Consider the following 57,671-nt stretch of genomic DNA (forward strand, 5'->3'; position numbering starts at 1 on the left):
TTGTACATCAGCGGCACGGCCTTGTTCAGGGCAACGGTGAACTTGAACGGCTTGTGGACACGCTGACCCGCCGGCTGACCGGATTGCGGATCGGTCGGTACGGTGACGACGTGCTGGAACTCTTGTACCAGCATCTCGTCTTCATGGCCCTGCACGAAGATGTTGCCGACGGAATCGGAGGTGAAAGCACCGGCAGTGATGTTGCCCTGGGTTTGACCTTCGATGCTGATATAACATGGAGTTGGCATGGAATTGCTCCTGATGGTTGAACGGTTATGACACTCGTCCGAATCCGTTAGCAGTGACCATGCCAAGACGTTTTTTTGTTTTAAAACAATTAGTTGAATATAAAACCGATTCGCGCACCGGCGCCATGACGCAACAAGTTGCGCAATCAATGCATTTACCCATTAAACCTTGCACATGCAGCATAAATGACTGGCATAAATGCAACATATTGCGCGTGGCGGAGTTTATCTCTACCTTCACGCTACTTCCCCAAACCAGGCCAGCGGAATCTCCGCTTCGCCTGCGAGCCCCCCCATCACAGGCATGATCAGATTGTCGGCAACTAAAACAAAAGGGCCTGTCTCGCGACGGCCCTTCTGTTTTAGTTGGCTGTATGGGCGGGATGATTCACCGCTGCGTGGCTCACCCCTTCGGGACGGCCTGCAGCCGTTCATCCCGGCAAACTGCTCTGCTTGAACCCGACGAGGGCCCTCCCCCCTTCCTCTTCCACATGAGCGGAAAATGCTTCCCCAAAGCAAAAAACCGACCATCTGGCCGGTTCTGACATCTGAGGATGGGTCAGGAGCGACTCGCGCCGTCCCTGGCGCTCGCCCTGCGGACGGCCTCTGGCCGTCCATGCGGGCTATCCTGCCCGCCTCTCGAACCTGGGCCCGAACCGAGCCGCCCATCACCGGATAAAACAAAAGGCCCCGTCTTTCGACGGGCCTTTTGTTTTATCCGGTGATGGAGGGATGATTCGCCACTGCGTGGCTCACCCCTTTGGGGCGGCCTGCGGCCGTTCATCGCAGCAAGCTGCTCTGCTCGAACCCGGCGAGGGTTCTCACCCCCCTCTTCGAGATGAGCTGATGACGCTTCCCCAAAGCAAAAAACCGACCATGAGGTCGGTTTTTTGCAATTTGGCGGTGAGGGAGGGATTCGAACCCTCGATACGTTGCCGTATACACACTTTCCAGGCGTGCTCCTTCAGCCACTCGGACACCTCACCAAATTTTCACTGCTTGAAGTGGCTTTCGGAGCACGCTGCGCGTGCATCTTGCCAACTTCGTCGGTGGGCATCCACTCGGACACCGCACCCAATTTTGGTCTGTGCTTTAACGTGTTCAGCCAACACGAATTCGCTGCGCCGTTGCGCTGGAACGGGGCGTAATGTAAGGGATAGGCGCGAGGCGGTCAATGCAATTTTTTATCTTTTGCCACTGTTTGCTCAATAAGCGAACCAAGTGACTAAAAATATGCCATTTCCTATCCCTTTCCATCAATTTTCAACCGCTTCGTGCAAATGTTCTCCTCGAATAGCCTCTCCCAGCGAGCCGTAGAACTCCAGCTCTCCCGCCACCGGACGCACCTTGGCCCGCGCCAGGGTCTTGAGGGGCTGGAATTGCAATTCAGCCACCTTGAGACGGACCCCCGCCTTGGCCATGCGTTTTGCGAACTGCTGGAAGGCGGTGAGACCGCCAGCATCCAGGATGGAGACCGCCTCCATTTGCAGGATCAACTCCTTGTGGTCCTTCACCTGGGCAAGCAACTCGTCAAAGACCCGCTCGGCGGCGGCAAAGAACAGTGGCCCGTTGATCTTGTAGACAAGGGTCGAGGGGGACACCTCGCTGGCATAGCGCTTGTGATCCGCCAGGTTGTGCAGCCTGGTCATCTTGGCTATCTCGCGCATGAACAGCAAAGAGGCCAGGATCACCCCGAAGGTGATGGCGATGACCATGTCGAAGATGACGGTCAGCGACAGGCAGACCAGCAGCACCAGTACATCGGATTTGGGCGCCCGGCGCACCAGATCCACCACCTTGTGGGCCTCGCTCATGTTCCAGGCCACCAGCAGCAACAGGGCGGCCATGGCAGAGAGCGGCAACCAGGAGAGCCAGGGAGCCAGCACCAGGATCGCGGCCAGTACCACCAGCGCATGGACAATACCGGAAATGGGCGAGGTGGCACCGGCCCGCACGTTGGCGGCGGAGCGCGCGATGGCGGCCGTCGCCGTGATGCCACCGAAGAAGGGGGCCAGGATGTTGCCAAGGCCCTGCCCCACCAGCTCGCCGTTGGAGCTGTGCTTGCGACCCGTCATGCCATCGAGCACCACGGCGCAGAGCAGGGATTCGATGGCCCCCAGCATGGCCATGGAGAAGGCGGCGGGCAGCAGCCGCTCGATGGCGGCGAGGTTCCACTCCACCGGAGCCCCGTCCGGCCCCGGCAGCGCCCAGGGCATCACCAGCGTCGGCGCGATGGGGGGAATACCCATGCCCTGGGTTCCATCGGCCAGGGTATAGCTGAACTTGCTGCCGATGGTGGCGACGTCCACCCCGAACTGGTGCAGACCAAACCCGAGCCCCACCCCCACCAGCACCGCGGGCAGATGGCCGGGTACCGGCAGGCGCAATCTCGGCCAGAGCAGCAGCACCGCCAGGGTTGCCACACCCACCAGGGTGTCTCCCCACTGCCAGCTTGACAGGGCATGAGCCAGCGCCTGCACCTTGCCCAGATAGGTTTCCGGCATCTCCAGGACCTGCAGGCCGAAGAAATCCTTGATCTGCAGGGTGGCGATGACGATGGCGATACCACCGGTGAACCCCAGGGTCACCGAGGGGGGAATGTACTCGATGAGGCGCCCGAGACGCGCCATGCCCATGGCCACAAGGAAACAGCCCGAGATGAGGGTGGCCATCAACAGGCCGCCCACGCCAAATTGCTGGGCCACCGGGTAGAGGATCACCACGAAGGCGGCAGTGGGGCCCGAAATGGAGAAGCGGGATCCCCCGGTCACGGCGATGACGATGCCGGCGATGATGGCGGTATAAAGCCCGTGCTGGGGCGGCACCCCACTGGCGATGGCCAGCGCCATGGCAAGGGGAATGGCGATGATGCCGACCGTGATGCCGGCGATGAGGTCGCGGCCAAAGCGCGCCACGCTGTAGGGTTCGTCAATGCAGGATTGGCGCAATGCGATGGCCAGCTTCACGCCTTGTAAGGAAGCTTGATTGTGCATGTCTAGGGTAATACCAGAAGAGGGAGACAAAGGCCGGGGTGAACCGGCACCCGATCATCATCAAGGGCCGGCAGAGCTGTCGACGCGGCGATGGTATCGAAGGCAACCATACCCGACCCGGCCAGATAATTCGATGGGCGGGATCAAGAAATGGCCATGAGCGCGCAATATTGTCGGTGACACCCCGAATATCAACGCCGTTTCCCGCCACGGCAGGTTTCCCCGGGCACGGTACTCTGCGGATGAACGACACCACGCCTCCTCCTGGCAGTATGCGGGAATCAGGATACCAAGCAGGCACAACCCGACCGAAGGCGCGATCTCAAGCTCCTGATTGTGCTGAAAATAGTCCGCGCTGCCCAAGTTTTGGGCAAACGGGCCAAAAAGCCATTTTTTACGCCGACAGGCGGGTTGACACCCAGGAGATGGGCCATTAATATCCGCCCCGTCTCGACGAGACAGGCTATTCCTCCTTAGTTCAGTCGGTAGAACGGCGGACTGTTAATCCGTATGTCACTGGTTCAAGTCCAGTAGGAGGAGCCAATTCCCTCGTAGTTCAGTCGGTAGAACGGCGGACTGTTAATCCGTATGTCACAGGTTCAAGTCCTGTCGAGGGAGCCACATTTTAAAGCCCAGCCTTTTGGCTGGGCTTTTTCATATCTGCTCTTCCGGGCCTGTCCACGGCCCCCCTGCCCGATGGCGCGCCAAACCGCCACCTGCTTGCTTTCCTGATTCCCCATGGCCTTCGATGACGACCCTTACTCATCACCAGGCTCGTCACCAGGGTGTCACAGAGATCCCAAAGACTATGATTGATTCAAAAAGGACCATTTGGATCTATCCAGTCAAGGAGCCATCATGTCACACCCTGCTTCACTGGCCAGTCGCCTGCATGCCCTGGCACTCAACGACACCCTGTTCCCCGATCTCCATCATCTCGAGAAGGCACAACGGACCCGGGCCATCTACCGGATTTTCCACACTGTCGCCAGCACGGCTGCACTCGGGCAAGAGGATATCGTTGACGACCTGGCCCCCCTCCTCACCCTGATGGAGTCTCCCTGCCTGACCCGGCAAGGGGGGCTCTGCCCCTTGCTGGCCAGTCATTACAATCTCTATCTCGGCACGCTGCTGGAGCTGGGGGATCGGCACCATCCGGAGATCATCGGTCAGATTGAGGAGGCTCTGGCCTTGCACACTCACGGGCTCTATCTGGTCACCGAACTGGGTTGTGGCAACAATGCCATGAGCATGGCAACCGAAGTCCGCTACGACTGTGCCACTGACGGTTTTATCCTCCATACGCCCCATCGGCATGCCGCCAAGTTCATGCCCTACATCGCCCTGGAAGGGCAACCCAAGAGCAGCGTGGTGATGGCCAGATTGTGGGTCGGCGAGCAAGACTGTGGCATTCATCCCTTTCTGGTGCCCTGCCGGGACACCCGTGGCGCACTGTGTCAGGGGGTCAGCGTCTCCAGCCCGGACGTGCTCGACCTCCCCTACTTCGACGTGGTGGATCACGCCATCATCACCTTCGAGCAGGTGGCGCTCCCCCGCTGGGCATGGCTCAGGGGTCATGAGCACGACATCAGTGCAGGGGGCATCTTTCACTCTCGTCTTGCCAGCCAACGCGACATTTTCTTCAGCTCCCTGCGCCGTGTTGAGTGGGGAAAACTGGTGCTGACCGCCTCCCTGATCCCCGGCATGAAACTGAGCCTCGCACTGGCCATTCACTACGCGCAGCAACGACCTCTGCACGCCCACAACGGTCGGGTCATACCGCTGATGCACCATGCCCTGCACCGCCGGATACTGACTCGTGCCTATGTCACGGGGCTGGCCGCCATGGCGCTGTATGAAGGGATAAAGCAACGACATTTGCCGGATGGACGGCACTCCTCCCGCTTTCAGACCGACGCAGGCCTGGTCAAGGCCGTCGCCGTCGAACTGATGCGAACCTCCCTGCAACATTGCATGCAGCGGTGTGGTGCCCAGGGAAAATTCCTGCGAAATCGCATCGTTCCTACCCTGCAATTGTGCGATCTGGTCGGCACCGCCGAGGGAGACAGCATGCCCGTCCTGATGAAGGTGGCGAAGGATATTCTGGCCTGGCCTGATGAATTCCTGGATGACGGCACTCCCCTGAGCCAACTGCTGCTGCGGATGCGCCGACAGATGAATCAGCAACTGGCCGACGCGACGGACAAACTGGCCGCATGGCACGACCTCGGCTGTGAAGCAGCCCGCCTCGGCTGGCTTGCTGGCAACCTGGAAGCCTTGCGTCACCTGGGGAGCAGGGACGACATCCGCACGGCCTGCCGGGAGCAGCTCATGCTCGATTATGCTCCCCAGCTCCTGCACCACGGACTGTGCAGCCCCGCCGAGATTGCCGCCCTGCCCGCACGGCAGGAAGCCACGCTGGATCATGTCTGGGAACATCACGCCGCCAGCGTGCCGGACGAGTTTGACGTTCGTGACCTCATGGCCGCGACGCCGCTGGGCAGCCCGGACCTGGCTTCGGCCTGGTTTGCCCTGGCCCCGTCCCTGCATGATCCCCAACCAGAAGGTTGAACGTTGGGGCCAGCAGGCCGCCCCTCCACTCCCGGTGCCTGAATCCCCCCAAGCCCGGCCATCGGTCGGGTTCTTTCCTATCCCCCTGCCCCACCTCGGGGCAAGGGTGCTCGCCTTCCGCCCCCGCATCCCGATGCGCCCGTCCCTTGCCCTCATGGCCTGTTGCCACAAGATGGCGCAGGCTTACCCTCTATGGGGTACCACTCTGGTGCGCCCTGCCTTGCCCCGTGATGACATAAAAGTCATCCATCTGATTTTTCAATGAAAAATTACTGACACTGGCCTCGATAGCGACTCAATTGGCTGGCACAGCCCTTGCACTTTGTGATGTACGCAGGGACGTCACAAGGAGTTGCCTATGCTGCCCATCAAGCCCCCCGGACCCGGTTGTTACGACGAGATGCTGCTCACCGACAACCAGTTTCGCGATCATTACCACGCCTACCTCTCGTGGCTGCACCAGACCGACGAGAAGAGCATAGAGCGCAAGCGTGAAGAGGCCGACCTGCTGTTTCGCCGGGTCGGCATCACCTTCAACGTCTACGGGGATGGGGACGGCGCCGAGCGCCTCATCCCGTTCGACAGCATTCCCCGCATCATTCCCGCCCGGGAGTGGCAACATCTGGACAAGGGGATCCGCCAGCGCGTCACCGCCCTCAATGCCTTTCTGCACGACATCTATCACGATCAGCGCATCCTGAAGGCGGGAGTGATCCCGGCCGCCCAGATCCTCACCAATGCCCAGTACCAGCCCTGCATGCAGGGGGTCGACCTGCACCGGGACACCTATGTCCACATCACAGGGGTCGACATCATCCGCAACCACGACGGTGAGTACTATGTGCTGGAGGACAACCTGCGCACCCCCTCCGGGGTCTCCTACATGCTGGAGAACCGCAAGATGATGATGCGCCTCTTCCCGGAGCTGTTTCACAACCAGCCCATCGCCCCGGTGGAGCGCTACCCGGCCCTGTTGCTGCAGACCCTGCGCGAGAGCAGCCCGGTGGACAACCCCTGCGTGGTGGTGATGACCCCGGGACGCTTCAACAGCGCCTACTTCGAGCACAGCTTCCTCGCCCAGCAGATGGGGGTGGAGCTGGTGGAGAGCGCGGATCTGGTGGTCAAGGATGGTCAGGTGCTGATGCGCACCACCACGGGGCTGAAACGGGTGGATGTCATCTATCGCCGCATCGACGACGACTTCCTCGATCCCATCGCCTTCAACCCGGACTCCCTCATCGGCGTGCCCGGGGTGCTCTCGGTCTACCGCGCCGGCGGCGTGGTGCTGGCCAATGCCATCGGCACCGGGGTGGCGGATGACAAGTCCATCTACCCCTATGTGCCGGAGATGATCCGCTTCTATCTGGGGGAAGATCCCATTCTCAACAACGTGCCCACCTGGCAGTGCCGCGAGCCGGCTGCCCTCTCCCACGTGCTGGCCAATCTGGAGGAGCTGGTGGTCAAGGAGGTCCATGGCGCCGGCGGCTACGGCATGCTCATCGGCCCCTGCGCCAGTCGCGAGGAGCTGGCCCGTTTTCGCGAACTGCTCAAGGCGCGGCCGGACAACTACATCGCCCAGCCGACGCTCTCTCTGTCCACCTGCCCGACCTTCGTCGACGCCGGCATCGCCCCCCGCCACATCGACCTGCGCCCCTTCGTTCTCACGGGGCAGGAGCTGCGCCTGGTACCGGGCGGCCTGACCCGGGTCGCCCTCACCGAAGGCTCCCTGGTGGTCAACTCCTCCCAGGGCGGTGGCACCAAGGACACCTGGGTCATGGAGGGCAGCCCATGCTGAGCCGCACCGCAAGCGAACTTTACTGGATGTCCCGCCACCTAGAGCGGGCGGAGAACACGGCACGCATGCTGGACGTCACCCAGACCATGTCGCTGATGCCCTCCATCGACGCCGATCACAGCGAGCTGGTGGCGCCCCTCACCATCAGCGGCACTCACGAGCCCTTCCTGGCCCGCTACGGCCAGGTGAACATGGAGAACCTGCTGCAATTTTTCTGCTTCGACGAGGAGAACCCGAGCAGCATCTTCAGCTGTCTGCGCATGGCCAGGGATAACGCCCACGCCGTGCGGGGCAAGATCCCCGGTGAGGTGTGGGAGAGCATCAACGCCGCCTGGATAGAGATCCGCCGACGCCGCCAGGCGGGCCTCTCCAGCGGCCAGGCCCAGGAGTTCTTCGACTGGATCAAGGAACGCTCCCACCAGTTTCGCGGCGCCACCTATGGCACCATCATGCGCGGTGACGTGCTCTGGTTCCTGCGCCTTGGCACCTTCATCGAGCGGGCCGACAACACGGCGCGCATCCTGACCGTGAAGTATCAGGTGATCCGGGAGGACGAGGACAGCGTGCGCGAGTTCTACCGCTGGAATGCCCTGTTGCGGTCAGTGGGCGCTTACGAGGCCCACCAGACCCTCTACAAGACACTCTCCCATGCCTCCATCGCCGAGCTGCTGATCCTGCGCAATGAAGTGCCGCGCTCCCTGCGGGCCTGCCTCGACGAGATGGAGCTGATCCTGGCCCAGATCGAGGGCAACGCCGGTCAGACGCCCCGGCGCCTGACCACCATACTCAACGCCCATCTGACCTATGGCGCCATCGACGATGTCTTTGCCCTCGGCATGCAGGAGTACCTGAGTGATTTTCTCAGCGACATCGGCGCCATCGGCCAGAGCATCCACGCCGCCTACCTGGAGGTATTATGAGACTCATCATCGATCACCAGACCCGCTACCACTATGCCGACGTGGTGCGCCGCAGCACCCAGTACCTGCGCCTGACTCCCCACAGCACGGCCCGCCAGCAGATCCTCTCCTGGGAGCTGGAGCTGCCGGGGGAGGCCACCTGCACCACGGACGGTTACGGCAACATACTGCACGTGCTGAGCCTGGAGTCCCCCCACGAGGGGATCCTGATCCGCGCCCACGGGGAGGTGGAGATCTGCGACGACGCCCCGGAAGATGAGGAGTCCTCCCTCATCTCTCCCCTGAGCTACCTGAGGCCCACCCCCCTCACCCGCCCGACCCCGGCCCTGCAGGATCTCGCGAAGGCCTGCCTGCCAGAGGCGCCGATCCTGGCCGACTTGCAGAGCCTGATGGCACGCATCCTGGTGCTGATGCCCTATCAGCCCGGCAGCACGGATGCCACCTTCAGCGCCGACGAGGCCCTCGCTTCGGGCAGCGGCGTCTGTCAGGACCACACCCATGTCTTCCTGACCTGCTGCCGCCACGCCGGCCTGCCGGCCCGGTACGTGAGCGGTTACCTCTACAGCCAGGACAACAGCCACGTGGCGATGCACGCCTGGGCCGAGGTGTGGATCGAGGAGCGCTGGCACACGTTCGACGTCACCAACCTCACCAGCTCCACCAGCGAGCACCTCAAGCTCGCGGTCGGCATGGATTATCTGGATGCCTGTCCGGTGCGCGGCGTGCGCTATGGCGGCGGGTGCGAACAGTTGCAGAGCCAGGCACAGGTGACCCGCCTGGATGGACAGCAGCAATGAAGACCGGGAGAGTCCTGGCGGGAGTGCGGTCATGACCTATTGCGTCGCCATGTGCCTGCAAGACGGCATGGTGTTTGCGTCCGATTCGCGCACCAATGCGGGGGTGGATCACATCGCCACCTTCCGCAAATTGCACCTCTTCACCCGGGAGGACAGGGTGATAGTGCTGCAAAGCGCCGGCAATCTGGCCACCACCCAGAGCGTCATCAGCCTGCTGACGGAGGGGCAGGAGCTCCTTGCCCTCCCCAGCCTCTACGAGGCTGCCGCCCTCATCGGCCAGACCATACGCACCGTCATCAGCCGGGATGGGGGTCAGCAGCAGGGCCATATCAACTTCGGCTGCAACATCCTGCTGGGGGGGCAGATCCGGGGGGAGCGCCACCGCCTGTTCCACATCTATCCGGAGGGCAACTTCATCGAGGCGAGCGCCGACACCCCCTACTTCCAGATTGGTGAGAGCAAGTACGGCAAACCCATCATCGATCGCATCATTCACCATGAGACGCCGCTTCAGACCGCCCTGCAGTGCGCCCTCATCTCCATCGACTCGACCCTGCGCAGCAATCTGTCGGTGGGCTTGCCTCTGGATGCCCTGGTCTATCACGAGGGCAGCTTCTCGGCGACGAACCAGCACCGCATCACCGAACAGAACCCCCATTTCGTGGCGCTGCGAAAGGCCTGGGGCGAGGGGTTGCAGCAGTTGTTCCAGGGCCTTCCCACCTTCCCCCTCTAGGCCGGGCGGGAGGCGCCAAGGCGCTTTCCCGCTCCTTTCTTTCCGGATATTCTGGCTGCCTTCCTTTTCGATGGAGTTTCCCATGCGCCGCTTCAACGTCATGCTCAACGGCAGCCGGTTGATGATGTTCCCCTTCTATGTCTGCATCCTTATCTGTGTCGCCCTCCTGATGGTGAAGTTCGCCATGCAGCTCTATGTGCTGTGCCGCGACATCATCGACATCCACTATCTGGATCTCATCACGGGGGTACTCACCCTGGTGGACTTCGTGCTGGTGGCTCAGATGCTGATCCTGGTGGCCATCTGCGGCTACGTGCAGTTCATCAAGACCCCGGAGCAGCGAGCGGCCCTCGGCGACAACTGGCTCAGCAAGATCAACTTCGCGTCCCTCAAGCTCATCGTCATCAACTCTCTGGTGACCATCGCCGGCATCGAGGTGCTCAAAGCCTTCCTCGACGACGGCACCGGCAACGAGATCGAGATGAAGTGGTCGGTCATCGTCTTCCTCGCCTTCTCCACCGCAGCACTTATCTATGCGGTGACCGAGCGGCTGGCGGAGCACAAATAGGGCCCGGCGCCATTCAGGGTCTATTCATCAAGAGCCGAATTGATAACTCTTTTCATTACCCTTACTGCATTGTAAACTTGCTCGCCCCGGGCTGAACCGCCCGGGAGCTGGAGCACCCATGACGAGTCTTTCCCTCTCACCACGACACTGCTGGCAGTGGCTGGCCTATCACCATCAGGCGGCCGAGGGTGCCCTTTATCTGATGTTTTTCTCCGGTCTGCTGCTGTGGGAACCCCTGACGCCGACCTGGTCCCTGGCGCGCTGGAACCTGTTTTTGCACGTCGCCCTCTCGCTCACCCTGTTCCCCTTGCTGTTTGGCGCCTTCTGGCTCTCCCATCGCAGCCTGCTGCGCAAGAGCCGCAAGCCTTTTCTGCGCACCACGGGGCGCATCATCGAAGCCTTGCTGCTGGTCTGTCTGGCCAGCGGACTGGTGCTGGTGCTGCACGGCACCCCGGGGGACAGCCTCGGCAACCTTGCCAGCTGGGCCCACTGGCTGAGCGCGCTCGCGTTGACGCCCCTGGTGCTGCGCCACGCCTGGCGCTGGACCATCTTGAAATGGCGCACCTGATCTTATGTTGAAGTTGTTGTTATCCCTGATGTTGGCCGCCCTGCTGCTGGTGACCGCCTCGGCCCAGGAGATGGGCGCCGCCATGATTGCCTATGACGAGGGGAGCGCCCCGCGCCTGGTCACCGCCAACCAGAGTGCCGGCTCCGTCACCCTGCTCGAGCGGGGCACTGGCAAGCGCCTCAACGAGGTGCAGCTGGGGGGCGACCTGCGCCAGCTGGCCCGCGCCGATGACGGCACCCTGCTGGTCACCGATTACAGCGGCGATCGCCTGCTGCTCTTGGATGATGAACTCGAGCTGGAAAAGGCGATCCCCACCGGCCATAGGCCCTATGGCGTCATCTTCGATCCCAAGCGGCGCTGGTTCTGGGTCACGCTGTTCGAGGGAGGGCGCCTTCAGGCTTATGACAGGGCGGGCAACCTCCAGCTGGATGCAAAAACCGCCGAGACTCCCCGCGGGCTGGCCTTGACCGACAATGATCGCCTGCTGCTCACCCACGCCATGACCGGCCAGCTCGCCATCTATGACCTTGCCAAGCTTGAGAAGGACGCTAAGGGGGCTACTCTGCCCAAGCCCAAGCTCATCACCCTGGCGGAAACCCACAGCGATACCCCGAGCGACTCCCAGGGCTTGCCGCGCCTGCTGGACGGCATCGCCCTCGCCCCCGATGGCAGCGAAGCCTGGCTGCCCCATGTGCTGTGGAGTTTCGAGCACCCCTTCCAGTTTCAGAGCACCGTCTTCCCGGCCGTCTCCATCATCGATCTCGATGAAGAGAAGGAGCGGGTGGACGAGCGCAAGCAGCTCTTCTTGCAGATCAACCTGCCCAGCGTCGGCAACCGCAGCCAGATCGTCTCCAACCCGTTCGCGGCGCGCTTCGCCGCCGATGGCAAGCGGGTCTACCTGACCCTGGCGGGTTCCGAAGACTTGCTGGTGTTTGACCTGTCGCGCAGCGGCAAGCAGAACAGCAACCGCCACCGCCGCAAGAAGTTTCAGGGGGGCGCCAAGGCGACCCAGCTATTGCGTCACCTGCCGGGCCAGAATCCGCGCGATCTGCTGATCGATGGCCACCATATCCTGGTCCACAACGTCATGGGGCAGGATCTCACCCGCCTCAATAGCGGCGGCAGCGGCCCGTTTGCCCGGGTCACCGTGGATGTGCCCCACTTCGCCAAGCTGGTAGAGACCGATCCCCGCCCCAAAGCCCTCAAGCGCGGTGAACGGTTGTTCAACCTGGGTAATACTGCCGCCAATAGCCGCTTCCCCATGGCGGGGGACAACTGGATGAGCTGCAACTCCTGCCATCTGGACGGGTTCAACTTCACCAACCGCTATCTGATGGCGGCCCATCGCCAGCAGAGCGGCGACAACGCCATCAACGGCCACGCCAACCTCGCCAACATGGTGGCGGGGGACTTTATCGGCGAATACCTGCGCATGACCCAGCAGACCCAGGGCGGCATGGGCCATGACACCCGCGATGGGGCCGAGCCGGTCGACCCCGCGAGGCCCCATCCCGAGGTGCAGGCGATGATGGAGGATCTGCACGCTTTCGTGACCAGTGATGGCAACCTCCCCTATCTGGCCAACTGGCTTAGGCTCGATGCCCCGCGCAGGGATCCTGCCAAGGCGCCGACCACTCATCCCAAGGAGTGGCTCAACTCCGCCTCCTGCCAGAACTGCCACCAACAGGCGTTCCAGGACTGGAGCGAGAGCAACCACCGGCTGATGGGCAACTCCCACCCCTACTACAAGGTGGTGCAGGCATTGGCCCGCGAAACCGAGGGCGAAGCCTTCGGCCAGTGGTGCCAGGGCTGTCACATGCCCCAGCAGGTGATGAACGGCCAGACTGATCTGCCCAAGGGCTCTCACATGTTCGAGCAGGGCGGGGCTTCGCTCATTGCGGCCCACCAGGCAGGCGAACCTGTGGTTGAGGAAGGGACTGGCTGTGTGCTCTGCCATCGCATCACCCGGCTCGAGGATGCCGGTGGCAACAGCGCCTTTACGGTCAATTTGAAAGACCGCGAGAGCTATGTGTTCGAGGATGCCCCGGGGGGCAGCCTCCAGCACTGGCTGGCAGAGCGGCAGATCAACGCCCGCCCCGCCATGCACAAGGCCTCCTACCAGAAGGATTTCTACCGGGACGCGGCCCTGTGCAAGTCGTGCCACAACGAGTTCGCCCCCGGTACCGGCGCCAATATCGTCAACACCTGGGATGAGTGGGAAAAATCCAGCTTCGCCAAAGCCGAAGATCCTGCCAAACGGCGCACCTGCATCGACTGCCACATGAATCCGGAGCCGGGCAACGGCGGCGCGCCGGTGGCGGGCCAGTCCACCGAAAACGGCACCGTGAAAGAGCGGCTCTATCGCCACAACTTTACCGGCGCCCAGCATCAGCTAGTGGGGCTGAGGAGTGCAACCCTCGAGCAGGAGAGCCTGGCGCTCTTGCGCTCAAGCGCCACCCTCTCGGCCCGCATTGAAAACCAGAGTGGCCAACCCGCGCTGGTGGTGAGAGTCGCCAATACCGGCGCCGGCCACGCCCTGCCCACCGGGGTCGCCGATTTCCGTGAACTCTGGCTGGAGCTGACCGTCACCGACGCCAGCGGCAAGCTGGTGCTCCAAAGCGGCCAGCCGGTGAACGGCGCCGTCCCTGAGGATGCGCGGCTGTTCAGAAAAGTGTTCGGCGATGCCGAGGGCAAGCCGGTGGGGCTCAAGTTCTGGCGCTACGCCAAGCTCCTTGAAGACACCCGCATCCCGGCCGATGGCTGGCGCGATGAAGTCTGGCCACTGCCGGCGGATGCCGAGGGGCCCTTCAAGGCCGATATCAAACTCAATTTCCGCACCTACCCCAAGTGGGTCAATGATGCGGTGCGCGCCGCCGAGCCGAGCTTGCCGGAGCCACCCATAGTGCAACTCAATCGGCTGCAACTGACCCTGCAGCCCCTCCCCGTCACGCCCGATACGGAGCCTCAATCCTGATGTTCGCAAGTTTTCTCATTACCCTGCGCGAGGGGCTGGAAGCCTTCCTGCTGGTCGGCATCTGCCTCTCCTACCTCGCCAAGCTGGGGGCGAGCCGCTACAACAAGTTCATCTATCTGGGGGTGGGCCTCGGTCTTGTCGCCTCCCTCGTCGTCGCCTTCCTGTTCCAGGTGGTGGTGAGCCAGTTCGAGAGCGAGCGCTACAACCATTTGCTGATGGCGGGGATCCTGATGTTCGCCACCCTGGTGCTCACCTATATGGCTATCTGGATGCAAAAACAGGCCAAATCCCAGGTGGGGGCCATGACGGCGCGCATCGATGCCGCCATCGACGGTGGCAACCTGTTTGGTCTGGTGCTGCTCGCCTTTCTGGCGGTGATGCGCGAAGGCTTTGAAACCGTGCTCTTCTTCTCGGCCCTGGTCTACTCCGGGCAAGGGGTGGATCTGCACCAGGGGCTGATGGGGGCGCTGGCGGGGCTGCTGGTCTCTGTGGTGCTGGTGTGGGGGCTGCTGCGCTCCACCCGCAAGGTGGCGCTGGCCCCCTTCTTCCGCTGGACCGGCCTGCTCATCATCATCATCGCCGCAGGCTTGCTCTCGTCCGCCGTCAACATGTTGCAGGCAGCGGACGTCATCACCTTCTGGACGACGCCTGTCTTCAACATCAGCCACATCCTCGACGATCAGGGGGTATTCGGCACCTTCCTACGCGCCCTGTTTGGCTACAACGCCTCACCGGCCGGCCTGCAGTTGCTGACCTGGGCCTGCTACCTCATGATCTTTGTCACCCTCTGGCATCGCAGCTATCGCCCCCAGGGGAGCGCCGCCCCGACCAGGGGCTGAGCCCGGGGATCACACTCTGTTCGGGAGCCGCGCACAGGCGGGCTCCCCCAGCTATCACGCCGTTTCGGAACACTCATGAACGACAACAACAAGAAGCACATTGCGGTGCTGGGCGCCGGCCCTGCCGGTCTGATGGCCGCCTGGCGCCTGCGCCAGGCCGGTTTTGCGGTCACCCTGTTCGAGCAGGAGCCGGTCGTCGGCGGCATGTGCGCCACCCAGACCTTCAAGGGGCGCGACGGCGAGTATCGCTTCGACTACGGCGGCCACCGCTTCATCACCAAGAACCCCGAGCTGCTCGCCTTTATCGACGAGCTGATGGGGGACGACCTGCTCCACGCCGAGCGAAAGAGCGTCATCCGCTTTGGCGGGCGCACCTATGACTACCCCTTGAACCTGCCCAACCTGCTCAAGACGGCGCCGCTGGCCCTGATGGCCGGTGCGGTGAAGGATCTGCTGCTGTTGCCCTTTGCCAAGAAGCCCACCGATTTTGCCAAGGCGAGCTTTGCCGAGTGGATCCAGAGCCACTTCGGTCGCACCCTCTACCGCCAGTTCTTCGAGGGCTACACCGGCAAGCTGTGGGGCATCAACCCGGACAAGCTCTCCGCCGACTGGGCCGGCCAGCGCATCAGCCTGATCGATCTCAAAGACGTGGCACGCCGCCTGCTGCCAAGGCGCAACGGCAGCATGTCGGTGCGCACCTATGCCCGCAAATACCGCTATCCCAAGTACGGCTTCGGCCAGATCTTCACCACCTTGGGCGAGCGGTTGGTGGCCGAAGGGGTTGAGCTGAAAACCGGCGCCACCATCACCCGCCTCGAGCAGACCGATGGCCGCATCGAACGGGTGTATTGGTCACAAGATAATGTGGAGCAGAGCGAGCGATTTGATCAGGTGATCTCCACCCTGCCGCTGCCGCTCACCTGCCAGCATCTGGGCTTGCCGTGCGATCTGCACTACCGGTCGCTTCGCTTCGTCAATATGCCTCTCAAACAGGAGAACCTGTCGGACAACACCTGGCAGTACCTCTCCGACCCCCATATTCTGGCGACCCGTCTGCAGGAGCCGCGCCGGCGCAGCCCCTTTATGGCACCAATGGGGCAAACATCCGTGATGCTGGAGATCCCCTGCAATCCGGGGGATGCCACCTGGCAGGCACCGCTCTCTGATCTGCGCGGCCGGGTCACCGCCGATCTCGCCAGCCTCGGCGTCGACACCCAGAAACTTGGCGATGAGACTTTTGAAGCACGTAGCGAGTACGCCTATCCGCTGATGGATCTGGGTTATCAGGCCCGCCGCAACGAAGCCATCAAGGCGCTGATGCCGATCACCAACCTCATCATGACCGGCCGTCAGGGGACATTCCGCTACATCTTCACCGACACCGCCATGGAGATGGGGATGATGGCCGCCGACATGGTGATCGACGGGGTGGACAGACGCCACGCCATCTTCAATCATCGCAACGAAAACACCGTGATCGAAACCCAGAGCGTGGCCTGATGGCCCCTGAATGTGGTGAACGAAGGAGGTGGACAGACGCCGCAACACCTTCAATCATCGCAACGAAAATACCGTCATTGAAACCCAGAGCGTGGCCTGAGTGCCGCGCCATGGGCATAACCTCTTGGCATAAGTAAGGAGAACAGGATGACCATCCGCCCGGGTTTACTCGCCCTCACCCTGCTGCTGACCCTGAGCGGGCAGGCGCAGGCTTACTCCTACGCCGCCGCCGGCAAGGAGCCGCTGATCGATGCCCGCGAGGCACTGCTGGGCGCAGCCACTGACGGCAAGGATGCCAGCGCCACCTTGAGCGAGATTGCCGAGGAGCTGACCTATCTGGAACAGCACCACAAGGTCGAGCTGCAAGCACCGCTGGCAGCCGCCATCAAGGCCAAAGACGCCGCAGCCACCGCCGCCCTGCTCAACCGGGCCTACAAGGCGGAGATCGAGCGCCGCCTCGAGGGGGCCAGCCAGAACCTTGGCGACTACCAGACCGCCAAGGTTCTGGTGGTCAAGAGCAAGCGCTTCTTGGATTTGATCCTCCCCTCCCTCAATGAAGGGGATCGCAAGGCCGCCGAACAGGCGCTGGCCAAGGTGCTCGATGCCATCGGCAACCCTGGGGTGTTCGGGGTGGGAGCCAAGCCCGCCGACGCCGCCGCCTTTGCCACAGCGGAAAAAGCGCTGATGGCCGTGCTGGCGCCGCTTTGATGACCTCTCATCGATGATGACGACCCCCCTCATCCCCACCCCTTCTCCCGCAAGGGGAGAAGGGGGGCGTCATCACGGCCGATTACGCTTCGCTAATCGACCCTACTTGCTTGCCCTGCTGCAACTGGCCTGGCTTGGCTGGCTGCTGACCTTCCCCGTGGCGCTCGATTCCGACGATGCCCTCAACTTTGCCCACGGGGTGGTGCGCTTCAGCGTGCTGGAGTTCTCCCCCCACTTTCCGGGCTACCCCGCCTTTATCTGGCTGGCGCGGCTGATCAATCTGGCGGTGGACGATCCGGCCCGCGCGGTGCAGTGGGCAAGCCTCTTGGGGAGCAGTTTGCTGGCGCCGCTCGCCGCCTTCCTCGCGGCCAGATTGTGGCAGCGGCCAAGCTTGCTGGCGCCGGTCTGGCTGCTGGTGTTGGCCCTGCCGCTCACCCCGACGCTCGCCCTCTCCGGCCTGTCCGACGGGCCTGCGCTCGCCGCCTGGCTGGCAGCGCTGCTGGCCTTGCTGCATCGCAAAGCGGCCCTGGCAGGTCTGCTGCTCGGCCTCATGCTGGCGCTGCGTCCCTCCTACTTCGTGTTGGCCCTGTTGCCCCTTTGGCTGGGGATGGCGCAGCAGGGCACGCGCGTCAGGTTTGTGCTCCCCATCGCGCTGGTGGGGCTAGCCTGCCTGCTGTTTGTCTGGCAGGCCGATGGCTGGGCCTATTTCAGCGAGGGGCGGCGCTTTACCGACGGCCACTTTACCCTGTGGGGCAACACGGCGGCGGCCCACGGGGATCGACTGCTGAGCTGGGCGAATACCTTCCACGAGCAGCTCACCCCGCTCTGGCCCCTATTGATGGGAGCCTTGCTGGTACTGCCGCTCTGGCAACGGTCCAAGGATCACAATGCGACCCCCTCCGTGCTCTGGCCCCTCTACTGGCTCGTCCTGCTGCTCTGGACCCTGTTTGGCCAGAACCCGGACAATCCCCGCCATCTGGCCCCCATCACCCTGCTCGGCCTGGTGTTGCTGGCAGGCTGGCTACCGCGCCGGGGCGAGCTGCCAGCCGTGTTGGGGGCCCTGTTGCTGCTGCTCTGCACCCTCACCCCACCGGCGGCACCAGCCATGACCCGGGCCGCCAGACTGGCAGAACAAACGTGCCCGGCGCTGGTGACCCAGTGGGGAGTGAGGCTGCTTAGGGAAACCACAACCCTGCCCGTCACCGACGGCTGGTACCGGGGGGATGCCGCCCTTGCGCTCACTCAGGGGGCCTGCCGCCTCAGCCGCCGCCCCCTGGGGGCAGAGGCGCTACCAGGGTCTTATGACACCCTCTGGTTTGCCCCCCGCTTTCACGCTGAACCCGGCCTCTGGCTCGCCCTGCCCCGCTGAACCGGGCGCTTGCGAGGGCATCGCACGACTCGTCTACACTCACAGCCGGGTCTGTCAGGAACCAGTGCAATGGAAAGAAACACGAGCGGAACCGGGGAGGGGATCCGGGTCGCGCTGGCCCTGTTGCTGGCCTGCGCCCTGCTGATGCTGCCGCTCTGGTGGCAGGGGGGCAGCCAGGGACACGATCTGTTTCATCACCTGCTCTCCGGCCACTACTTTGCCCGCCAGCTCTGGCAGGGGGAGCTCTATCCCCGCTGGCTGATGGCCATGAACGGCGGCTTCGGCAGCCCCACCTTCTTCTTCTATCCCCCGCTCCCCTACTACGTCAGCGCCCTCTTTGCCGGGCCCGGTGCCCACCCCCAGCAGGCCATCTACCCTTTACTTGGCAGCGCCACCCTGGCCCTGCTGCTCTCCGGGGTGTTTGCCTATCTGTGGCTGCGTGCCACCACGCCCCCTGGCCGGGCCCTGGCCGCCAGCCTGCTCTATCTGGCGCTGCCCTATCATGTCGCCATGGATCTCTATGCCCGCTTCGCCCTGGCGGAGTTCTGGGCCTTCGCCTGGGCTCCCCTTATCCTGCTGGGGCAGGATCTCGCCCACCGCGGACGACCTCAGGGGTTGCCCCTGCTGATCCTGGGGCTGGCGCTGCTGGCCTTCTCCCACCTCCCCAGCCTCTTGCTCATGATGGGGCTGGTCACCTTGCGCGCCTTCTGGTTCGCCAGACGCACCCGCACTCTGACGCCCTGCTGGCAAGCCCTCGGCGCCCAGGGTATGGGGCTTTGCATGGCTGCCGCCCTGCTGCTGCCCGCCCTGGCGGATCAGGGGGCCATCTCCATGGAGCTGATGCGTGGCGGCATGTTCGACTACAGGCGCAACTTTCTCGACCGCCTGCCCAGCGCCTGGGAGGACTGGCGTTTTCGCGGTCACCTGGCGTGGCAGAGCATGCTGACCCTGGCCCTGCTGCTCATCGCCTGGGCAGCCGCCCGGGAGCCGCGCCACCCCGAGCTGCTGTGCTGGGGGGCGATCGGCGTCGTCGCCTTCCTGATGATGCTGCCCCCGAGCCAGCCTCTCTGGAGCCTGCTTCCCCCCTTGCAGCGGGTGCAGTTTCCCTGGCGGCTCAACCTGGTGCTCGCCCTTGCCACGGTCGCCGTGGTGGCGCTCGGCACCCAGCCCCATCGTCTCTGGCAAGGGCTCTGGTGGGGAGTATTTCTGCTGACCCTCCTCTCCACCCTGGCCTATGTGCGTCACGCCCCCCTGACCCAGGCCCCCGAACGAGAGGCCATGGCATTCGAGTTCGACAGCAAGCGCAGTGCCCGGGAATACAGACCAAGGCAGGTACCGGGAGGCATGTTCGCCCCGACCCTGCTCGCCTGGAAGGAGGAGTTCCAGCCGCCTGTCAGCGCCGAACCGCCAGGCGCAAGCTGGACCCTGACCCGCTGGCAACCCCGCGCCCTGGCGCTGGAGGTCAAGGCCCGGGTGCCGACCCGGCTGGTCCTGCACCAATACCATTACCCCGGCTGGGAGGCCCGCCTCGACGGGCACCTGGCGCTGACGGTGAGCGCCAATCGCCAGGGGTTGATGCAACTCTGGGTTCCGGCAGGCCACCACAGCCTCACCCTGACCCTGGCGGCACGCTGGCCGGAGCGCACCGGCAATGCCCTCTCCCTGCTCGGATGGCTTGCCTGGCTCTGGCTGCTCTGGCGCCACACCCGACAAAAGGGCATCGGGCAGGATGCACCTGATCGCGCCCGCCAAAACTGATAGACTCAACACCTGCCTCTTAACCCGGCCCAGCCCACGACTCGGATCCCCTATGCCCCAAGCCAGCTCCCTCTCCCCCCGTTTCCTCTTCATCCTGCTCGGTGCCCTGGCGGGCCTGACTCCGCTCGCGGTGGACATGTATCTGCCCGCCATTCCCGCCATCGCCCGGGATCTGGCTACCAGCATCGACGGTGCCCAACTCACCATCAGCGCCTTCCTGGGGGGCTTTGCCATCGGCCAGCTCTTTTACGGGCCGCTCGCCGACAGCTTCGGCAGAAAGCCGGTGATCCTGGCTGGCCTGACGATGTTTGCCGTGGCCTCCGTAGGCTGCGCCATGGCGGACTCCCTGCCTGAGCTCCTCGCCTGGCGCATGTTGCAGGCAGCTGGCGGGGCGGCTGGCTCGGTGGTGGTCAACGCCCTGCTGAGAGACCTGTTCGAGAAGGATGCGTTTTCCCGCGCCATGTCCTTCGTCATCCTGGTGATGACCCTCGCCCCCCTGGTGGCCCCCGTGGTGGGGGGGTATATCAGCGCTCACAGCGACTGGCGGGTCATCTTCTGGCTGCTGGTGGCCATCAGCCTGCTCATCTGCCTGGTGATGCAGTGGAAGATTGAGGAAACCCTCAAACCCGAGCACAAGCAGCCCCTGCGACTCGGGCAGGTGCTTCGCAACTACTGGGGGGTGCTCTCCCACCGTGGTGCCATGGGCTATGTGCTGTGCGGCGCTCTGTCGAGCTCCGGCATGTTCGCCTTCCTGAGCGCATCCCCCTATGTCTACATCGAGTATTTCAAGGTGCCGACCGAGCACTACGGCTGGCTCTTTGGCCTCAACATCCTGCTGATGATGGTGGTCACCTTCGCCAACAGCCGGCTGGTGAAAGGGGTGGGTGCCGAACGCATGTTGCGATACGGCCTGACCGTGCTGCCGCTCGCCGGGGCCCTGCTCATCTACAACGCCTGGAGCCAGACCGGGGGCCTGTGGGGCATCGTCATCCCCGTCGTGCTCTTCGTCGGCCACATCAGCCTGGTGGGGGCCAACGCCATGACCGGCCTGATGGGCCACTTCCCCCAGTCCGCAGGCACCGCCTCGGCGCTGGCGGGCACCCTGCGCTTTGGCCTTGGGGCCCTGGTGGGGGTGCTGGTCAACCTCAATCCCCCCGAATCGCCGCTCCCTATGGCCATCGCCATCGCCGGTTGCGGCATGGGGTCGGCCCTCAGTTACTGGCTGCTGAGCGGCAAGCGCGTCCCCTGACGCCCTGCAATGAAAAAGCCCTGTCCATGGACAGGGCTTTTTGCATCGGGGCGCAGGCTTCAGTCATCGGCCTGCAACCCGCTGCGCGCCAGGATCTCGCTCTCCAGCCCATCCAGGCTTAGCTGGTTTTTCTTGCGCCAGTAGGCCTCAATCCCCTCCCGGCCCTGACGGGCCGACCAGTTGGCAAGATCCTCCCTGTCTCCCTGGTACTCATACAGAGGCACCGACATGCCGCACGACGTCTGGACCCGTTCAATGTCCAGCAGGAAGATCTGGCGAGCCGCTACGCTTGGGGGGAACAGCGCCAGCAACGACGGCCACTGCGGATCAGTGCGGTGCAGCACCCGTGCCTGGCCATAGGCTCGCAGAATAAGCGGCGCCCCCTCGAAGGCGCAGAACATCACCGTCATACGCGGCTGTTGCAGCACCTGGGCTGCGGACTCGTTGCCGCTGCCGGTCAGGTTGAGCCAGGCCAGGGTGTGGGCATCGAGGACGCGCAGCGAATCCCCGCCCTTGGGGGAGAGATTGACCGCTCCCTTCGCGGCTGCCGTGCCGACGAAGAAGATCTTCTGTCCCTCGATAAAAGTGACATGGCGCGGCGAAAGCGCCTCGAACAGTTGTCCCATCCTGCCTCTCCCTGGTGCCTGGAACCGGGTTGCCTAAAACAGGGCGCTGTTGAGCCACAGGTGCGCCCCTATGCCGACCATATAGCCAAGCAAAATGGCAGGCAACCACTTGAGGTGCCCGACGAAGGTATACATGCCCCTGGCCTGCCCCATCAGGGCCACCCCGGCGGCGGAGCCGACCGAAAGCAGACTGCCCCCCACCCCGGTGGTCAATGTCACCAGCAGCCACTGCCCCGTGCTCATCTGCGGCTCCATGGAGAGCACGGCGAACATCACCGGAATGTTGTCGATCAGGGCGGAGAGCAGGCCGATGGTGACGTTGGCCAGGGTCGGATCGCCACCGTCATAGAGGAAATGGGAGGCAAGCGCCAGATACCCCATAAACCCGAGGCCGCCGACGCACATCACCACCCCGTAGAAGAAGAGCAGGGTGTCCCACTCCGCCTTGGCAATCTTGTTGAACACATCGAACGGCACCACCGAGCCCAGACGCAGCAGCCTGGCCTCGTCCCCGGTGCGCTCATACAGCGCCCGTGCCCGGGCCAGGGTGACGGGCTGGGTCTTTCGCAGATAGAAACTGAAAAATTGCAGGTAGCCCAGCCCCATCATCATGCCGAGCACGGGGGGCAGCCCCAGGAAGTGATGGCAGGCGACGGCGGTCACTATGGTGAGCACAAAGAGCAGCACGATGACAACGGCGCCGCGCCTTGGCACCACCATCTCGCCCGGCATGGCGGGCACCAGACGGGGCACCATCAGGCTCATCAGGGTGGCCGGCACCAGGAAGTTGAGCAGGGCGGGGATGAAGAGCAGCAAGAACTGCTGGAACGGCACCTTGCCCGCCTGCCACACCATCAGGGTGGTGATGTCGCCAAAGGGGCTGAAGGCGCCGCCCGCATTGGCTGCCACGACGATGTTGATGCAGGCCAGGTTGATGAAGCGGCGCTCCCCGTTGGCCACGTTGAGGACCACTGAGCACATCAGCAGCGCCGTGGTGAGGTTGTCCACCACGGGGGAGATGAAAAAGGCGAGAAAACCGGTGAGCCAGAAGAGCGTGCGCAGGCTGAATCCCGCCTGCACCAGGCGTACCCGCAGCACGGCGAACAGCAGCCTGTCCTCCATGGCGTTCACATAGGTCATGGCCACCAGCAAGAAGAGCATCAGCTCGGCATACTCCAGCAGGTTGTGCCGAAAACCGGCCTGAACCAGCTCGCTGTGCCCCTGCCCCGTATAGACCAGGCCGATGGCTATCCAGATGATGCCGGCGGCCACCAGCACCGGCTTGGACTTTCGCAGCTTCAGGTACTCCTCGGCCATCACCAGGGCGTAAGCCAGGGCGAAGATGGCGAGGGCGAAGAGCCCGACCCCGCTGTGGGTCAGATCGAGGGGGCCGTTGCCCGCAACTGCGGGGGCACTGAGCAGGGCCGCCCCGGGCACGAGGCGAAGGAGTCCAGACATGGTGGCATCTCCTGGCAGGCGTCTGGCATTGAGGCTAGCAGCGCAAAAGGAAGCCGCCCTCCTTGTCGTCCTGATGAGCGGCCCGCCGCGGGCACTCAGGCAAACATGAGCGAGGCCCGTTGCCGGGCCCCGTCATCAGGAGGTCTTCTTGCCAAAACCCGATTGCTTGAGGGTGTAGCCTGCGCTGTTTTGCCAGGCATCCAGCCCGCTTCGGTTGTTGCCCGCCACCAGGCTCGCGGCCAGGCTCGGGCTGTTGAAGAGCTGATCGGCGGTAAAGATGAAGCCCCCTTCGGGGTGGGGAACGAGCACCCCCTTGCCCAGCAGCTCCTGGCGCAGCTCGATCACCGCCTCGCGCAGGGATGCCGCATCCTCGCCGTTGGCGGTGGAGCCCGCCTGGACCATGAAGCCGGGGTTTTGCCGCTTGCCCACCGGATAACCATGGGCCTCTGCCCCCTTGCCATTGAAGTGGTAGAGCTCGCGCTCCCCCGGCTTGTTGTCGGAGAGGGCCTTTTGCAGGGTCATCAGCTCGTTGTAGATATCGATGGGGACCACGGCAGCCTGCTTGACGCCCTTGCTGTCGACGATAAAACTGACTTGCTTGTGTAACATCCTTGCTCATCCTGTGACCCATGGAAGGCCCTATTCTAACCACCTCAGGCGAGCGGGATCCAGCGAGGATCCCCATCCCTTTTGCAGGCGCGATCACTAACTGGCATAGTGACGGACATTGTGAAAGCCATTGACCATCAAACGGTTATCCCATGCTTAGCCTGCGCAACCTCAGTAAACGCTTCGCCAACGGCGGCGAGACGCTCCCCCTGTTTGAGGGGCTGGATCTCGCCCTCACCCCGGGGGAAACCTGCCTGCTGCTGGGGCAAAGCGGCTGTGGCAAGTCCACCCTGCTCAACCTCATCGCCGGTCTCATCGCCCCGGACGAGGGGGAGATCTGGCTGGAAGAGACCCGTCTCGACACCCTGCCGACAGACGAGCGGGCCCGGCTTCGCGGGCGCCATTTCGGCATCGTCTATCAGGATTTCAACCTGCTGCCGACCCTGACCGTGGCCGAGAACCTCGCCCTGCCCCTTCAGATAAACAACCTGCCCCAGGACGATGGGCGCCTCGATGCCCTGCTCGCGCGCCTTGGCATGAGCCACAAGCGCCACGCCTGGCCGGAGCAGCTCTCCGGCGGCCAGCGCCAGCGGGTGGCGCTGGCCCGTGCCCTCATTCATCAGCCCCGTTGGCTGCTCGCCGACGAACCCACCGGGAGTCTTGATGAACACAACGCCGAGCAGGTGATGGCCCTGATGATGAGCGCGGTGCGCGATACCGGCGCCGGTCTCTTGCTGGTGAGCCACAACCCGGGCTATGGCGACCTGGCGGATCGGGTGCTGCGCCTTGAAGGGGGGCAGCTGGTCGAGCTCAAAGGGCGCCGCCATGGCTGACGTCTGCCGGGGGGCCTGCTGATGTTGCCGCTCAAGGCGCTGCTGCGCCTCTATCGCGCTCACCCCTGGTTGCTCTTGATGAGCCTGGCCGGGCTCACCCTCGGGGTCACCCTGGTGGTGGCCATCGAGCTCTTGAACCACAGCGCCCGCACCAACTTCGTCGCCGCCCGCAGCCAGCTCGCCGGGGAGGCCAACTACCGCCTGGCCCCCCAGGGTGGCCTGGATGAGCAAGTCTACGTGAGGCTGGTGCGAAGCCAGCCGAACCTTGACGCCATGCCAGAGCTTCACGCCTGGCTCAAGGACGCCCAGGGGCGCAGCTTCCAGTTGCTGGGGATGGATCTCTTCAACCCCGGCCCCCTGCGCCGCCTCTTTGGCGATGCGCCAGACAGCCAACCCGATGTCTCGTTGAATCGCGCCGACAGCGTCTGGCTGGCCGCCCCCGAGGCGAGGCGCCTTGACTGGCAACCGGGCCAGTCGCGAACCTTTGTGCTGGGGGATGAGGGGCAACGCCCGCTGACCCTCACGTTGGCCGGCACCTTCGAGCCCGGCGCCGTCCCCATGGAGCGGCTGCTGGTGACCGACATCGGCCTCGCCCAGCCCCTGCTTGGCAAGGAAGGACGGCTCGATCGCATCGTCTTCAAACTCAGCGAGCAAGAGGCCAATACCTTGCAAAGAGCCTTGCAGGCGGCCCTGCAATCTTATGCCCCCCATCAGCCCCTCTGGCTTGAGCCCATCAGCCCGGCGCTCGATGCCAGCCAGCTCGGGGATGCGCTGGCGCTGAACCTCACCGCCCTCTCCCTGCTCGCCATGGCGGTGGGATTGTTTTTGGTGTTCAACGCCCAGCGCTTCGTGCAGAGCGTGCGCCGCCCCCTGCTCGCCCAGCTCATCATCCTCGGGATGCCGCCGCGCCGGGTGCTGCGCTGGCTGACCCTGGAGATCCTGATCCTCGCCACCCTCGGCACCCTGCTCGGGCTGCTGCTGGGGAGCCTGCTGGCCCTCGCCCTGATGGGGCAGCTCACCCAGGCGCTGGCCGACCTTTATGGCCCCAACCCCATCGACCTGCTGCGCCTCTCCCCGACGAGCCTTGGCAAGGCGCTGGTGATTGGCCTTCTGGGGATGCTTGCCGCCAACCTGCCCGGCTGGTGGCAACTGCTGCGCCAATCCCCCCTTGCGCTGCGAGAGGGCAACAGTCGCCCACCGGCTCACCCCTGGCAACGCCGGGGGCTTGCCATCGTCATTCTGCTGCTGTGCGCCCTGTGTCTGTGGCGGCCAGAAACCGGCCTTGGCGGCGCCCTCTTCGTGGCCGGAGGCTGGCTGCTCGCCATGGCCCTCCTGCTGCCCGATGCCCTTCGCTCCTTGCTGGGGCGGCTGCGTGCACGCGGCCCCCTCACCGCCCGGCTCGAGGTGGCAGAAACCCTCTATCACCTGGATCGCACCGCCATCGCGGTGATGGCGCTGCAACTGGCCATCGCCGCGGCCATCGGCATCGGGGTCATGGTGTCGAGCTTTCGCTCGAGCGTGGAGATCTGGCTCGGCCAGCGCCTGGCCGCCGATCTCTACGTCACCGCCCCCAAGGGGGTGGCCGGCAGCAGGGGCGCCCTCGGCGAGCAGACCCTCAACACCATCCTCGCCTCGCCGGACGTGCGCGCCGCCTCCCGCCGCGCCGTGCTCCCCGCCCGCTGGCAGGGGCAGCCCATCGAGTGGGCGCAGATGGACTTTATCCCCGAGCTCAAAGCCGCCTATCCCCTGCTGGCCGGGCGCTGGCCCGCTGCTCCCGACGAGGTGCTGGCGAGCGAACCGCTGACGGTACGCCTCGGGGACAGGGTGGGCCAGCGCCTCGAGGTAACCAGCGAGGGGGGACCGAGGGCTTTCACCGTCACCGGCGTCTATCAGGATTACGGCAGCGACAAGGGGCAGATACTGCACGCCTTCGAAGGGGGCAAGGTGCAATCCCTTGCCCTCTTCAGCCCGGATCCCGAGCGCCTTGGCGACAGGCTCAGGAGCCAGTTTGGCGAGCAGGTGAACCTGTTGCCCGCCCCCGCCATCCACGCCGCCGCCCTCAGGGTGTTCGATCAGACCTTCGTGGTGACCGAACTATTGAAGTTGCTGATCCTGGGGATCGCCTTCGTCGGCATCGGCTCGGCCTTCATGGTGCTGGGGCTGGCCCGGCGCGGCGAGTTGCAGACCCTGCAAAGCCTTGGCCTGAGCCCGCGGCACTGCCGCCGGCTGCTGGTGTGGCAAGGGGCGGGCCTCGGGCTGCTCACCGCGCTCCTGGCACTGCCGGTGGGCTATGGCCTCGCCTGGGTGCTGATTGAGGTGGTCAACCCCCGTGCCTTTGGCTGGCGGCTGGCCTTCGAGGCCGCCCCCCTGCACGCCGTCACGGCGCTTCTGCTGGCGCCGGTGTGCGGGGCGCTGGCCTCCTGGTACGCCGCAAGGAGAGTGGTATGAAAGATTGGTTGACGCACTGGCTCAGCCATGGCTTGACGTTCCCATTGACCAGATCTCTGTCACCGCCCCTGATTCAGCGCAGAGAAGCGCACAAAGCTGCCGCGAACCATCCCCTCTCCCTTCGGGAGAGGGCCAGGGTGAGGGGAATCTTGTCCTCTTGGCTCGCAGCCCTCTTGATCCCGCTTGTTGCCATAAGCGGCCACGCGCAGGCAAGCGATCTGGGGGCCATCCTTGGCGGTGGCAGCGATCACTTCAAAAAGGCTCTGCCGGGTCAGTCCATCAACCTGCCCGCCGATCACGGTGCCCACCCCGACTACCGCTCCGAGTGGTGGTATCTCACCGGCAACCTGAAAGACGAGCAAGGGCGCGGCTACGGCATGCAGTGGACCCTGTTTCGCCAAGGCATTGAACAGGAGATAACATCCGACAACCCCTGGCTCACCCCTCAACTCTGGTTGGCCCAGTTCGCCATCACGGATGTGAGCAAAGGCAGCCACCAGCAGGACGAGCGCACCAGCCGCCAGGGGCCAGGGCTCGCCGGTGCCAGCGGCGGCCAGTATTGGCTGAAAGAGTGGGTGCTTACCTCTCAAGGGGAATCGCTCTTTCCCGCCACCCTCAAGGTGCAGAGCAAGGCGGGGGATCTTGATGTGAAGGTGAGCGCCGCCAAGCCCGCGGTGCTGCAAGGCAAAGCGGGTTACAGCGAGAAGAGCCCGGGCAACGCCTCCTTTTACTACTCCTACCCGCGCCTGACCATCAGCGGCACCCTGACCCTGGATGGCGAGATCCGCAACGTCAGCGGTGAGGGCTGGTTTGATCACGAGTGGAGCAGCTCGGTATTGGCCCAGTGGCAATCGGGCTGGGACTGGTTTTCGCTCCAGTTTGACGATGGGCGCGAGCTGATGCTGTTTCGCCTGCGCACCAAGGCAGGACGCACGGAGCCGGAGAACCGCTACGGCATCCTGATTGAGCGGGACGGCAGCAGCCGGGTGCTGAACCCTGCGCAGATCCGCCTCACCCCCGGCAGGACCTGGCGCGGCCCCAAGGGGCAAGCCTACCCCATCGAGTGGCAGCTGGAAGCCGCCGAGTTGAACCTGACGATCCGTGCCCGCCAAGCCAATCAGGCCATGACGGGACGCTTTGACTACTGGGAAGGGGCGGTATCCGTCTCGGGGGATGCCAAGGGCGTCGGCTATCTGGAGATGACGGGGTATTGAGCCCAGGGCCTCCCCGCTTCGATTTTGGATCCCCATCAAAATAACGCGTCAAACCTCTTCTCACATAAAACGTTTCACTCAACAAGTGAAGTCGCGCTTGATACCCTGCTCATCCTGTTTTCACAGCTCTAATGGCAGACAATGGAGTCCCGTATGCCTCCCACCCAATCAGGTTAAACGCAGCACTCTGGGAACTTTAAGCCTGTACGGTAGCAATGTTGCTTTCTGACATAATGGTATGGAGTAGGTATCAGTGAAAGCTGAGTAGGATAATTTATAAAAGTTAAAAATATCAGAAATATAGGTTAACAAAAAATACATATGGCCCTTAAATATATTTGACATTTGCAACCTTAATATATTCATGCCATTAGCAATGGATAGACATACCTTTTTACACAAAGAGAATCTAATTATATTTCGTCGCAAAACGTTCTATATAGGATAGATATGAAGCACTTCTTTATTAAGCAAATGATCCTTGACCCTACAATAGCATTACGGATAGATGAGTCTGAATTTTATTCACTAAAGCACTCAATGGATATATTATTATCAGCAAAGGCGATAGAAGAAAAGTATGATATTCTTGTCTCAAATTTTTTAGAATTTGAGAAGGAAATACTATCACAACTAGCCCAACAAATGATTTTCACCCAAGAAACCTATCAGCAGTCTTATGAGCTACAAAGTACTTTAAATAGAAGGGTGGTAAATCTACTTACATCAACAAAATTATATTATGATCAGATTGAAAAACACGTTCGCATTTGTATGCACGGTGACCATGATTGTGGCAGACAAGCAAAGATTTACTTCAGCACTGAGTATGACACCCACTTCGAATATAGGTTTATGGAGGCACTTAGAAACCATGTCCAACATTACGGCTTAGCCGTTCACTCACTTTCATTACAAAGTAAGTGGGTTGGCCCTCATGAGGATCATCAGCTGATTAATCAGATAAAAATCTTCGCTACTAAACATGATATTTCTTTAAATTCAGGATTTAAAAAAACAGTATTCCATGAAATGCCTGAAAGAGTAGAAATTATAAAGGCAATTAGAATTTACATCGGCTGTTTTAGTAATGTGCACATTAAAATTAGAACACTTATAAGTGAAAACGTATCATCATCTAGAGTGAACGTTGAAAATGCTCTAAATAACTATAAAGAGGCTAACTCAGGTAATGCTATAGGAGCAAGTGCGTATATCGTGAATGTAGATAATCCAACATCTAAGCCAATAGAACAGTTTGCGCTTTTACTTGATTGGGATGATGTTAGAGTCGGCCTTGTCAATAAAAATAAAACGCTTCACAACATATATCGTTGGCATGTTAGTGGAAGCTATCTATAAATTTAATAAACTCTATGTTTGTTATCACCTAGTGGTGAATGCTCCGACATAACGACTACAACCTCCTTTCACTCTCTGCCTTGATGGCGCCCAGTATCCGGCGCCGGATCAGGCCGCTGACGGGGCGGATCAGATACCAGTAAGGTGCAAACTTGAGGCGGCAGGCCAGATCCGGGCAGAACACCCTTGTCTGGGTGGTCAACCGAGTGGTGCCGTTTGGCTGGCGGCTGGCCGAAAACCCCAGAGCGAGCTTGGCAACGCCTGGAGCCGCAAAGTCCAGATAAGCCTGACTGTCCGCTATGGTCACCAGACCAAAGTCCGGCCGCCAGAACCGGCCGACAAGGCCGTAGAGCAGCGTGTTGTCGTCATGGCTGTCGAGCGGCACGAATCTGTCCAAGCCAAAGGGAGGCGGGCTGGCGCTCTGTTGGCGGCCGAGAAGGTGCCCAAGGCGCATCGGCACTTCCCGCAAGCCGATCAGGTGGCGAAAGGTCGGATCCGCTTCCGGTCGATAGTTGGCCGCCGCCTGGATGACGGTGTGCGGGTCGGCGGCAATGTCGCGAGCGTGCTCTTCACAGAAGTGATAGGCAGGCAGATAGTGGTTTAGCGGCGTCATCAATCCTTCCTTGCCATTGCTCGTATCAGCATCGGCCCCTTTCATAGCACGTAGCACCAGACAAGTCCCGTTTTTAAGCCACCTTGTTCACCCCATTGAAAACGGCAGGATAGTTATCCTGCCGTTTTGTTTCCCTATCTCGCCGCCTGATCCACCAGATAGAGGATGCTGTGATAGGGAATGCCGGCGTGCTGGCTGAGCCCCATTTCACAGGTACGGCTGTTGCTGAAACCCTGACGGCAATCGTTGGGCACCTGGGCGGGCAGGCTGGCAAGCGCCGCGGCGTTGAGCTCAGGGGTCATCAGCCCCTTGTCGCCGGCAAAGCCGCAGCACTGGATATGCTCAGGGACTATCACCTCGCGGGCGCAGGCACGGGCGACACTGAGCATCGCCTCCCCCAGCCCCATGCGCCGGCTGCTGCAGGTGATATGGAGCATCACTGTCTCATCGATGGGGGTCAGCTCAAGGTGGGGCAGCAGGTGTTCCAGCACAAAGGTAGCGGGCTCGAACACCCGAAGGCCCTTGCCGAGCGCCCCCGAGAGCAGCCGCTGCACGCAGGGGCTGGTGTCGAGCAGCACGGGCCAGCGCCCCTGCTCGCTTGCCTGCCACAGGGCCTCGGCCAGCTCTGTACGCTTGCCCTGTGCCACCTCGCTCATCCCCTTGCTGTCATAGGGCATGCCGCAGCAGAGCCCCTCGATGCCTTGCGGCACAATCACCCGGCAACCCGCCTTCTTGAGGAGGGATAACACCACGTCCGGCAGTGACGGGGCCTCCTCCTGCTGGCCGAACACCCGGCTCGCGCAGGACGGCAGATAAACCACAGCGCGATCCCTTGCTTCATCATTGCTCCCCTCCCCTTGTGGCCACCGGTGGCGGCTCGGCCCGGGCAGGGTGGGCAGCCAGGCGGGCGTTCGCTGGCCGCTCAGATGGCGAACCCCGTTCACCAATCCTGCCAGCACCTTGTCTCCCAGCACCTTGCCGGCAATGGCTTTTAGGCCGAGGGCTCCGCGTGCCGTGCGGGTAACGCCGGCGAAATGATCGGCGCTCCAGCGGGCGATGGGCGCGAAGCGCTGGTACTTTTCGCTACGCAGCTTCTTGATCAGGCTGCCGGTGTTGATGCCGACAGGGCAGCGATCGGCGCAGAGCCCGGTGGCGGCGCAGGTCTCAATCCCCTGATAGTCAAACAGCCGGGCCAGCTGGTTGGAGGGCTCATCGGCACGAGTGCGGCGTGACAACTCCCGATAGAGCACGATGCGCTGGCGCGGCGACAGTGACAGGGTGCGCGAGGGGCAGACCGCCTCGCAAAAGCCGCACTCGATACACGGATCGACGATGGCATCGCTCGCCGGCATGGGTTTGAGATGGGCCAGGTGGGCCTTGGGGTCGTCGTTGATGATGACGCCGGGATTGAGCAGGCCAGCTGGGTCGAGCAGCGCCTTGATGCGGCGCATCAGCGCCATCCCCTCCGGCCCCCATTCGAGCTCCACATAGGGGGCCATGTTGCGGCCGGTGCCGTGCTCGGCCTTGAGGGACCCGCCAAAGCGCACCGCGACCAGCTCGGCCACCGCGTCCATAAAGGCGCCGTAGCGGGCCACCTGCGCCGGATCGTCGAACCCCTGGGTAAAGACGAAGTGCAGGTTCCCCTCCAGCGCGTGGCCAAAGATGATGGCTTCACCGTATTCGAAGCGATCGAACAGGGCTTGCAGCCCCGCCACCCCTTCGGCCAGGCGCTCGATGGGAAAGGCGACATCCTCGATGATGACGGTGGTGCCAGTGGTGCGCACCGCCCCCACCGCCGGGAAGAGCCCCTTGCGAATGGCCCAGAGCCCGGCGCTGTCGGTAGTAAAAGGCACAGAGGCGACCTGGGCGAACTCGGCGGCCATGGCCGTCACCTGCTCACAGCGATCCACCAACTCTTCCTTCGACTCCCCATGCACCTCGACAAGCAGGGCGCAGGCAGCCAGATCCAGGGTCTTGATAAAGTCCGGCAGGCCGGGCTTGCCCGCCACCGAGCGAAGGGATCGCCCATCCATCAGCTCCACCGCCGCCACCGGCGCACTTTTCAGGCGCGAGGTGGCCAGACAGGCCTGCTCGGCGTCCCGAAACACCAGCAGGGCCGAGGCCTTGTGGGGGTATTCGGGCACGGTGTCGAGCACCACCTCGGCGATAAAGCCGAGGGTCCCCTCCGAGCCGATCATCAGGTGGGTGAGGATATCGACGGGGTCCTCATGGTCGAGCAGGGCATTGATGGCGTAGCCGGTGGTGTTCTTGAGCCGGTACTTGTGGCGAATTTTCGCGGCAAGCTCGGCGTTCGCCAGCACCTCGGCGCGCAGGGCGGCGAGCCCCGAGAGCAGCTCCGGGCGTTTGGCCACAAAGGCGGAGCGGCTCTGGGGGTCGCCGCTCTCCAGCACGGTGCCATCGGCCAGCAGCAACGTCATGGCGTGCAGGGTGTGATAGCTGTTGTGGGCGGTGCCGCAGCACATGCCGCTCGCGTTGTTGGCGGCGATGCCGCCCAGCTTGCAGGCGTTGATGGAGGCGGGATCCGGTCCAATCTTGCGCCCCAGAGGCGCCAGATAACGGTTGGCATCGGCGCCGATCACCCCGGGTTGCAGGGCGATGCGCTCGCCCTCGTCCAGAATGCGGTGGCCGCGCCAGCTGTCGGTCAGGGTGATGAGCACCGAATCGCTCAGGGCCTGGCCCGAGAGGCTGGTGCCGGCGGCGCGAAAGGTGCACGGCAGGCCCAATTCGCGGCACACCCCCAGCACGAAGCGCACTTCATCCAAAGAGTCGAGGCGCACGATGCGCTCTGGCACCAGGCGGTAGAAGCTGGCGTCCGTGCCATGGGCCAATCGCAAGTCCGGGTCGCTCACCAGCCGCTCCGGCGCAATGCGCGAGAGCACAGCGGCATCAAATTCATTCCAGCGCATCAGCAATCCTCCACCAGCACCACCAAGAGGCGGCTCGGGCCGTGGGCGCCGTAGGCCAGGGTCTGCTGGATGTCGGCGGTCTTGGAGGGGCCGGAGACCAGCAACAGATTGGTGGGCATGGCCTGCTGCCAACGCCCGGCCGCCACCAGCCCCGCCAGGTTGTCGGCGATGGTGGAGGCCGCCAGCAGGGCGATATGGCAGGGGGGCACCAAGGACAAGGTGCGCGGCTCGCTGCCATCGGGCAGCAATACGAGCGTGCCGGTATCGGCGATGGCGCCCGCGCAGTGGGTGATGCCCGCCTGACAGACGTCGAACAGATCGTCCTTCCAGCTCGAGAACTCGCCAGAGGGGGTTAGCACAGATCGCCCGGCGCAGGCGGCCGCGATTTCGACTTGCCAGCGGCCACCCTGGCCACAGGCCAGACTCGTCACGCCTTCTTCATCCAGCCAGGCGGCCAGATCCCGGGCCAGGTTTACCTGTTGGACTGTGAGGATCTCGGCGTGGCTGGCGCGGATCCCGGCAACAAAGCGCTCGCGCCGCGCCTGTTCATCCTCCCCGCGCCAGGGCTGCCAGCCATGGGGGGCGTGGGCCATGGGGGTGGCGGCGCCGCGCAGGCGGCTTAATATGGCCTCTTTGCTCGACATCTCAGGACTCCTTCTTTTTCTGGCGCAGCAGGGCGTGCAGGCTCTGGGGGGCGGGTTGGGGGGCCTCGCGGCACTGGGTCCAGGGGCCCAGGTGTTTGGGCATCAAGCCCCGCAGGCGACCGGCCACCCCGGTTGCGGCGTGGTAGAGGCGCGGGTGGGTAGCGGCAAAGGCAAAGCCCTGCATGGCAAGGGTCTCGAGTCGGCTCCTGGCCGCCCCCTGCCCCGCCAGCGGTTCGTGACCGGGCTGTGCGTCGTGCTTGGCCTCCCGGCGCAGGCGCTGCAACAGGTCGGGAATGGGGATGCGCACCGGGCACACCTCGCCGCAGGCACCGCACAGGCTGGAGGCCGTCACCAGATCGCTCGTGCTTTCCAGCCCCAGCAGATGGGGGGAGATGATTTTGCCGATGGGCCCCGGGTAGATGGTGCCGTAGGCGTGGCCGCCGATGCGGGTGTAGACCGGGCAGTGGTTCATGCAGGCGCCGCAGCGGATGCACTGCAGGGTCTTGCGCAGCTCTTCGTCCCGGTAAGCCTGGCTGCGGCCGTTGTCGAGCAGCACCAGGTGCACCTCGTCCGGGCCGTCCAGCTCCCCTGCCCGGCGCGGGCCGCTGATGACGTTGAAGTAAGTCGTGATGGCCTGGCCGGTGGCCGAGCGGGTCAGGGCGCTGTAAAGGGGCGGCACGTCGGATAAGCACTCCACCACCTTCTCGATGCCGGTGATGGCCACGTGGACTTTCGGCACCGTGGTGCACATGCGCCCGTTGCCCTCGTTCTCCACCAGACACAGGCTGCCGGTCTCGGCCACCGCGAAGTTGACCCCCGACAGCCCCATGCCGGCGCGGCGAAACTCTTCGCGCAGGGCCAGCCGCCCGGTCTGGATCAGGGCGTCCACGTCCGTGGTGGGGGTGAAGCCTTCCAGGTTGCTTGCGAAGGTGTCGCTCACCTCCTGCTTGTTCTTGTGGATGGCGGGCATGATGATGTGGGACGGGGTGTCGCCGTCGAGCTGGACGATAAACTCCCCCATGTCGCTCTCAAGGCAGCGGATGCCGTGGCGCGCCATCTCGTGGTTGAACCCCACCTCCTCGCTCACCATGGACTTGCCCTTGACGATGCTGCTCACCCCGTTTTTTTGGGCGATGCGAAGGATGATGGCGTTGGCCTCGGCCGGCGTCTGGGCCCAGTGCACCCGGATGCCGTTGCGCTCGCAGTTGGCTTCGAGCTGCTCCAGCAGGTCCGGCAGACGCGAGAGACAGCGCTGGCGAATTTGCTCCGCCGCATCGCGCACCTCCGCTTCTTCGGCGGGGTCGGCGAAGGCGTCGCGGCGCTTGGCGCGCAGGTAATCCATGGCACCGCGAAAATTCTGGCGCAGCACGGGGTCGACCAGGGCCGCCTCGGCCTGGGGATGGAAGCGGCGCGGCGAATACTTGGCGTGATCAGACATGGGGCTGGGCCTCTTTGGTATGAGCCAAATCGCTAACAGCGGCGCCGTTATGAGCTATTTCGTCACTGTCGGGGCGGCTGTGGGCGAGCAGGAAGCTCGCCAGGTGGGTGGCAGGCAAGATCCTGCCCTGATAGGCCAGGGATCCCTTGATGTTCAAGAGGCACCCCCAGTCGGCGCTCACCAGGGTGTCGGCGCCGGTGGCCAGCAGGTGGCGGGTCTTGTCTTCGACCATGGCCTGGCTGATGTGGGGGTGGCGCACCGAGAAGGTGCCGCCAAAGCCGCAGCACTCGCTCTCGTAGGCCTGTTCATGCAAGGTGACGCCATCGAGCTGCCCCAGCAGGCTGCGGGCCGTGGTGTGTACCTGCATCTCGCGCCGGCCCGAGCAGGAGGTGTGCATGACGATGCTCGCCTCCCCCACCCCGTGCCAGCGCACCCGGCAGATCCGGGCCAGAAACTCGGTGAGCTCGAACACCCGATCGCAAAAATCGGCCACCTCGGGGCTCTCGGGGAAGAGGCGGCGGTAGTGGTGGTGCATCATGCCGCCGCAGGAGCCCGACAGCACCACCACCGGCCAGGGCTCGGGGAAGAGCGCCATCTGGCTTTGCGCCACCTTGCGCGCCTCCTCCTCGTGACCCGAGGTGTAGGCCGGCTGCCCGCAGCAGGTCTGTTTCTCGACAAAGTGCACCCTTATCCCTTCCCGCTCGATCAGGGCGATGGCATCGAGCCCCGCCACCGGGTCGAACAGGTCCACCAGACAGGTGGCGTAGAGATAGACATCGGCCGGCTTGGCCGGGTAGACCCGCATTACCTTCATCACTTGCTCTCCTTACTTGAGCTGCAGCAGTGCGTCAGAAATGTGGAAGCTGTACATGAGCGCCAGCCCGATAAGGCCGGTGACCAGCAGGTAGTAGAGGGTCGGCAGCGCCGTCTTGCGCAGCGTCGCCCCCTCACGACCGAGCAGCCCCACGGTGGCCGACGCCGCCACCACGTTGTGAATGGCGATCATGTTGCCCGCGGCGGCGCCGACTGCCTGCAGGGCCAGCATGGCGGCGGTGGAGACCCCAAGGGTCTGGGCCACTTCAAACTGGAACTGGCTGAACATCATGTTCGATACCGTGTTGGAGCCGGCGATAAAGGCCCCCAGCGCGCCGATGGTGGCGCTGAGCGCCGGGAAGAACTCCCCCACCAGCCCGGCGGCAAAGTTGGCGGTGGTCACCGGCATGCTGGCGAGATCCGCCCCGTTGACGCCGGAGTTGATGAAGATGCGGACCATGGGCACGGTAAAAATCAGCACGAAGCCGGCGCCGATCAGGGTGCGGCTGGACTCCCCCAGCGCCCGCCCGAAGGGGGCGAGGGAGCGCGATTGCAGCCAGGTGGCGAGCAGGGCGCAAAGCACCAGCAGGCCCCCCGGCAGGTAGAGCGGCTCAATGGAGGCGCTGACCCCCTTCTCCCCCAAGAGATCCGTGAAGGCGAGGCTCACCGACAGGAGGCTCGCCTTGAACTCCGGGCTCACCCGGCTCGCCACCAGCAGGAGCGCCAGCGCCACATAGGGGAGCCAGGCCAGCATGAGCGACATGGGGCGACCGGCGGCCTCTTTGAGATCGAGCTTCAAGGAGCCCAGCCACTCGGCGGGCCACTCGTTCTCGGGGGCGAAATCCCAGGAATTCTTGGGCACCAGAAAACCGGCTCGCGCCGCCGTCACCACCAGGGCCAGCCCCACCAGACCGCCGATGAGGGACGGGAACTCGGGGCCGAGCAGCATGCCGGTGAGGGCATAGGGGACGGTGAAAGCGAGCCCGGCGAAAATCGCAAACGGCAGGATGGAGAGCCCCTCGGTCCAGCTGCGGTTGCGGCCAAAGAAGCGGGTCAGCATCATCACCATCAGCACCGGCATCAGGGTGCCGACGGTGGCGTGAATGAGAGCCACGTTGGTGGTCACCTGTTGCAGGTAGATGTCCCAGCTGCTGCCACCGGCGCTCAGGGTCTGGCCGATGGCCTGGTTATCCAGCCCCTTGTTGATGCCCACCAGGATGGGGGTGCCCACCGCGCCGAACGACACCGGGGTGGACTGGATCATCATGCCGAGCAGCACGGCGGCGAGCGCCGGGAAGCCGATGGCCACCAGCAGCGGCGCGGCGATGGCGGCCGGGGTGCCAAAACCCGAGGCCCCTTCGATAAAGGCGCCGAAGCACCAGGCGATGATGATGGCCTGGATGCGCCTGTCCGGCGAGATGTTGGTGAAACCGCCGCGAATGGCGGTGATGGCACCGGTGTGTTTGAGGGTGTTGAGCATCAGGATGGCGCCGAACACGATCCAGAGCACGGTCACCGTGATCACCAGCCCCTGCAGGGTGGAGGCGAAGACCCGGGTCGGGCTCATCTGCCAGCCCCACAGGGCAATGAACACGGTCAACAGGAAGGCGACGGGCATGGCGCGCTTGGCGGGCCAGTTGAGGCCGACCAGCAGCACGGCGGCCACCAGGATCGGCGAGAAGGCCACCAGGGCCAGCAGGGTGTCTGTCATCATTGCGTCCTTGTCCAGAGGGGTGCAGAGGCGCACCTTGTTGTTGTTTTGTTAAGCGGACGTGACCTTACCCTGTTCCTTTTTCGCGATATATGGAAATAATGAACAACATTAATTCCAAAAGCTGATCAATATGGCCAGTACCGACGACCTCATCCTCTTCGCCCAGGTGGTGGAGGCCGGCTCCTTCAGCAAGGTGGCCGAACAAAATTCCCTGACAAATTCAGTGGTTAGCAAGCGGATCGGACGCCTGGAGGAAGAACTCGGGGTGCAGCTCCTCTATCGCACCACCCGCCGGCTCACCCTGAGCGAGGCGGGCAAGGCGCTCTATCAAGGTGCCAAAAATGTGAAGGCCGCCGCACTGGACGCCTTCGACGCGGTGGCGGGATTTGGTGAAAAGGTGAGCGGTCATGTGCGGATGTCGGTGCCCACCATCTCCGGCGAGCTCTTGCTCGCCGATGCGGTAGCCGATTTTTGCCAGCAGCACCCGGGGCTCACGGTGGAGATGTCGCTGGACAACCGCTTCGTCAACCTGGTGGAAGAGGGGTTCGATCTGGTCATTCGCACCGGCTATCTGGATGACTCGAGCCTGATTGCCCGCCACATTCTCGACTCCCAGTGGGTCATCTGCGCCGCCCCCGCCTATGTGCGCCGCTTCGGGGCGCCGCGGGAGCCGTCGGATTTGCTCACCCACAACTGCCTGCGCTACGCCTACCAGAGCACGGGGGCCTCGGAGTGGGCCTTCAAGGGGGAAGAAGGCAACTATCTGGTGTCGGTGTCGGGGAGCTTTTCAACCGACAACGCCGGAGCCCTGCGCAAGGCGGCGCTGGGGGGGCGCGGCATCGTCTATGTGCCGCGCTGTCTGGTCTATCACGACCTGATGCAGGGGGATCTGGTGGACTTGTTTCCCGACCGGGTGGGCAAGAAGCTCGGCATCTACGCCGTCTACCCCTTCACCCGCCAGCCGCCGCGCAAGATAAGGCTGCTCATCGAGCACATCCGCCAGCGCTATCTGGAGATTGGCCACTACTTCATCTGAGGCCCTTGCCGGGCCTCAAAGGGCGGATGACGCCGCCTGACGGGAGAGAAACGCCAGGGACTGGCGGTTGAAGTGATCCGGCTGCTCCACGTTGCAGACGTGGCCGCACTTTTCGATGATTTCGAGGCAACTGTAAGGGTCGCGGGCTACCTGCTCGCGCACCGGGGCGAGGAACATGTGATCCTCCTCCCCCATCACGTAGAGGGTGGGAATGGGCAGGGCCCGCTCGCGAAAGTAGCGCATCAGGGGGTTCACCTCGGTGGCGAGACGGAACCAGCGCTTGAACTCCTTCTGGCACAGCTTTCTGGCCTCGCGCACGAAGAGGTTGCGGGACTCCTGATGGTGCTGGCGCGGCATGATGATGAAGGCGAACAGGCGGTAGAGCCACATGTAGGGCAGGAAGTGCTGGCCGAGGCGACCAAGCTGCACCAGCACCCGGGAGCGGATGTCGAGACGCAGGATGGCGCCGCCGAGCACCATGCTCTTGACCCGCTCGGGGCGAAGCTCCGCCAAATGGCGAATGAGGATGGTGCCAAGGGAGATGCCGACAAAATGGGCGTGGGGGATGCGCAGATGATCCAGCAGGCGCAGGATGTCCTCGGTCACGGCCCGAAAGCTGTAGTGCCCCTTTACCACCTGCTGCAGCTGGTTGGACTGGCCGTGACCGCGAAGGTCCAGCAGCAGCACGTTGAAGTGCTCCCGGTAGGCCCGCAACTGCTTGAACCAGATGGAGGAGCTGCCGCCCGCACCGTGCACGAACACCACCCAATCCCGATCGGGACCCAGTTCAAAGGTCTTGTGGTACAACATCTCATGGGCTCCCGGGGTGATGGGGGGTATACTCGGCGCGCATATTAACAGAAGGCTCACCCCGGTGAACATGCTTCCACCATGATCGGACCAGCCTGGAGTCCCCATGACCCTCGTTCAATTGCGTGAATTTTTGCTCAGCCAGCCCGGCGCCACCGAGGACACCCCCTTCGGCCCGGAGATCCTGGTCTACCGCATCGCCGGCAAGATGTTTGCCCTGGTGGACTGGCAGGCGGAGCCCCTCTCCATCAACCTGAAGTGCGAACCCGAGCTCGCCCTGCTGCTGCGGGAGATCCACCCCGAGGTGAAACCGGGCTGGCACATGAACAAGCAGCACTGGAACACGGTGACACTGAGTGAAGGCCTGTCTGACGATCTCTGGCAGGGCTGGATAGTCCACTCCTATGAGCGGGTGGTGGCGGGCCTGCCCAGGGCGAAGCGGCCCCAGGCCCCCCGCGCGACCATCAGGGAGGGTTGACCCATGCCGCCTCTTTCTTCTTCCCGCATAGTCCCCCTCGAGGAGGCGCACATACCAAGGCTGCTGGATCTGTTCGAGCAGTCGGTACGCCGCCTGGGGCCTGCACACTACAGCCCGGATCAGGTGGAGCAGTGGGCCAGGGGCGCCCATCACCCGGGGCTTGCCAGCCAGTTGCGCGAGCACCATGGCTGGGTCATCGAGCAAGACTATGTGCCCCTTGGCTTTGCCACCCTGAGCGATGACGGTCATCTCAGCCTGCTATACGTGAGCGCGGATCATCCGCGCCAGGGGCTCGGCACCCTGCTGCTGGAGCGGGTGCTGGCAGCCGCCAGCCAGATGGGACTTGGCAGCCTCACCACGGAGGCGAGCGCCTTCAGCCTCGCCCTCTTCCTGCGTCACGGCTTTCTGCTGACCGGATTGGAGACGGTGGAGCGCGGCGGTGTCCAATTTATCCGCCATCGGCTCCACTGCCGCTTGCCATGACGGGTTCAGCCACTAAAATACGCACCATTTCCCCAAGGCAATGAAGAAAGGGCAGCCATCATGGTGGTAGAGAGCGACGGTTACATTGCGCTGATCGAGTATCTGGTAGAGAGTCTGGGTCTGTTCGAAAGCCAGCAACAAGGCGGCGGTGCCCAGACCATCGAGGATCTGGTGAGCAGCCGGGTGGCCGACAACCTGATGGCCATCTGCGAGCAGAACCCCCAGCTCGACCCCAAGGTGCGCTTCCTGATCATGCAGGAGGCCGATGCCGTGGTCGCCGACCTGGAAGAGGTGCTCTCCGCCGTCTGGTTGTCCGCCCCCAGCGAAGCCCAGCAAGCCTTCCTCATCGAGTTCATCGACCTCATCAAGAACCTGTTCGACAGCACCATCAGCTGATCCCATCCCTGCCGTGACGGCAAGGGGACGAGATGCAATGAGGCGAGGAGTGAGGCGGGACGCCCAATGAAAAGGGCCGCCTCATCGGGCAGCCCTGCTTGCTAGCATTGTCAATTCATCGCGCTTGTCAGAGTAATGAATTTCGGGGCAAAAAAATGTGTCTGGTCTTGGCAACCATCCGTGGTCGCTACCCTGTTGGTCAGCCAGGGTTCAGTTTAGTTCCCCACCTGACGCATTTTTTTCAATTATTTTTCATCACAATGACACGGGGGCCTGATGGCCCCCGTGGTATGCAATGACGCCTCAGCGATTCAGGCTGGGAGGCAGGCAGACGCCGATGCCCCCCAGGCCGCAATACCCCTCGGGATTTTTCTCCAGATATTGCTGGTGATAATCCTCGGCATAGTAGAAGGGGGCCAGCGGCAGGATGCGGGTGGTGATGGTGCGCTCGTCACCGCTCGCCGTCATGGCCTGCTGGTAGGCGGCCAGGCTCTGCTGGGCAATCGCCTCCTGGGTGTCGTCCCCGACGAAGATGACGGAGCGATACTGGGTGCCGATGTCGCCACCCTGGCGCATCCCCTGGGCCGGATCATGGTGTTCCCAGAACAGCTTGACGAGATCCCCATAGCTGATGACCTTGGGATCGAACACCACCTGCACTGTCTCGGCGTGGCCGGTCAGGCCGCTGCACACCTCCTTGTAGGTGGGATTGGGGGTCAGCCCCCCCTGATACCCGGCGGCGGTGGAATAGACCCCGGGCTGCTGCCAGAACAGACGCTCCACACCCCAGAAACAGCCCATGCCGAACCAGGCAAGCTCCATCCCCTCGGGCCAGGGCCCCTGGGTCGGGTGGCCGTTTACTGCGTGCACCTGGCCAATCTCCAGCGCTTCCCGCCGTCCCGGCAGCGCCTCTGCCGGTGAAATAATCTGCTCCATATGCCCTGTCCTTGTATAAAACCCCGCGCAATGCGGCTGACGAAAAGGAACACCGAAGATATCAGGTTATTAGCCCGGATCAACCAGGGAGCGGCCCCCTGGGCGACCCTCCCGCCCTCGCCTGCGTCTTCCCCTCCCCGCCCGCACTGGTCAAAATGGCGACAAAAAAACACCAAGTCGATATTTAGTCTTGATTTGTGAATTTATTTTCATATATTGGGCGAATTGCTGCTTTTTTATGGAATGAAACACGTGCGTGAACGCGAACCCAGCCTGGTCCATGCCTTTCGGCAATCCACCCCCTATGTCAATGTGCACCGGGGTGCCACCTTCGTCCTGATGATCGGCGGGGAAGCCATTTGTCACCCCAATTTCGCCAACATCGTCAGCGACATCGCCCTGCTGCAGACCTTGGGGATCCGCCTGGTGCTGGTGTTTGGTTCGCGTCCGCAAAATGACGAGGCCCTGGCCCGCGCCGGCATCCAGGCCCAGTATCACAAGCGGATCCGGGTCACCGACGATGCCAGTTTCGCCATCATCAAGCAGGTGTGCGGCGGTCTGCAATACGACATCACCGCCCAGCTCTCCATGGGCCTCGCCAACACCCCCATGCAGGGGGCCCGCATCAGCGTGGTGAGCGGCAACTTCGTCACCGCCCAGCCGCTGGGTGTGGATGACGGCATCGACTTCTGCCACAGCGGCCGGGTGCGTCGGATCGATGTGGAGGGGATCACCCGCCAGCTGGATCAGCACGGCCTGGTGCTCATCTCCCCCATTGGCTGCTCGGTCACCGGCGAGAGCTTCAACCTGAGCTCGGAAGAGGTAGCCCGCCGGGTGGCGGTGGATCTCAAAGCCGACAAGCTCATCTGCTTCAGCAGCACCCAGGGGGTAATGGACAGGCACGGGGAGGCCATCTCCGAGCTCTTCCCCGAGCAGGCCGAAGAGCTGCTGGTGGCGCTGGAGCAGGCGGGGGAAGAGATGTCAGGCACCGCCCGCTACCTTCGCGCGGCCATCGCCTCCTGCCGGGGTGGCGTGCCCCGCTCCCACCTGGTGAGCTATCAGGACGACGGCGCCATGCTGCAGGAGCTGTTCAGCCGCGAGGGGCTGGGTACCCAGATCGTGCGCGAAAGCGCCGAGCGGGCCCGGGCCGCCACCATTGAGGACATCGGCGGCATCCTGGATCTCATCCGTCCGCTGGAGGAGGAAGGGATCCTGGTGCGCCGCTCCCGGGAGCAGCTGGAGATGGAGATAGACAAGTTCACCATCATCGAGCGGGACGGCCTCATCATCGGATGCGCAGCGCTCTATTGCTTCATGGAAGAAGCCATGGCCGAGATGGCCTGCGTCGCCATCCACCCGGAGTATCGCAACTCCAACCGGGGAGACACCCTGATCGCCAAGGTGGCCGAGCGGGCCAAGCGGCTCGGCATCCGTCGCCTGTTCGTGCTCACCACCCGCTCCATCCACTGGTTCCGGGAGCGGGGCTTCGATCCCCTGGAAGTCGAAGATCTGCCGGTGGAGCGCCAGCGCTTCTACAACTGGCAGCGTCGCTCCAAGGTTTTGTCCAAGACCATTTCGTAACTGATTGATCTTGTGCCTGGTTACCGTCAATTTTGTTCTTTTTTACGAACTCGATTGACAGTGCAATCCAGACCAAGGTATTTGTACATGCACGCCACCTGTCACAGGTGGCACCAGAAGAGGAGCGCTGCCCAGGCAGCCCAGGGGAGGACACCAGTGTCCGGTGAACTTGGGTCAGGGGGAGCAGCGCCGAGACGAGGCGAGTGACTGGACACCGCCACGTCGGCTGCGGGGGCTGAATCCCCCGGGTTGTCATCGGTAGTGGTCATCCCACACCGCGCCCCACTTGGGGCGGGTACGGGATGGGCTCTGCAGGTGGAGTGCTTCTGGCCGGGATCCTCGCGTTTTCCTGCCATTTTTTGCCTCCTCCTCTCTATTTGCCCGATGAAACCGGATTTTCACCTTGAGACAGGAGTATGCAATGAACCCGATCAATGTCGCCAAGTTTGGCGGAACCAGCGTCGCCAATGCCGCGGCCATGAACCACTGCGCCGACGTGGTGCTGGCCAATCCGGCGACCCGGGTGGTGGTGCTGAGCGCCAGCGCCGGCGTCACCAACCTGCTGGTGAGCCTGGCTCAGGGTGAACTGGACGAAGCCGGACAGGATGCCCAGCTTGCCAGGCTTGCCGACATCCAGCTGGCCATTCTGGCCGCCCTTGGCAACCCGAGCGACGTGAGCGCCCTCATCCATGCCCAGCTCGGCGACATTCGCACCATGGCCCGTCAGGCCAGTCAACACACCGACGCCGAACTCGCCGATCGCCTCATCGCCTGCGGCGAGCTGATGTCCACCCGTCTCTTCACCGAACTCCTGCACCAGCGCGGGGTCAAGGCCCAGTGGCAGGATGCGCGCCAACTGCTGCGCACCGACAGCCGCTTTGGCAAGGCCACCGTGGATCTCGCGGCGACCCGCGCCCTCTGCCAGCAGGCGGTGGGCCCGTTGCTGGGTGACAGCCTGGTCATCACCCAGGGCTTCATCGGTGCCGACGGCGATGGTCGCACCACCACCCTCGGCCGTGGCGGCTCCGACTACAGCGCGGCCCTCCTGGCCGAGGCACTGGACGCAGGCAGCATCGAGATCTGGACCGACGTGCCCGGCATCTACACCACGGATCCCCGCCTGGTTACCCGCGCCCGCCCCATCCCCGAAATCAGCTTCGTGGAGGCGGCGGAGATGGCCACCTTCGGCGCCAAGGTGCTGCACCCGGCCACCCTGCAACCCGCGCTGCGCCAGGACATCCCGGTGTTCGTGGGCTCCGCCAAGGACCCCGCCGCCGGTGGCACCTGGATCCGCGCCACCACCCGCAGCAACCCGCTGTTCCGGGCCGTGGCCCTGCGCCGCCAGCAGGTGCTGGTGACCCTGCACAGCCTCAACATGTTCCACGCCTACGGCTTCCTGGCCGAGGTGTTCGGCATCCTGGCCCGTCACCGCATCTCGGTGGATCTCATCACCACCTCCGAGGTGAGCGTCTCCCTGACCCTGGATCACACCGGCAGCCAGAGCAACGGCGAACCCATCCTGAACGACAAGGTGCTGGCGGAGCTCGGCCAGCTGTGCAAGGTGGAAGTGGAGACCGGTTTCGCCCTAGTGGCGCTCATCGGCAACCGCATGAGCGAAGCGGCCGGGGTCGGCAGCCAGGTGTTCGACGCCATCCGCGAGCACAACATCCGGATGATCTGCTACGGCGCCAGCGCCCACAACCTCTGCTTCCTGGTCAAAGAGGACGAGGCGGGCCACATCGTCAATTGCCTGCACCGGGAACTGCTCGACTGAGTCGCCCCGGCGCTGGCACACAACGAGCCTCTTCCGCCCCATCACACTTCCCCACTCAGCAAAGAGGGGCGCCGCGGCGCCCCTCTTGTCACTCTTCTTCCACCATCAGCTGGTGACCAGGGTAGCCCGGGTGGGCAGCAGATTGGCCCGGATCTGCTCGCGCAGCCCTCCCAGCCGTTGCAGCAACCCGGCCTGACCGAGCCCCGCTTCGTCAGGGGCCAGATTGTCCACCAGGGCCGGGAAGTGCTCCCGTACCGCCTGCTCCAGCCAGTCGAGGCGGCGCAGGGTGAGCGGGCCGCAGCTCTTGCCGCTGAGATCATCCAGGATGTCGAGCCGATGGCTGCGGTACATGTCGCGCCACCAGTTGGCCGCCAGCGCCTCGTCGCTTGCCAGCGCCGCACTCCACTCCCCCACCAGTCCCTGCATCCGCGCCAGCACGGGGGCGCTCGCCCCCTCCCGCGACAGGTATTGCAACTCTCCCCTGGCCCAGGCGAGGCAGAGCTCGCGCCAGCGGCGAAACAGCGGCAAGGGATCCGCCTCGTCCAGCCAGAGCCCGGAGAGGGTGCGGGTTTCCAGCCGCTCAGGCACGTGGAAGTCGGGATCGGTGAGGCCGTTGGAGTTGAACTCGTGCAGGGGATCGAAGGGCCACATGTAGCCAAAATCGAACACCGAGATATGCTGGCCGTCATCCAGCAGGTTGCCGGGGCTCGGATCCCAGTCAAACCAGCCCCAGCGGGCCAGCTCCGCCTCCACCGCCAGCATCTGCGCCAGGTTGCGCTCGCAGAGCGTGCGCACCGGCTCCCCCCGCAGCCAGGGGGAGACCAGCACCCCGGCCCGGGCGGAGCCGAAACTGGTGCAGACCACGTTGGAGAGGATGGTGGGGTGCAGCTCCCGCAGGCTCTCTATCTCCCGGCGCCGCTCCAGCTCGGTGAGAAAGGCGGTCTTGCCGTCCACATTGGCCACCAGAGAGTCCTGGCGGCAGCGTTTCAGGCACCAGTGGTGCCCCTCCACCTTGAGATGGAACACCTCGGCGGTGAGCCCGTGACCGTAGACCTTGACGACGTCCGGGTGATCCTCGGTCAGCCGGACGAGCTGGGGCAGCGGCAGGGGGCAGTCCCGCTCCCGCCCGATCCGGATCTCTTCTTTGCTCTCCAGCATCTGGAGCAATCTGGCCTGACGCGCCGCAACTTTGGGATTCATACATGTACCTCCAACCGTTACTGAGAGACTAAACAGCGCCCCCCTCCCAGACCAGCAGCAAAGGCTCATGATGACGCTTTCATCACAGAATGAGTGCCCCTAGCGGATCGGGATCACAAATTGCTTCACTGTGCTCATCACGGAATATTCATCTTGTTGTCATTAAATTGACATCAAGGAACAAGCCACGCACCATCGGGTCAAAATAGAGGCAGTCGTCGCTGCCATGACTGCTCCAAGGATGAGCCCTTATGAATGCCCCCGTCACCGGCCACCGCCCCGCCTCCCAGCCCCTGGCCGGGCTGTTGCTGGGTCTGCTGACCGCCCTGCTGCTGCTGACCCTCGCCCTGCCGCTGCTCAACCCCGTCAGCTGGCTCGGGCGTGCCGCCCCCCTCATTCTGGGCCCGGCGGATCAGCCCATCGCTACCCTCAATCGCTACAGCCTGCTCTACAAAAGTGACAACCGGGGCCTCTATCTGGTGGTGCGCAGCCAATGGCAACTGCTCAAACCCCTGCAGGAGGGGGACAAGGTGCGGGTGGAGCTGCTCAACGACAAAGGGGTTCGCATCGATCAGCTGAGCCAGGCGGTGGACAAGCGCCAGAAGTGCCGCAAGGAGCGCTGCACCCTGAGCCTCAACAGCGCCCTGCGCGCCCCCGACGACGCCCTGGACAGCCGCTACCAGCTGCGCATCGGGCTGCTGCTGGCAGACAGGCCGGAGAGCGCCGAATACAGCCAGATCCTCCAGACCCTGCCGGAGCGCGGTTTCAACCTCCTCTACCTGATGACCAGCCTGCTGCTGGTGCTGCTGGTAAGCGCCGCCGTGCTCAAGGCCCTGCTGCCGCGGCTGCGCCGAAGCTACCGCGCCCGGGTGGCAGGCAGCCTGCTGCTTGGCAACCTCACCTTCGTGCTGCTGCACGGCTTCGTGGTGTTCAAGCTGGGGGAATTCCTGTTCTGGTCGGGCTTTCGGCCAGAGCACTACTACCTCGCCTGGGGCAGCATGGTGCTGGGCTGGAGCCTCTGTGCCCTCGCAGGCTTCAGCCTCTATATGGGGCTGCTCTTCACCGCCCTCTCGGGCATCGGGCTGCTCGCCAACTTCATGAAGATCGCCATCTACGGGGTGCCGCTGGGGGGGGACGATCTGGGCAACCTGCTGGCCCTGCTGCACATCCTGCTCGATCAGCACCCTGTGGTGCCGGTACTCGTCGTGCTGGGGCTCCTTTTTCTGGTGTGGCGCTTCGCCCTCTCCCGCTGGATCCTGCGGGGCTTGCTGCGCACCGCCGCCGCCACCGCCGCCTTCTTTGCCCTCTGCGTGTTCGCCACCCAGACCGGCAACAAGCTGCTTGGGGCCAACATCCGCTACGTGGACAGGGCGGTGAACTACCACAGGGACATCATCCGCGCCGGCCCCGGCCTCTACCTGTTTAATCTGGTGGACGAGATGCTGCAAAGTGGCAACGTGTTTCGCTACCCCTTGCAGATCAACGAGCGCACCCCGGAGCTGAGCCTGCCCGCCCAGCCCAGGGCTCCCCGCTTCGATCTGGTGATCGTGCTGCAATACGAGTCACTCTGGCTTGACTGGCAGGGCCGTCTCTGCGCCCCCGCCCCCACCTTGAGCCTGCCCGCCAGCGTGGCCCAATGGCGCAAGACCATTCACTCCCCCACCACGGGCGGCATGACGGTACTGGCGGAGTTCGAGATGAACACCGGCCTGCCGGTGGGCCTGCTCAAACAGGGGGTGGTGCCCTACTACTACCTCTCGGACAAGGTGCCCGGCCTTGCGCGCAGCGCAGCCCAGAGCGGCTACCAGACCCTGTTCGCCCACCCCTATGTGGAGAAGTTCTGGGGCCGCGCCAAGGCGATCCCGGCCCTCGGATACCAGGAGCGCTGGTTCGATACCCGCTTCACCGCCCTCGAGCACAAGGGGCTCTACATCTCCGACGATGCCCTCATCGATCACCTGCTCAAACGCAGCAACCAGGACGATCAGCCCCTGTTCGCCTACGCGGTCACCATGCAGGGGCACGGCCCCTTCGACGGGGATCGCTACCGGGCCCAGCAGCGCAGCGGCGCCTGCCCGGATCAGAGCCCGGCGGATACCCAGTTGCTCAACACCTACTACACCGGGGTGGTGGATGCCATGGCCTCCCTGGAGCGGCTGCTCAAGACCCTGGACAACTCCGGCAAGCGCTACCTGGTGGTGGCCTTCGGGGATCACCAGCCCTTCCTGATGTCGGCGGGCAAGGGTATCCACGGCACCAAACCGCCACGGGATGCCAGCTACCAGATCCCCATGATGGCCTTCACCCGGGCCGGGGACGGGCTGGATCTCGCCCGCCAGTTCGACCCGGTGCGCCAGCTCTACCAGATGGGGCAGGCCACAAGGCAACTGCTGGCGGGGGACCTCACCCCCATCCGTGACCAACCCCTGCTCCACCCGGTGCTCGGGGAGGAGAAAGGCTTCGACCCCTCCCCCCTGGTGCCGCAGATCCGCGCCAGCTTCCGGCCCGATGCATTGCCCTGATCGATTGAGACACGAGGGACACAGATCCTTGCAACACCTTCCGGGCCGATGCCCTGCCCTGATCCGCAGCGAACTAGCAGGCGACAAAGAGGTCGCCCGGGCGACCTCTATTTATGGGCGGGATGCGAGTACAGTGCCGCCTGCACCTCGCCATGTTGGTCCCGACCTGGGCTCTGCGACCCCTGACAGGTCATTTTTTGTTTAGATATATCAAACGATAACTCATTATCGAATAGCAAAATTGAACAACTTTGCCGACCTTCAGGCCCTGTGCCCCCCATGTTCCCGCACCTTCTCCGGGCCGGGCCATTTTCTCCCTCATTCCCGGCCAGCCCAGAGCCATCGGAGCGTTCGATACGTTCAGGCCTTGAGCCCCACTCACTTGCGCCCACCTTTGCGCGTCACACCCAACAAAAAGCCGACCTAGGGGTCGGCTTGTGACGGGGCGTTTGGCCATGCAGGGCCGGGCACTGGCGGGCTAGATCACCACGGCGGTGCCGCTGATGCTGACCATCAGCATGCTGCCATTCTGGCCCACCACCTCGTAGTCGATGTCGATGCCCACCACGGCGTTGGCCCCCAGCGCCTGGGCACGCTCCTTGAGCTCCTCGAAGGCAATCTCCCGGGCCCGGGCCAGCTCTTTTTCGTAGGCGCCGGAGCGACCGCCGATGATGTCGCGGATGCCGGCGAACAGATCCTTGAAGATGTTGGCGCCGAGAATGGCTTCGCCCACGACGATGCCGCGGTACTCGCGAATGGTCTTGCCTTCCAGGGTGGGGGTGGTTGAGAGGATCATGAGGTCTCCTGTGAGTTGGGCTGGGTGCGCGAAGCACCGTTGCCGTCATGGTAGCAAGGTGTTGGCCAAAGCATAAGCCCGGCGTGGCCAGGGGCTTCAAGCACAGCGCCCGCCAGGTTCATCAAGGAGCCATCCATAGGGCCTGTGTCGTGCCACTTTCCCCGCACAGCGACCTTGGGCACCGGTGCTGGGGAGAGGGCTTCCGGCCACGATGAAAGCGGGACCTTGATGATGCAGACACGACTGCAGTTGCCTAGGCCCTCTGCGTCTTCGCCCTGGACGGCGGCAGGCGCTGTCAGGAGCGACTCGCGTCGGCCATAAAAAAAGGAGAGGCAAGCCTCTCCTTTTTGATGTTCGCAGCGGCAGCCGCCATGCACTCAGTGCAGCTTCATGCTCGGGCGCAGCACCCGGTTGATGCGGCCCACCAGCATGATGAGGCCGGTCTTGATGTAGCCGTGCAGGGCCACCTGGTGCATCCGGTAGAGGGAGATGTAGACGATGCGGGCGATGTAGCCCTCCACCATCATGGAGCCCCGCATCAGGTTGCCCATCAGGCTGCCCACGGTGGAGAAGCGGCTCAAGGAGACCAGGGAGCCGTGATCGTGATAGCGGTAGGGCTTCATCTCGCCGCCGTTCATCTTGGCCAGGATGTTCTTGAACGCCTGGGTCGCCATCTGGTGGGCGGACTGGGCGCGGGGCGGCACGAACTTGCCGTCCGGCTGCGGGCAGGCGGCGCAGTCACCGATGACGAAGATGTTCTCGTCCCGGGTGGTCTGCAGGGTCTCGTGGACCACCAGCTGGTTGATGCGGTTGGTTTCCAGGCCCGCGATCTCCTTCATGAAGTCCGGCGCCTTGATGCCCGCGGCCCACACCATGAGGTCTGCTTCAATCAGCTCCCCATCCTTGGTGTGCAGGCCCTCGGCGGTGGCCTCGGTGATCATGGTGGCGGTGCGCACGTCCACGCCCAGCTTCACCAGCTCCTGATGGGCGGAGCCGCTGATGCGCTCCGGCAGGGCCGGCAGGATGCGGGGGCCCGCTTCCACCAGGGTCACCTTGAGGCTGTCGGTGGTGAGGTTCTTGAAGCCGTAGGCGTAGAGCTGCTCCACCGCGTTGTAGAGCTCGGCGGAGAGCTCGACGCCGGTGGCGCCGCCGCCGACGATGGCGATCTTCACCTTGTCACCGGGCTGGTATTCGGTGGCGAACTGCAGGAAGCGGTTCATCATGCTGTTGTAGAAGCGGTGCGCCTGAGAGGGGCTGTCCAGGAAGATGCAGTGATCCTTGATGCCCTTGGTGTTGAAGTCGTTGGAGACCGAGCCGATGGCCATCACCAGAATGTCGTAAGCCACTTCCCGCTCGTTGACCACCAGGGCGCCGCTCTCGTCGTGGATGGGGGCCAGCACGATGCGTTTCTCGTCGCGCTTGATGTCGGTCAGGCTGCCGAGCTGGAATTCGAAGCCGTGGTTCTTGGCGTGGGACTGGTAGCTCAGGGCATCGATGCCCGCATCCATGGAGCCGGTGGCCACTTCGTGCAGCAGGGGCTTCCACAGGTGGGTGCGATTGCGATCCACCAGGGTGATCCTGGCCTTGTTCTTCTTGCCCAGCTTGCGGCCCAGGCTGGTCGCAAGCTCGAGACCACCGGCGCCACCGCCTACAACGACAATATTCATCATGATGATTTTCCTTGGTTCCTCAAAACGAAAGGGAGCCATTGGCTCCCTAAAACGAAATCGGTTGACGTGATGGCTCAGGCTTCTTTGAAGGCCTTCATCCGTTGCAGATGGTGCGAGATGTTCTTGAACTTATGGGTCTCGCGCTCATCCCATACGATGTCGTAATAGTTCTTCAATTCACGTTCAGTGTCCCGATTATCGCGGATTTCATCCTGAACGGAAAGGATGCACAGGCAGTTTCCTGAATTTTTATTACGAAATTCGGTTACACACTTGGTGCCGATGTCCTCGTACTCTTCCGGCCTGTCGATCTTGCCCTGCATGTTCTCTTCCGGGTGCAGGTTGGGGTTGAAGACCACCTGCTTGATACCGCACAGAAACCCGATCCGCTCGCTCCAGTAGCCACCCAGGCCCACGCCGCAGATGAGGGGTTTGGGATCGGTGCTCATGTCGAGCTGCTTCTTCACTTCCTTGAGCAGGTGGCTCATGTCGTGGCGGGGGTGAACCGTGCTGTAGTGCACGAAACGCACATCATCATCGATAAACTGCAACTGCAGCACTTTTTCATGATTGCCGGGGCTGGTGGCATCAAAGCCATGCAGATAGATGATCATGGACAAGACCTCAAAAACTGTGTCGGTTCTATCGAAACTACCCCAGCGACAGGGCCTTGCGCCACCAAAACATCCCACTTTCTTGCTTTGGATCACGCCCCTTCGGGCAACCAAACCGCGCGTCGGGGCCGCTGTGGCAGCGCCATGCCCCGGCGGGACATGGCGCAAACCGGGTCTGGCGAGGTTACCCGCCGCACTGGGCGAAGCGCGCCACCGCCGCTTCCACCAGGGCCAGGCTCCCCTGCCAGAAGGCGGGTTCGCGAATGTCCTGCCCCAAATGCCGTTCGACCAGTTCTTCGGCGCTCATGCGACCGGTGTCTCGCAGCAGGGCGCGGTAGGCCTCGGCCACCCCCGCCTCCCCTGCGGCCTGGCGGCTCATCAGCTGCTGATAGACCCCGAGGCTGAACAGATAGCCAAAGAGGTAGGGGTAGTTGTAAAAACCGAAGCCCGCGATGGAGAAGTGCGCCTTCGCGGCCCAGAACAGGGGGTGATAGCGGTCGAGGCTCTGCTCGTACCAGCGCCCCCAGGCCTCGTCGGTGAGCCCCTTGAGCCGGGCCGACGACACATAGCCCTGCTCGCGCTCGGCCACCAGGGCCCGCTCGAAGTCGAAGCGGGCCGGGATGTTGACCAGGAAGGTGGCGGCGCCATCAGCATCCGCCCAGGCGATGGCCAGACGCTCCTCGGCGCTTCGGGCCTGCTCGTAGAGGGCGCTGCGCACCAGGGTCTCGGCGAAGATGGAGGCGGTCTCCGCCAGGGTCATGGGGTAGCTGCGCTGGCTCATGGGCAAGTCGCGGATGAGCCAGTTGTGCCAGGCGTGACCGAGCTCGTGGGCCAGCGTGATGACGTTGTCCATGGTGCCCGCATAGGTGATGAAGACCCGCGGCTCCACCGGCTCGGCAAACTTGGTGCAATAGGCCCCGGTGCGCCGGTTGGGGGTGGGGGCGGCATCAATCCAGCCGCGCTCGGCCATCATGCGGGCAAAGTCCCCCATCTCGGGGTCAAAGCGCGCGAAGGCCTGGGCGATGATGTCGACCGCCTCCTCGAAGGGGATCTCCCGGCGGCTGGCGGCAGGGGGCGGCGCAAAGAGATCCTCCGGCCCCAGCACCTCGAGGCCGAGGTGACCGGCCATCAGCCCCAGGGCCCGCTGGCCCAGATGACGGGCCTGCCAGGTCTCCGCCATCAGGGTATCCAGGGTCGCCCGCTCGATGTGGCTCTGGTGGCAGGAGAGATCCAGGGCATCGAGGCGCCGGTGTTTGCCGCGCTGGCGCGAGAGCTCCAGGCGCCAGCCGTTGAGGGCGTTGAGGATGGCCGCCACCGTCTCCTGCTCCCCTTCCCAGCCGGCGCTGATGGCATCGAAGGCCTCTTTGCGCAGGGCACGATCCGGGCTGGAGAGCAGGTTGCTCGCCTCTGCCAGCCCCATCTCGCGACCCGCGATCACCAGCCTTATCTTGCCCACCAGATCGTTGTAGAGGTTGCCCCAGGCGTGCAGGCCGTCGGTGCCAAGGCCGATGACCAGCTGCTCCGCCTCCACCGGCAGCCGCTGATCCTGCAGGCGACGCTCGTGGCGCAGCCGGTACCCCTCCTCCCCGAGCAGGGGGTCGGCCATCAGCTGCTCAAACTCGGACGCAGGCAGCCCCAGCATCAGATCTTCGATGGGGGCAAGCGTCTTGAACAGATCCGCATTGAGGGCACGGGCCCGGGAGGCAACCTGCTTGGCGAGGGGATCCCGGGCGTCCTGGCTCCCCTTGCAGGCCGCCAGCACGGCGATGTTCCAGCCGATGTCGCGAATGCGGCGGACCCGCAGGCGTACCTCCCTGAGGAAGTCCTGCAAGGCGCCTGGGGTGCGAGGCACCTGGGCCAGTCCCTCGATAAAACCGCTCAGCTCGGCCAGGCTGGCGCGGGCCAGGCTCATGTCCGCCTCGAGGACACAGCTGTCGAGGGAGGGGTAGATGTGATCATTTTGCCACTGCTGTGGATAGACTCGTTGTTGCATCGAACGCTCATCGTCAGGGACGGGCCTGGCCCGTCGTGAAATCCAGGTGGCCAGAGCCACCACCTTCGCGGGCAGGCATCACACCAGCCGCTCGAGGCGCACCACCGCCTCTTCCACATAGCGCAGGCTCTCCTGCCAGAACCCGGGTTCGCGGATGTCGACCCCCAGGTGCTTCTCCACCAGCGCCTCGGCGCTCATGCGGCCGGTATCTCGCAGCAGGGCGCGATAGGCGGGCACAAACTCGCCCCCGGCCCGCGCATGCTGGGCATAGAGCCCCAGGCTGAAGAGATAGCCAAACAGATAGGGGTAGTTGTAGAACCCGGACTCGGCGATGGAGAAGTGACCCTTGCTGGCCCAGAACAGCTCGTCATACTGGCTGAGGGCGTCACCATAGCACTGCTGCTGCGCCGATTTCATCATCTCCCGCATCTGGCTCGCCCCCACATAACCCGCCTCCCGCGCCGTCACCAGGGCGCGCTCGAAGGCAAAGCGGGCGGGGATGTCGAGGAGCAGGCTCGCGGCCCGCTCCCCGTCCAGCCAGGCGATGGCCCGGCGCTGCTCCACCTTGTCGGTGGCGGCCAGCAGGGCATCGCGCACCAGGATCTCGGCAAAGAGGGAGGCGGTCTCCGCCAGCGTCTTGGGGTAGCCCCGCTGTTCGAAGGGAAGATCCCGCAGCAACCAGCTGTGCCAGGCGTGGCCGAGCTCATGGGCCAGGGTGATGACGTTGTCCATGGTCCCCTCGAAGGTGAGGAAGACCCTTGGCTCGGGCGGATCGGCATACTCGGTGCAATAGGCGCCGCTTCGCCTGTGCTCGCTCGGGGCCGCATCAATCCACCCCTTGTCGGCCATCATGCGGACAAACGCCCCCATCTCGGGATCGAAGGCGGCAAAGGCCTCCATCACCAGATTCAGCGCCTGCTCGAAGCCGAACTTGCCGTGTACGGTCTGGGGCGCCGGGGCAAAGAGATCCCAGGGGGCGAAGTCGGTGATCTGCTGGGCACAGGCCATGGCACGCAAGGCGCGGCGCCCGAGCTCCCTGTGCTCCCCGGCCGCCGCCATCAGGGTCTCCAGGGTCGCGCCCGTGATGTGTTCCTGATGGCAGGTGACCTCGAGGGCATCCAGCCTGCGCCCCTTGCCGCGCTGGCGGCCGAGCTCGTTGCGCCAGCCGTTGATGGCGTTGAGAATGGCGGCCACCGTCTCCTGCTCCGCCTCCCAGGCGCCCTGGATGGCGTGCCAGGCACTGGCGCGCCGCGCCCTGTCCGGGTGGGCGAGCAGGTTGTCCGCCTGGGCAAGCCCCATGGGCACCCCCTCCACCACCGGCAGCAGCCGCCCCACCAGGTTGTCGTAGAGATCCCCCCACCCCTGCAGACCGTCCACCGCCAACCCCTCGATGAGCTGCTCGCTCTCGAGCGAAAGCCACTGATCCTGCTGCGCCCTGTCGTGATGGATCTGGTAGGCCAGCTCGAAGAGCTCGGGGTCTTGCAGCAGGGTGCGCACCAGTGACTCGGGGGCGCGAACCCAGAACAGGTCCACCGGCTTGCTGCGCTGGGCCAGGGTCGCCTCCAGCTGCTGGCCCCGGGAGAGCAGTACCCGGGCCTCCTCGTCGCGCCCGTTCTGGCTCAGCCGGTTGTAACCATAGACCTGGCTGTTCCAGGCCAGGGTCTTCACCCCGTTGGCCTCGCGGCGGATGGCCCGCAGCAGGTGGCGCAGGGCATTGGCATCCGCAACGGGATGGGCGGGAACCGGCAGGTCCGCCAGGAGGGCGTCAAGTCGGGTAAGGGCGCGGGCAGCCTCCTGGAAGGCGGCCTCGATGGCAGGATCGTCGGGGGCGGCATAGATGTGATCATCTCGCCAAACGGGTGGTTTCATGGTTGTCCTTGTCTGTTTGCGTCCATATCGGGTCACCCCGCCTCTGCGGGCGGGTGAAACCGGATAGTACGAAGGGGGCCAGGCACTTGCCTAGCCCCCATTCGAGGCAACCAGCAGAAGAGCGGCCCCGGGTGCGACGGCCCCTGTCGGCCCTCCCCCGACAAGCGATCTATTTGGCGGGCTGAAGCTTGCTCACCAGGGTCATGGCCACCACCAGCACCAGCCCTGCCACCACGCCGGCCAGGGCGCTCAGCAGGGTGGGCGTCACCACGGCCAGTACCCCGCCGACCCCGGGCAGGGCGGCCACCGTGTCCGCCGTCCCTTCGATGAGATGATGGAGGAAGGGCCAGCCATGGACCAGAATGCCGCCGCCGACCATGAACATGGCGATGGTGCCCACCAGGGCAAGCAGGTGCATCAGACGGGGCGCCGTCACCAGCAGCCCCTGCCCCACCGTCCGGCGCACAGCGCCGCCATCGGGCTTTTGCAGCAGGTGCAGACCGATGTCGTCGAGCTTGACGATGAGCCCCACCAGGCCATAGACCCCGACGGTCATCAGCAGGGCGATGCCCGCCACCACGGCGATCTGCAGGCCCAGGCTCGACCCCTGCACGGTGCCGAGGGCGATGACGATGATCTCCGCCGAGAGGATGAAATCGGTGCGAATGGCCCCCTTCACCTTCTGGCGCTCATAGGCCGCCAGATCCTCGGGCACCGGCGCCGCCTGATGCGCCTCTTCCTCGTGGGGCAGGAACTTGTGGACCAGCTTCTCCGCCCCCTCGAAACAGAGGTAGGCCCCCCCCAGCATCAGGAGCGGGGTGATGAGCCAGGGGATGAGGGCGCTGATGGCGATGGCGGCAGGCACCAGGATGAGCTTGTTGCGAAACGACCCCTTGGCCACCGCCCACACCACCGGCAGCTCACGCTCGGCCCGCACCCCGGAGACCTGCTCTGCATTGAGGGCGAGATCGTCCCCCAGCACCCCGGCCGTCTTCTTCGCCGCCACCTTGGTCATCAGGGCGACATCATCGAGCACGCTGGCAATATCATCGAGCAGGGTCAACAAACTGGCTCCGGCCATATCTGGCATTCCTTCTATTGAGTGGGACACATCCGGGCTGCCCCGGTCAGGGTGATGAGGGGTCAGGGGATCACGGGCCCATCCGGGGATCACCCTTTGGGGCAAAAGATGGCACAGTGTAACGGGAAGCCGCCACGGCGGCA

At 63.8% G+C, this 57,671-nt stretch carries 44 protein-coding genes, 3 tRNA genes, 1 other RNA gene, 1 pseudogene and 1 riboswitch; of the genes and pseudogenes, 27 read left to right on the forward strand and 22 right to left on the reverse strand.

What is annotated here, in order from left to right; all coding sequences use genetic code 11:
- The 4 genes and pseudogenes from hcp1 to dauA all read right to left on the reverse strand — a co-directional run.
- Nucleotides 1-248, reverse strand: a pseudogene (hcp1, locus tag AB5Y59_RS17175) (type VI secretion system effector Hcp1); the annotation flags it as partial.
- 716 nt (nt 249-964) lie between these two features.
- A non-coding RNA gene (locus AB5Y59_RS17180) (RtT sRNA) lies at nt 965-1,093 on the reverse strand.
- A gap of 53 nt (nt 1,094-1,146) precedes the next feature.
- Nucleotides 1,147-1,234 (reverse strand) — tRNA-Ser (locus tag AB5Y59_RS17185).
- 270 nt (nt 1,235-1,504) lie between these two features.
- Nucleotides 1,505-3,241, reverse strand: coding sequence for a C4-dicarboxylic acid transporter DauA (gene dauA, locus AB5Y59_RS17190; RefSeq protein WP_368212422.1), 1,737 nt, complete (start codon nt 3,239-3,241; stop codon nt 1,505-1,507).
- Nucleotides 3,242-3,708: 467 nt separating this feature from the next.
- Between dauA and AB5Y59_RS17195 the strand changes: the two genes are divergently transcribed.
- From AB5Y59_RS17195 to AB5Y59_RS17270, 16 genes are all read left to right on the forward strand, one after another.
- Nucleotides 3,709-3,784 (forward strand) — tRNA-Asn (locus AB5Y59_RS17195).
- 2 nt (nt 3,785-3,786) lie between these two features.
- A tRNA-Asn gene (locus AB5Y59_RS17200) sits at nt 3,787-3,862 on the forward strand.
- A gap of 237 nt (nt 3,863-4,099) precedes the next feature.
- Nucleotides 4,100-5,812, forward strand: a complete 1,713-nt coding sequence (locus tag AB5Y59_RS17205) for a hypothetical protein (protein WP_324046047.1) — start codon at nt 4,100-4,102, stop codon at nt 5,810-5,812.
- Between the two features lie 358 nt (nt 5,813-6,170).
- Nucleotides 6,171-7,607: a circularly permuted type 2 ATP-grasp protein gene (locus AB5Y59_RS17210; RefSeq protein ID WP_368212423.1), complete on the forward strand. Its 1,437-nt coding sequence runs from the start codon at nt 6,171-6,173 to the stop codon at nt 7,605-7,607.
- Entirely contained in the window at nt 7,601-8,527 is a 927-nt protein-coding gene (locus AB5Y59_RS17215) for an alpha-E domain-containing protein (protein ID WP_010674396.1), read from the forward strand. The genes AB5Y59_RS17210 and AB5Y59_RS17215 overlap by 7 nt, the downstream gene beginning before the upstream one ends.
- Nucleotides 8,524-9,324, forward strand: coding sequence for a transglutaminase domain-containing protein (locus AB5Y59_RS17220; RefSeq protein ID WP_368212424.1), 801 nt, complete (start codon nt 8,524-8,526; stop codon nt 9,322-9,324). Before AB5Y59_RS17215 ends, AB5Y59_RS17220 begins: the two co-directional genes overlap by 4 nt.
- Nucleotides 9,325-9,355: 31 nt before the next feature.
- Nucleotides 9,356-10,057, forward strand: coding sequence for a peptidase (locus AB5Y59_RS17225; RefSeq protein WP_010674394.1), 702 nt, complete (start codon nt 9,356-9,358; stop codon nt 10,055-10,057).
- 82 nt (nt 10,058-10,139) lie between these two features.
- Nucleotides 10,140-10,625, forward strand: coding sequence for a YqhA family protein (locus AB5Y59_RS17230; RefSeq protein WP_010674393.1), 486 nt, complete (start codon nt 10,140-10,142; stop codon nt 10,623-10,625).
- Nucleotides 10,626-10,743: 118 nt separating this feature from the next.
- Nucleotides 10,744-11,193, forward strand: a complete 450-nt coding sequence (locus AB5Y59_RS17235; RefSeq protein ID WP_041212878.1) for a hypothetical protein — start codon at nt 10,744-10,746, stop codon at nt 11,191-11,193.
- Between the two features lie 4 nt (nt 11,194-11,197).
- Complete coding sequence (locus AB5Y59_RS17240) at nt 11,198-14,167, forward strand: YncE family protein (RefSeq protein WP_368212425.1); 2,970 nt, start codon at nt 11,198-11,200, stop codon at nt 14,165-14,167.
- Nucleotides 14,167-15,006, forward strand: a complete 840-nt coding sequence (locus AB5Y59_RS17245; RefSeq protein ID WP_069652632.1) for an FTR1 family protein — start codon at nt 14,167-14,169, stop codon at nt 15,004-15,006. Before AB5Y59_RS17240 ends, AB5Y59_RS17245 begins: the two co-directional genes overlap by 1 nt.
- Before the next feature lie 75 nt (nt 15,007-15,081).
- Nucleotides 15,082-16,506, forward strand: coding sequence for an NAD(P)/FAD-dependent oxidoreductase (locus AB5Y59_RS17250; protein ID WP_323886613.1), 1,425 nt, complete (start codon nt 15,082-15,084; stop codon nt 16,504-16,506).
- Between the two features lie 147 nt (nt 16,507-16,653).
- Nucleotides 16,654-17,214 (forward strand): hypothetical protein, encoded by a 561-nt coding sequence (locus AB5Y59_RS17255; protein ID WP_368212426.1) that lies wholly within the window; start codon nt 16,654-16,656, stop codon nt 17,212-17,214.
- 106 nt (nt 17,215-17,320) lie between these two features.
- Nucleotides 17,321-18,583, forward strand: coding sequence for a hypothetical protein (locus tag AB5Y59_RS17260; RefSeq protein ID WP_368212445.1), 1,263 nt, complete (start codon nt 17,321-17,323; stop codon nt 18,581-18,583).
- Between the two features lie 69 nt (nt 18,584-18,652).
- On the forward strand, nt 18,653-20,341 hold the full coding sequence (locus AB5Y59_RS17265) for a hypothetical protein (protein WP_368212427.1): 1,689 nt from the start codon (nt 18,653-18,655) through the stop codon (nt 20,339-20,341).
- 52 nt (nt 20,342-20,393) lie between these two features.
- Complete coding sequence (locus tag AB5Y59_RS17270; RefSeq protein WP_368212428.1) at nt 20,394-21,590, forward strand: Bcr/CflA family multidrug efflux MFS transporter; 1,197 nt, start codon at nt 20,394-20,396, stop codon at nt 21,588-21,590.
- 59 nt (nt 21,591-21,649) lie between these two features.
- Here the strand turns inward: AB5Y59_RS17270 and AB5Y59_RS17275 are convergent, their stop codons facing one another.
- From AB5Y59_RS17275 to AB5Y59_RS17285, 3 genes are all read right to left on the reverse strand, one after another.
- Nucleotides 21,650-22,216, reverse strand: coding sequence for a pyridoxamine 5'-phosphate oxidase family protein (locus tag AB5Y59_RS17275; protein ID WP_368212429.1), 567 nt, complete (start codon nt 22,214-22,216; stop codon nt 21,650-21,652).
- A 33-nt stretch (nt 22,217-22,249) separates the two neighbouring features.
- Nucleotides 22,250-23,674 (reverse strand): sodium:proton antiporter NhaD, encoded by a 1,425-nt coding sequence (gene nhaD, locus AB5Y59_RS17280; RefSeq protein WP_201934883.1) that lies wholly within the window; start codon nt 23,672-23,674, stop codon nt 22,250-22,252.
- 135 nt (nt 23,675-23,809) lie between these two features.
- Nucleotides 23,810-24,283 carry a DUF4357 domain-containing protein gene (locus AB5Y59_RS17285; protein ID WP_010674381.1) on the reverse strand — a complete coding sequence of 158 codons (474 nt, stop codon included), beginning with the start codon at nt 24,281-24,283 and terminating at the stop codon, nt 23,810-23,812.
- Nucleotides 24,284-24,435: 152 nt separating this feature from the next.
- On the opposite strand from AB5Y59_RS17285, the gene AB5Y59_RS17290 reads away from it, so the two are divergent.
- The 4 genes from AB5Y59_RS17290 (at nt 24,436) to AB5Y59_RS17305 (ending at nt 30,140) form a co-directional block, all read left to right on the forward strand.
- Nucleotides 24,436-25,116 carry an ABC transporter ATP-binding protein gene (locus AB5Y59_RS17290; protein WP_010674380.1) on the forward strand — a complete coding sequence of 227 codons (681 nt, stop codon included), beginning with the start codon at nt 24,436-24,438 and terminating at the stop codon, nt 25,114-25,116.
- A gap of 21 nt (nt 25,117-25,137) precedes the next feature.
- Nucleotides 25,138-27,564, forward strand: coding sequence for an FtsX-like permease family protein (locus AB5Y59_RS17295; protein WP_368212430.1), 2,427 nt, complete (start codon nt 25,138-25,140; stop codon nt 27,562-27,564).
- Nucleotides 27,565-27,737: 173 nt separating this feature from the next.
- Nucleotides 27,738-28,778 (forward strand): lipocalin-like domain-containing protein, encoded by a 1,041-nt coding sequence (locus AB5Y59_RS17300; protein ID WP_368212446.1) that lies wholly within the window; start codon nt 27,738-27,740, stop codon nt 28,776-28,778.
- A gap of 450 nt (nt 28,779-29,228) precedes the next feature.
- Nucleotides 29,229-30,140 (forward strand): hypothetical protein, encoded by a 912-nt coding sequence (locus AB5Y59_RS17305; RefSeq protein WP_141712055.1) that lies wholly within the window; start codon nt 29,229-29,231, stop codon nt 30,138-30,140.
- 55 nt (nt 30,141-30,195) lie between these two features.
- Here the strand turns inward: AB5Y59_RS17305 and AB5Y59_RS17310 are convergent, their stop codons facing one another.
- From AB5Y59_RS17310 to AB5Y59_RS17335, 6 genes are all read right to left on the reverse strand, one after another.
- Nucleotides 30,196-30,753, reverse strand: coding sequence for a hypothetical protein (locus tag AB5Y59_RS17310; protein ID WP_368212431.1), 558 nt, complete (start codon nt 30,751-30,753; stop codon nt 30,196-30,198).
- A gap of 134 nt (nt 30,754-30,887) precedes the next feature.
- Nucleotides 30,888-33,680, reverse strand: a complete 2,793-nt coding sequence (locus tag AB5Y59_RS17315; RefSeq protein WP_368212432.1) for an FAD-binding and (Fe-S)-binding domain-containing protein — start codon at nt 33,678-33,680, stop codon at nt 30,888-30,890.
- Nucleotides 33,680-34,324 carry a lactate utilization protein C gene (locus AB5Y59_RS17320; RefSeq protein WP_368212433.1) on the reverse strand — a complete coding sequence of 215 codons (645 nt, stop codon included), beginning with the start codon at nt 34,322-34,324 and terminating at the stop codon, nt 33,680-33,682. The genes AB5Y59_RS17315 and AB5Y59_RS17320 overlap by 1 nt, the downstream gene beginning before the upstream one ends.
- Nucleotide 34,325: 1 nt before the next feature.
- The gene (locus AB5Y59_RS17325; RefSeq protein WP_368212434.1) at nt 34,326-35,762 is read right to left on the reverse strand and encodes a LutB/LldF family L-lactate oxidation iron-sulfur protein; all 1,437 of its coding nucleotides are present in this window, start codon (nt 35,760-35,762) and stop codon (nt 34,326-34,328) included.
- Complete coding sequence (locus AB5Y59_RS17330; RefSeq protein ID WP_288212853.1) at nt 35,755-36,576, reverse strand: (Fe-S)-binding protein; 822 nt, start codon at nt 36,574-36,576, stop codon at nt 35,755-35,757. Before AB5Y59_RS17330 ends, AB5Y59_RS17325 begins: the two co-directional genes overlap by 8 nt.
- Nucleotides 36,577-36,588: 12 nt before the next feature.
- Nucleotides 36,589-38,286 carry an L-lactate permease gene (locus AB5Y59_RS17335; protein ID WP_041215398.1) on the reverse strand — a complete coding sequence of 566 codons (1,698 nt, stop codon included), beginning with the start codon at nt 38,284-38,286 and terminating at the stop codon, nt 36,589-36,591.
- A 133-nt stretch (nt 38,287-38,419) separates the two neighbouring features.
- Between AB5Y59_RS17335 and AB5Y59_RS17340 the strand changes: the two genes are divergently transcribed.
- Nucleotides 38,420-39,325 carry a LysR family transcriptional regulator gene (locus tag AB5Y59_RS17340; protein WP_041212862.1) on the forward strand — a complete coding sequence of 302 codons (906 nt, stop codon included), beginning with the start codon at nt 38,420-38,422 and terminating at the stop codon, nt 39,323-39,325.
- A 15-nt stretch (nt 39,326-39,340) separates the two neighbouring features.
- Here the strand turns inward: AB5Y59_RS17340 and AB5Y59_RS17345 are convergent, their stop codons facing one another.
- A complete protein-coding gene (locus AB5Y59_RS17345; protein WP_104452773.1) occupies nt 39,341-40,135 on the reverse strand; it encodes an alpha/beta fold hydrolase in 795 nt (264 codons plus the stop codon).
- Nucleotides 40,136-40,241: 106 nt separating this feature from the next.
- On the opposite strand from AB5Y59_RS17345, the gene AB5Y59_RS17350 reads away from it, so the two are divergent.
- Genes AB5Y59_RS17350 through AB5Y59_RS17360 form a run of 3 tightly spaced genes read left to right on the forward strand, consistent with a single transcriptional unit; the run spans nt 40,242 to nt 41,492 of the window.
- On the forward strand, nt 40,242-40,613 hold the full coding sequence (locus AB5Y59_RS17350; protein WP_039038958.1) for an MmcQ/YjbR family DNA-binding protein: 372 nt from the start codon (nt 40,242-40,244) through the stop codon (nt 40,611-40,613).
- A 3-nt stretch (nt 40,614-40,616) separates the two neighbouring features.
- Nucleotides 40,617-41,096 carry a GNAT family N-acetyltransferase gene (locus AB5Y59_RS17355; RefSeq protein ID WP_368212435.1) on the forward strand — a complete coding sequence of 160 codons (480 nt, stop codon included), beginning with the start codon at nt 40,617-40,619 and terminating at the stop codon, nt 41,094-41,096.
- 60 nt (nt 41,097-41,156) lie between these two features.
- Nucleotides 41,157-41,492 (forward strand): DUF3802 family protein, encoded by a 336-nt coding sequence (locus AB5Y59_RS17360; protein ID WP_010674366.1) that lies wholly within the window; start codon nt 41,157-41,159, stop codon nt 41,490-41,492.
- Nucleotides 41,493-41,795: 303 nt separating this feature from the next.
- Here the strand turns inward: AB5Y59_RS17360 and msrA are convergent, their stop codons facing one another.
- Nucleotides 41,796-42,428, reverse strand: a complete 633-nt coding sequence (gene msrA, locus AB5Y59_RS17365; RefSeq protein ID WP_368212436.1) for a peptide-methionine (S)-S-oxide reductase MsrA — start codon at nt 42,426-42,428, stop codon at nt 41,796-41,798.
- Nucleotides 42,429-42,680: 252 nt separating this feature from the next.
- On the opposite strand from msrA, the gene argA reads away from it, so the two are divergent.
- Nucleotides 42,681-44,009 (forward strand): amino-acid N-acetyltransferase, encoded by a 1,329-nt coding sequence (gene argA / locus AB5Y59_RS17370; RefSeq protein ID WP_041215931.1) that lies wholly within the window; start codon nt 42,681-42,683, stop codon nt 44,007-44,009.
- 109 nt (nt 44,010-44,118) lie between these two features.
- Nucleotides 44,119-44,343: riboswitch (Lysine riboswitch) on the forward strand.
- Between the two features lie 87 nt (nt 44,344-44,430).
- Nucleotides 44,431-45,783: a lysine-sensitive aspartokinase 3 gene (lysC, locus tag AB5Y59_RS17375; protein WP_010674363.1), complete on the forward strand. Its 1,353-nt coding sequence runs from the start codon at nt 44,431-44,433 to the stop codon at nt 45,781-45,783.
- A gap of 105 nt (nt 45,784-45,888) precedes the next feature.
- Here lysC and AB5Y59_RS17380 read toward each other — a convergent pair whose 3' ends face one another.
- A complete protein-coding gene (locus tag AB5Y59_RS17380; protein ID WP_010674362.1) occupies nt 45,889-46,983 on the reverse strand; it encodes a hypothetical protein in 1,095 nt (364 codons plus the stop codon).
- A 251-nt stretch (nt 46,984-47,234) separates the two neighbouring features.
- Between AB5Y59_RS17380 and AB5Y59_RS17385 the strand changes: the two genes are divergently transcribed.
- The gene (locus AB5Y59_RS17385; protein WP_368212437.1) at nt 47,235-49,505 is read left to right on the forward strand and encodes an LTA synthase family protein; all 2,271 of its coding nucleotides are present in this window, start codon (nt 47,235-47,237) and stop codon (nt 49,503-49,505) included.
- A gap of 478 nt (nt 49,506-49,983) precedes the next feature.
- Here AB5Y59_RS17385 and AB5Y59_RS17390 read toward each other — a convergent pair whose 3' ends face one another.
- The 6 genes from AB5Y59_RS17390 to AB5Y59_RS17415 form a co-directional block, all read right to left on the reverse strand.
- On the reverse strand, nt 49,984-50,301 hold the full coding sequence (locus tag AB5Y59_RS17390; RefSeq protein ID WP_010674360.1) for a heavy metal-binding domain-containing protein: 318 nt from the start codon (nt 50,299-50,301) through the stop codon (nt 49,984-49,986).
- A 377-nt stretch (nt 50,302-50,678) separates the two neighbouring features.
- Nucleotides 50,679-51,971: an NAD(P)/FAD-dependent oxidoreductase gene (locus tag AB5Y59_RS17395; protein ID WP_041212859.1), complete on the reverse strand. Its 1,293-nt coding sequence runs from the start codon at nt 51,969-51,971 to the stop codon at nt 50,679-50,681.
- A gap of 74 nt (nt 51,972-52,045) precedes the next feature.
- Nucleotides 52,046-52,585 carry an alpha/beta hydrolase YcfP gene (ycfP, locus tag AB5Y59_RS17400; RefSeq protein ID WP_005331594.1) on the reverse strand — a complete coding sequence of 180 codons (540 nt, stop codon included), beginning with the start codon at nt 52,583-52,585 and terminating at the stop codon, nt 52,046-52,048.
- 184 nt (nt 52,586-52,769) lie between these two features.
- Nucleotides 52,770-54,578, reverse strand: coding sequence for a M3 family oligoendopeptidase (locus tag AB5Y59_RS17405; protein ID WP_342040785.1), 1,809 nt, complete (start codon nt 54,576-54,578; stop codon nt 52,770-52,772).
- Between the two features lie 78 nt (nt 54,579-54,656).
- Entirely contained in the window at nt 54,657-56,447 is a 1,791-nt protein-coding gene (locus AB5Y59_RS17410; protein ID WP_342040786.1) for a M3 family oligoendopeptidase, read from the reverse strand.
- A gap of 169 nt (nt 56,448-56,616) precedes the next feature.
- Nucleotides 56,617-57,528 (reverse strand): DUF808 domain-containing protein, encoded by a 912-nt coding sequence (locus tag AB5Y59_RS17415; RefSeq protein ID WP_139737706.1) that lies wholly within the window; start codon nt 57,526-57,528, stop codon nt 56,617-56,619.
- Nucleotides 57,529-57,671: the final 143 nt, after the last annotated feature.

The organism is Aeromonas sp. s10 (assembly GCF_040907975.1).
In the GTDB taxonomy this organism is placed as follows: domain Bacteria; phylum Pseudomonadota; class Gammaproteobacteria; order Enterobacterales; family Aeromonadaceae; genus Aeromonas; species Aeromonas caviae.

What these genes read in the sequence shown, in the direction of transcription:
- dauA (WP_368212422.1), bottom strand. Translation starts at nt 3,241, where the DNA reads ATGCACAATCAAGCTTCCTTACAAGGCGTGAAGCTGGCCATCGCATTG.
- AB5Y59_RS17205 (WP_324046047.1), top strand. Translation starts at nt 4,100, where the DNA reads ATGTCACACCCTGCTTCACTGGCCAGTCGCCTGCATGCCCTGGCACTC.
- AB5Y59_RS17210 (WP_368212423.1), top strand. Translation starts at nt 6,171, where the DNA reads ATGCTGCCCATCAAGCCCCCCGGACCCGGTTGTTACGACGAGATGCTG.
- AB5Y59_RS17215 (WP_010674396.1), top strand. Translation starts at nt 7,601, where the DNA reads ATGCTGAGCCGCACCGCAAGCGAACTTTACTGGATGTCCCGCCACCTA.
- AB5Y59_RS17220 (WP_368212424.1), top strand. Translation starts at nt 8,524, where the DNA reads ATGAGACTCATCATCGATCACCAGACCCGCTACCACTATGCCGACGTG.
- AB5Y59_RS17225 (WP_010674394.1), top strand. Translation starts at nt 9,356, where the DNA reads ATGACCTATTGCGTCGCCATGTGCCTGCAAGACGGCATGGTGTTTGCG.
- AB5Y59_RS17230 (WP_010674393.1), top strand. Translation starts at nt 10,140, where the DNA reads ATGCGCCGCTTCAACGTCATGCTCAACGGCAGCCGGTTGATGATGTTC.
- AB5Y59_RS17235 (WP_041212878.1), top strand. Translation starts at nt 10,744, where the DNA reads ATGACGAGTCTTTCCCTCTCACCACGACACTGCTGGCAGTGGCTGGCC.
- AB5Y59_RS17240 (WP_368212425.1), top strand. Translation starts at nt 11,198, where the DNA reads ATGTTGAAGTTGTTGTTATCCCTGATGTTGGCCGCCCTGCTGCTGGTG.
- AB5Y59_RS17245 (WP_069652632.1), top strand. Translation starts at nt 14,167, where the DNA reads ATGTTCGCAAGTTTTCTCATTACCCTGCGCGAGGGGCTGGAAGCCTTC.
- AB5Y59_RS17250 (WP_323886613.1), top strand. Translation starts at nt 15,082, where the DNA reads ATGAACGACAACAACAAGAAGCACATTGCGGTGCTGGGCGCCGGCCCT.
- AB5Y59_RS17255 (WP_368212426.1), top strand. Translation starts at nt 16,654, where the DNA reads ATGACCATCCGCCCGGGTTTACTCGCCCTCACCCTGCTGCTGACCCTG.
- AB5Y59_RS17265 (WP_368212427.1), top strand. Translation starts at nt 18,653, where the DNA reads ATGGAAAGAAACACGAGCGGAACCGGGGAGGGGATCCGGGTCGCGCTG.
- AB5Y59_RS17270 (WP_368212428.1), top strand. Translation starts at nt 20,394, where the DNA reads ATGCCCCAAGCCAGCTCCCTCTCCCCCCGTTTCCTCTTCATCCTGCTC.
- AB5Y59_RS17275 (WP_368212429.1), bottom strand. Translation starts at nt 22,216, where the DNA reads ATGGGACAACTGTTCGAGGCGCTTTCGCCGCGCCATGTCACTTTTATC.
- nhaD (WP_201934883.1), bottom strand. Translation starts at nt 23,674, where the DNA reads ATGTCTGGACTCCTTCGCCTCGTGCCCGGGGCGGCCCTGCTCAGTGCC.
- AB5Y59_RS17285 (WP_010674381.1), bottom strand. Translation starts at nt 24,283, where the DNA reads ATGTTACACAAGCAAGTCAGTTTTATCGTCGACAGCAAGGGCGTCAAG.
- AB5Y59_RS17290 (WP_010674380.1), top strand. Translation starts at nt 24,436, where the DNA reads ATGCTTAGCCTGCGCAACCTCAGTAAACGCTTCGCCAACGGCGGCGAG.
- AB5Y59_RS17295 (WP_368212430.1), top strand. Translation starts at nt 25,138, where the DNA reads ATGTTGCCGCTCAAGGCGCTGCTGCGCCTCTATCGCGCTCACCCCTGG.
- AB5Y59_RS17305 (WP_141712055.1), top strand. Translation starts at nt 29,229, where the DNA reads ATGAAGCACTTCTTTATTAAGCAAATGATCCTTGACCCTACAATAGCA.
- AB5Y59_RS17310 (WP_368212431.1), bottom strand. Translation starts at nt 30,753, where the DNA reads ATGACGCCGCTAAACCACTATCTGCCTGCCTATCACTTCTGTGAAGAG.
- AB5Y59_RS17315 (WP_368212432.1), bottom strand. Translation starts at nt 33,680, where the DNA reads ATGCGCTGGAATGAATTTGATGCCGCTGTGCTCTCGCGCATTGCGCCG.
- AB5Y59_RS17320 (WP_368212433.1), bottom strand. Translation starts at nt 34,324, where the DNA reads ATGTCGAGCAAAGAGGCCATATTAAGCCGCCTGCGCGGCGCCGCCACC.
- AB5Y59_RS17325 (WP_368212434.1), bottom strand. Translation starts at nt 35,762, where the DNA reads ATGTCTGATCACGCCAAGTATTCGCCGCGCCGCTTCCATCCCCAGGCC.
- AB5Y59_RS17330 (WP_288212853.1), bottom strand. Translation starts at nt 36,576, where the DNA reads ATGAAGGTAATGCGGGTCTACCCGGCCAAGCCGGCCGATGTCTATCTC.
- AB5Y59_RS17335 (WP_041215398.1), bottom strand. Translation starts at nt 38,286, where the DNA reads ATGACAGACACCCTGCTGGCCCTGGTGGCCTTCTCGCCGATCCTGGTG.
- AB5Y59_RS17340 (WP_041212862.1), top strand. Translation starts at nt 38,420, where the DNA reads ATGGCCAGTACCGACGACCTCATCCTCTTCGCCCAGGTGGTGGAGGCC.
- AB5Y59_RS17345 (WP_104452773.1), bottom strand. Translation starts at nt 40,135, where the DNA reads ATGTTGTACCACAAGACCTTTGAACTGGGTCCCGATCGGGATTGGGTG.
- AB5Y59_RS17350 (WP_039038958.1), top strand. Translation starts at nt 40,242, where the DNA reads ATGACCCTCGTTCAATTGCGTGAATTTTTGCTCAGCCAGCCCGGCGCC.
- AB5Y59_RS17355 (WP_368212435.1), top strand. Translation starts at nt 40,617, where the DNA reads ATGCCGCCTCTTTCTTCTTCCCGCATAGTCCCCCTCGAGGAGGCGCAC.
- AB5Y59_RS17360 (WP_010674366.1), top strand. Translation starts at nt 41,157, where the DNA reads ATGGTGGTAGAGAGCGACGGTTACATTGCGCTGATCGAGTATCTGGTA.
- msrA (WP_368212436.1), bottom strand. Translation starts at nt 42,428, where the DNA reads ATGGAGCAGATTATTTCACCGGCAGAGGCGCTGCCGGGACGGCGGGAA.
- lysC (WP_010674363.1), top strand. Translation starts at nt 44,431, where the DNA reads ATGAACCCGATCAATGTCGCCAAGTTTGGCGGAACCAGCGTCGCCAAT.
- AB5Y59_RS17380 (WP_010674362.1), bottom strand. Translation starts at nt 46,983, where the DNA reads ATGAATCCCAAAGTTGCGGCGCGTCAGGCCAGATTGCTCCAGATGCTG.
- AB5Y59_RS17385 (WP_368212437.1), top strand. Translation starts at nt 47,235, where the DNA reads ATGAATGCCCCCGTCACCGGCCACCGCCCCGCCTCCCAGCCCCTGGCC.
- AB5Y59_RS17390 (WP_010674360.1), bottom strand. Translation starts at nt 50,301, where the DNA reads ATGATCCTCTCAACCACCCCCACCCTGGAAGGCAAGACCATTCGCGAG.
- AB5Y59_RS17395 (WP_041212859.1), bottom strand. Translation starts at nt 51,971, where the DNA reads ATGATGAATATTGTCGTTGTAGGCGGTGGCGCCGGTGGTCTCGAGCTT.
- ycfP (WP_005331594.1), bottom strand. Translation starts at nt 52,585, where the DNA reads ATGATCATCTATCTGCATGGCTTTGATGCCACCAGCCCCGGCAATCAT.
- AB5Y59_RS17405 (WP_342040785.1), bottom strand. Translation starts at nt 54,578, where the DNA reads ATGCAACAACGAGTCTATCCACAGCAGTGGCAAAATGATCACATCTAC.
- AB5Y59_RS17410 (WP_342040786.1), bottom strand. Translation starts at nt 56,447, where the DNA reads ATGAAACCACCCGTTTGGCGAGATGATCACATCTATGCCGCCCCCGAC.
- AB5Y59_RS17415 (WP_139737706.1), bottom strand. Translation starts at nt 57,528, where the DNA reads ATGGCCGGAGCCAGTTTGTTGACCCTGCTCGATGATATTGCCAGCGTG.